The 57,671-nt window shown below is 40.3% G+C and carries 50 protein-coding genes and 5 tRNA genes (1 of these 55 running past the window's edge); 31 read left to right on the plus strand and 24 right to left on the minus strand.

Annotated features, from left to right (window positions below; all coding sequences use genetic code 11):
• Positions 1–192: 192 nt before the first annotated feature.
• Genes pseC through accB form a run of 4 tightly spaced genes read right to left on the minus strand, consistent with a single transcriptional unit; the run spans position 193 to position 3,685 of the window.
• Entirely contained in the window at positions 193–1,302 is a 1,110-nt protein-coding gene (pseC, locus tag CQA58_RS00005; protein ID WP_115568661.1) for a UDP-4-amino-4,6-dideoxy-N-acetyl-beta-L-altrosamine transaminase, read from the minus strand.
• Positions 1,299–1,877 (minus strand): hypothetical protein, encoded by a 579-nt coding sequence (locus CQA58_RS00010; protein WP_115568662.1) that lies wholly within the window; start codon positions 1,875–1,877, stop codon positions 1,299–1,301. The genes pseC and CQA58_RS00010 overlap by 4 nt, the downstream gene beginning before the upstream one ends.
• Complete coding sequence (locus CQA58_RS00015) at positions 1,878–3,221, minus strand: acetyl-CoA carboxylase biotin carboxylase subunit (RefSeq protein WP_115568663.1); 1,344 nt, start codon at positions 3,219–3,221, stop codon at positions 1,878–1,880.
• A 5-nt stretch (positions 3,222–3,226) separates the two neighbouring features.
• On the minus strand, positions 3,227–3,685 hold the full coding sequence (gene accB / locus CQA58_RS00020) for an acetyl-CoA carboxylase biotin carboxyl carrier protein (RefSeq protein ID WP_115568664.1): 459 nt from the start codon (positions 3,683–3,685) through the stop codon (positions 3,227–3,229).
• Between the two features lie 101 nt (positions 3,686–3,786).
• On the opposite strand from accB, the gene dcd reads away from it, so the two are divergent.
• Entirely contained in the window at positions 3,787–4,347 is a 561-nt protein-coding gene (gene dcd / locus CQA58_RS00025) for a dCTP deaminase (RefSeq protein WP_115568665.1), read from the plus strand.
• A gap of 5 nt (positions 4,348–4,352) precedes the next feature.
• Here the strand turns inward: dcd and CQA58_RS00030 are convergent, their stop codons facing one another.
• Together CQA58_RS00030 and CQA58_RS00035 are read right to left on the minus strand one after the other, a co-directional pair.
• On the minus strand, positions 4,353–4,952 hold the full coding sequence (locus tag CQA58_RS00030) for a phosphatase PAP2 family protein (protein WP_115568666.1): 600 nt from the start codon (positions 4,950–4,952) through the stop codon (positions 4,353–4,355).
• A 1,583-nt stretch (positions 4,953–6,535) separates the two neighbouring features.
• Positions 6,536–6,612, minus strand: a tRNA-Arg gene (locus CQA58_RS00035).
• A 130-nt stretch (positions 6,613–6,742) separates the two neighbouring features.
• On the opposite strand from CQA58_RS00035, the gene rpsU reads away from it, so the two are divergent.
• The 8 genes from rpsU (at position 6,743) to CQA58_RS00075 (ending at position 13,199) form a co-directional block, all read left to right on the plus strand.
• Positions 6,743–6,955 (plus strand): 30S ribosomal protein S21, encoded by a 213-nt coding sequence (gene rpsU / locus CQA58_RS00040; protein ID WP_104725020.1) that lies wholly within the window; start codon positions 6,743–6,745, stop codon positions 6,953–6,955.
• Between the two features lie 130 nt (positions 6,956–7,085).
• Complete coding sequence (gene fabG / locus CQA58_RS00045) at positions 7,086–7,829, plus strand: 3-oxoacyl-ACP reductase FabG (RefSeq protein ID WP_115568667.1); 744 nt, start codon at positions 7,086–7,088, stop codon at positions 7,827–7,829.
• An 80-nt stretch (positions 7,830–7,909) separates the two neighbouring features.
• Positions 7,910–8,140, plus strand: a complete 231-nt coding sequence (gene acpP / locus CQA58_RS00050) for an acyl carrier protein (protein WP_115568668.1) — start codon at positions 7,910–7,912, stop codon at positions 8,138–8,140.
• A gap of 40 nt (positions 8,141–8,180) precedes the next feature.
• On the plus strand, positions 8,181–9,419 hold the full coding sequence (locus CQA58_RS00055; protein ID WP_115568669.1) for a beta-ketoacyl-ACP synthase II: 1,239 nt from the start codon (positions 8,181–8,183) through the stop codon (positions 9,417–9,419).
• A 1-nt stretch (position 9,420) separates the two neighbouring features.
• A complete protein-coding gene (gene accA, locus CQA58_RS00060) occupies positions 9,421–10,350 on the plus strand; it encodes an acetyl-CoA carboxylase carboxyl transferase subunit alpha (RefSeq protein ID WP_115568670.1) in 930 nt (309 codons plus the stop codon).
• A 200-nt stretch (positions 10,351–10,550) separates the two neighbouring features.
• Positions 10,551–12,083, plus strand: a complete 1,533-nt coding sequence (locus CQA58_RS00065; RefSeq protein WP_115568671.1) for a flagellin A — start codon at positions 10,551–10,553, stop codon at positions 12,081–12,083.
• A 62-nt stretch (positions 12,084–12,145) separates the two neighbouring features.
• Positions 12,146–12,796, plus strand: coding sequence for a 3-methyladenine DNA glycosylase (locus tag CQA58_RS00070; protein WP_115568672.1), 651 nt, complete (start codon positions 12,146–12,148; stop codon positions 12,794–12,796).
• A gap of 37 nt (positions 12,797–12,833) precedes the next feature.
• Positions 12,834–13,199 (plus strand): hypothetical protein, encoded by a 366-nt coding sequence (locus tag CQA58_RS00075; RefSeq protein WP_147288581.1) that lies wholly within the window; start codon positions 12,834–12,836, stop codon positions 13,197–13,199.
• On the opposite strand, the gene CQA58_RS00080 is transcribed toward CQA58_RS00075, so the two are convergent.
• The 3 genes from CQA58_RS00080 to CQA58_RS00090 all read right to left on the minus strand — a co-directional run bounded on the left by CQA58_RS00080 (position 13,190) and on the right by CQA58_RS00090 (position 23,520).
• Positions 13,190–14,197 (minus strand): glycosyltransferase family 4 protein, encoded by a 1,008-nt coding sequence (locus tag CQA58_RS00080; protein WP_245942712.1) that lies wholly within the window; start codon positions 14,195–14,197, stop codon positions 13,190–13,192. The two genes, CQA58_RS00075 and CQA58_RS00080, sit on opposite strands and share 10 nt — an antisense overlap.
• A 1-nt stretch (position 14,198) precedes the next feature.
• Positions 14,199–15,227 (minus strand): UDP-glucose 4-epimerase GalE, encoded by a 1,029-nt coding sequence (gene galE / locus CQA58_RS00085; protein ID WP_115568674.1) that lies wholly within the window; start codon positions 15,225–15,227, stop codon positions 14,199–14,201.
• Between the two features lie 94 nt (positions 15,228–15,321).
• Positions 15,322–23,520 (minus strand): hypothetical protein, encoded by an 8,199-nt coding sequence (locus tag CQA58_RS00090; RefSeq protein ID WP_115568675.1) that lies wholly within the window; start codon positions 23,518–23,520, stop codon positions 15,322–15,324.
• 256 nt (positions 23,521–23,776) lie between these two features.
• On the opposite strand from CQA58_RS00090, the gene CQA58_RS00095 reads away from it, so the two are divergent.
• From CQA58_RS00095 to CQA58_RS00105, 3 genes are read left to right on the plus strand one after another with little or no spacing between them, the layout of a single operon-like run.
• A complete protein-coding gene (locus tag CQA58_RS00095) occupies positions 23,777–24,229 on the plus strand; it encodes an acyl-CoA thioesterase (protein WP_245942713.1) in 453 nt (150 codons plus the stop codon).
• Positions 24,226–25,527 (plus strand): 3-deoxy-7-phosphoheptulonate synthase class II, encoded by a 1,302-nt coding sequence (locus tag CQA58_RS00100; protein ID WP_115568677.1) that lies wholly within the window; start codon positions 24,226–24,228, stop codon positions 25,525–25,527. Before CQA58_RS00095 ends, CQA58_RS00100 begins: the two co-directional genes overlap by 4 nt.
• Entirely contained in the window at positions 25,528–26,076 is a 549-nt protein-coding gene (locus tag CQA58_RS00105) for an anthranilate synthase component II (RefSeq protein ID WP_115568678.1), read from the plus strand. It abuts the gene before it with no gap.
• Between the two features lie 73 nt (positions 26,077–26,149).
• Here the strand turns inward: CQA58_RS00105 and CQA58_RS00110 are convergent, their stop codons facing one another.
• Entirely contained in the window at positions 26,150–26,845 is a 696-nt protein-coding gene (locus CQA58_RS00110; protein ID WP_115568679.1) for a CAAX protease, read from the minus strand.
• Between the two features lie 254 nt (positions 26,846–27,099).
• On the opposite strand from CQA58_RS00110, the gene modA reads away from it, so the two are divergent.
• Genes modA through CQA58_RS00130 form a run of 4 tightly spaced genes read left to right on the plus strand, consistent with a single transcriptional unit; the run spans position 27,100 to position 29,726 of the window.
• A complete protein-coding gene (gene modA, locus CQA58_RS00115; protein WP_115568680.1) occupies positions 27,100–27,831 on the plus strand; it encodes a molybdate ABC transporter substrate-binding protein in 732 nt (243 codons plus the stop codon).
• The gene (locus CQA58_RS00120) at positions 27,828–28,217 is read left to right on the plus strand and encodes a TOBE domain-containing protein (protein ID WP_115568681.1); all 390 of its coding nucleotides are present in this window, start codon (positions 27,828–27,830) and stop codon (positions 28,215–28,217) included. Before modA ends, CQA58_RS00120 begins: the two co-directional genes overlap by 4 nt.
• Positions 28,217–28,885 carry a molybdate ABC transporter permease subunit gene (gene modB, locus CQA58_RS00125; protein ID WP_115568682.1) on the plus strand — a complete coding sequence of 223 codons (669 nt, stop codon included), beginning with the start codon at positions 28,217–28,219 and terminating at the stop codon, positions 28,883–28,885. Before CQA58_RS00120 ends, modB begins: the two co-directional genes overlap by 1 nt.
• The gene (locus tag CQA58_RS00130; RefSeq protein WP_115568683.1) at positions 28,872–29,726 is read left to right on the plus strand and encodes an ATP-binding cassette domain-containing protein; all 855 of its coding nucleotides are present in this window, start codon (positions 28,872–28,874) and stop codon (positions 29,724–29,726) included. Before modB ends, CQA58_RS00130 begins: the two co-directional genes overlap by 14 nt.
• 154 nt (positions 29,727–29,880) lie before the next feature.
• On the opposite strand, the gene CQA58_RS00135 is transcribed toward CQA58_RS00130, so the two are convergent.
• Both CQA58_RS00135 and CQA58_RS00140 read right to left on the minus strand, forming a co-directional pair.
• Positions 29,881–30,573 carry a hypothetical protein gene (locus tag CQA58_RS00135; protein WP_147288582.1) on the minus strand — a complete coding sequence of 231 codons (693 nt, stop codon included), beginning with the start codon at positions 30,571–30,573 and terminating at the stop codon, positions 29,881–29,883.
• Positions 30,574–30,640: 67 nt separating this feature from the next.
• Positions 30,641–31,840: an NAD(P)/FAD-dependent oxidoreductase gene (locus CQA58_RS00140; protein WP_425454668.1), complete on the minus strand. Its 1,200-nt coding sequence runs from the start codon at positions 31,838–31,840 to the stop codon at positions 30,641–30,643.
• A 255-nt stretch (positions 31,841–32,095) separates the two neighbouring features.
• Between CQA58_RS00140 and rpsB the strand changes: the two genes are divergently transcribed.
• Genes rpsB through CQA58_RS00170 form a run of 6 tightly spaced genes read left to right on the plus strand, consistent with a single transcriptional unit; the run spans position 32,096 to position 36,576 of the window.
• Positions 32,096–32,890: a 30S ribosomal protein S2 gene (rpsB, locus tag CQA58_RS00145; protein ID WP_115568685.1), complete on the plus strand. Its 795-nt coding sequence runs from the start codon at positions 32,096–32,098 to the stop codon at positions 32,888–32,890.
• Positions 32,890–33,951, plus strand: coding sequence for a translation elongation factor Ts (gene tsf, locus CQA58_RS00150; protein ID WP_115568686.1), 1,062 nt, complete (start codon positions 32,890–32,892; stop codon positions 33,949–33,951). Before rpsB ends, tsf begins: the two co-directional genes overlap by 1 nt.
• Before the next feature lie 4 nt (positions 33,952–33,955).
• Positions 33,956–34,603: an ABC transporter ATP-binding protein gene (locus tag CQA58_RS00155; RefSeq protein ID WP_115568687.1), complete on the plus strand. Its 648-nt coding sequence runs from the start codon at positions 33,956–33,958 to the stop codon at positions 34,601–34,603.
• 9 nt (positions 34,604–34,612) lie between these two features.
• On the plus strand, positions 34,613–35,905 hold the full coding sequence (gene hemL / locus CQA58_RS00160) for a glutamate-1-semialdehyde 2,1-aminomutase (RefSeq protein WP_115568688.1): 1,293 nt from the start codon (positions 34,613–34,615) through the stop codon (positions 35,903–35,905).
• Positions 35,895–36,212, plus strand: coding sequence for an AtpZ/AtpI family protein (locus CQA58_RS00165; RefSeq protein WP_115568689.1), 318 nt, complete (start codon positions 35,895–35,897; stop codon positions 36,210–36,212). The genes hemL and CQA58_RS00165 overlap by 11 nt, the downstream gene beginning before the upstream one ends.
• Positions 36,193–36,576: a hypothetical protein gene (locus CQA58_RS00170; RefSeq protein ID WP_115568690.1), complete on the plus strand. Its 384-nt coding sequence runs from the start codon at positions 36,193–36,195 to the stop codon at positions 36,574–36,576. The genes CQA58_RS00165 and CQA58_RS00170 overlap by 20 nt, the downstream gene beginning before the upstream one ends.
• Positions 36,577–36,593: 17 nt before the next feature.
• On the opposite strand, the gene CQA58_RS00175 is transcribed toward CQA58_RS00170, so the two are convergent.
• The 4 genes from CQA58_RS00175 to CQA58_RS00190 all read right to left on the minus strand — a co-directional run bounded on the left by CQA58_RS00175 (position 36,594) and on the right by CQA58_RS00190 (position 44,934).
• Positions 36,594–40,202, minus strand: a complete 3,609-nt coding sequence (locus CQA58_RS00175) for an autotransporter outer membrane beta-barrel domain-containing protein (RefSeq protein WP_115568691.1) — start codon at positions 40,200–40,202, stop codon at positions 36,594–36,596.
• An 81-nt stretch (positions 40,203–40,283) separates the two neighbouring features.
• Positions 40,284–42,503 carry an endonuclease MutS2 gene (locus CQA58_RS00180; RefSeq protein WP_115568692.1) on the minus strand — a complete coding sequence of 740 codons (2,220 nt, stop codon included), beginning with the start codon at positions 42,501–42,503 and terminating at the stop codon, positions 40,284–40,286.
• The gene (gene murC / locus CQA58_RS00185) at positions 42,496–43,803 is read right to left on the minus strand and encodes a UDP-N-acetylmuramate--L-alanine ligase (protein ID WP_115568693.1); all 1,308 of its coding nucleotides are present in this window, start codon (positions 43,801–43,803) and stop codon (positions 42,496–42,498) included. Before murC ends, CQA58_RS00180 begins: the two co-directional genes overlap by 8 nt.
• Before the next feature lie 9 nt (positions 43,804–43,812).
• The gene (locus CQA58_RS00190) at positions 43,813–44,934 is read right to left on the minus strand and encodes a succinyldiaminopimelate transaminase (protein ID WP_115568884.1); all 1,122 of its coding nucleotides are present in this window, start codon (positions 44,932–44,934) and stop codon (positions 43,813–43,815) included.
• 292 nt (positions 44,935–45,226) lie between these two features.
• Between CQA58_RS00190 and CQA58_RS00195 the strand changes: the two genes are divergently transcribed.
• From CQA58_RS00195 to CQA58_RS00210, 4 genes are all read left to right on the plus strand, one after another.
• A tRNA-Gly gene (locus CQA58_RS00195) sits at positions 45,227–45,301 on the plus strand.
• Between the two features lie 40 nt (positions 45,302–45,341).
• Positions 45,342–45,428, plus strand: a tRNA-Leu gene (locus CQA58_RS00200).
• A 10-nt stretch (positions 45,429–45,438) separates the two neighbouring features.
• A tRNA-Cys gene (locus CQA58_RS00205) sits at positions 45,439–45,513 on the plus strand.
• Between the two features lie 9 nt (positions 45,514–45,522).
• Positions 45,523–45,610 (plus strand) — tRNA-Ser (locus CQA58_RS00210).
• Positions 45,611–45,625: 15 nt separating this feature from the next.
• On the opposite strand, the gene CQA58_RS00215 is transcribed toward CQA58_RS00210, so the two are convergent.
• From CQA58_RS00215 to CQA58_RS00245, 7 genes are read right to left on the minus strand one after another with little or no spacing between them, the layout of a single operon-like run.
• Positions 45,626–46,489: an energy transducer TonB gene (locus CQA58_RS00215; RefSeq protein ID WP_245942714.1), complete on the minus strand. Its 864-nt coding sequence runs from the start codon at positions 46,487–46,489 to the stop codon at positions 45,626–45,628.
• Positions 46,490–47,098: a hypothetical protein gene (locus tag CQA58_RS00220; RefSeq protein WP_115568694.1), complete on the minus strand. Its 609-nt coding sequence runs from the start codon at positions 47,096–47,098 to the stop codon at positions 46,490–46,492.
• The gene (fliN, locus tag CQA58_RS00225) at positions 47,098–47,448 is read right to left on the minus strand and encodes a flagellar motor switch protein FliN (RefSeq protein WP_115568695.1); all 351 of its coding nucleotides are present in this window, start codon (positions 47,446–47,448) and stop codon (positions 47,098–47,100) included. The genes CQA58_RS00220 and fliN overlap by 1 nt, the downstream gene beginning before the upstream one ends.
• The gene (locus CQA58_RS00230) at positions 47,445–47,843 is read right to left on the minus strand and encodes a hypothetical protein (protein WP_115568696.1); all 399 of its coding nucleotides are present in this window, start codon (positions 47,841–47,843) and stop codon (positions 47,445–47,447) included. The genes fliN and CQA58_RS00230 overlap by 4 nt, the downstream gene beginning before the upstream one ends.
• 10 nt (positions 47,844–47,853) lie before the next feature.
• Entirely contained in the window at positions 47,854–48,492 is a 639-nt protein-coding gene (gene nth / locus CQA58_RS00235) for an endonuclease III (RefSeq protein ID WP_115568697.1), read from the minus strand.
• Positions 48,489–48,716, minus strand: coding sequence for a FeoA family protein (locus CQA58_RS00240; RefSeq protein WP_115568698.1), 228 nt, complete (start codon positions 48,714–48,716; stop codon positions 48,489–48,491). Before CQA58_RS00240 ends, nth begins: the two co-directional genes overlap by 4 nt.
• Before the next feature lies 1 nt (position 48,717).
• A complete protein-coding gene (locus CQA58_RS00245) occupies positions 48,718–51,390 on the minus strand; it encodes a YhdP family protein (RefSeq protein WP_115568699.1) in 2,673 nt (890 codons plus the stop codon).
• Between CQA58_RS00245 and mltG the strand changes: the two genes are divergently transcribed.
• From mltG to CQA58_RS00270, 5 genes are read left to right on the plus strand one after another with little or no spacing between them, the layout of a single operon-like run.
• Positions 51,344–52,258 (plus strand): endolytic transglycosylase MltG, encoded by a 915-nt coding sequence (gene mltG / locus CQA58_RS00250; RefSeq protein ID WP_115568700.1) that lies wholly within the window; start codon positions 51,344–51,346, stop codon positions 52,256–52,258. The genes CQA58_RS00245 and mltG overlap by 47 nt on opposite strands.
• A gap of 45 nt (positions 52,259–52,303) precedes the next feature.
• Positions 52,304–52,612, plus strand: a complete 309-nt coding sequence (locus CQA58_RS00255; protein WP_115568701.1) for a 4Fe-4S dicluster domain-containing protein — start codon at positions 52,304–52,306, stop codon at positions 52,610–52,612.
• Positions 52,609–53,736, plus strand: a complete 1,128-nt coding sequence (locus CQA58_RS00260; protein ID WP_115568702.1) for a 2-oxoglutarate synthase subunit alpha — start codon at positions 52,609–52,611, stop codon at positions 53,734–53,736. Before CQA58_RS00255 ends, CQA58_RS00260 begins: the two co-directional genes overlap by 4 nt.
• Positions 53,736–54,557, plus strand: coding sequence for a 2-oxoglutarate ferredoxin oxidoreductase subunit beta (locus CQA58_RS00265; protein WP_115568703.1), 822 nt, complete (start codon positions 53,736–53,738; stop codon positions 54,555–54,557). The genes CQA58_RS00260 and CQA58_RS00265 overlap by 1 nt, the downstream gene beginning before the upstream one ends.
• Entirely contained in the window at positions 54,554–55,105 is a 552-nt protein-coding gene (locus CQA58_RS00270; protein ID WP_115568704.1) for a 2-oxoacid:acceptor oxidoreductase family protein, read from the plus strand. Before CQA58_RS00265 ends, CQA58_RS00270 begins: the two co-directional genes overlap by 4 nt.
• A 56-nt stretch (positions 55,106–55,161) precedes the next feature.
• Here CQA58_RS00270 and CQA58_RS00275 read toward each other — a convergent pair whose 3' ends face one another.
• Positions 55,162–57,671 carry the final stretch of a hypothetical protein gene (locus CQA58_RS00275; protein WP_115568705.1) on the minus strand. Its footprint extends 3,187 nt past the window's final position, so the window shows 2,510 of its 5,697 coding nt (coding positions 3,188–5,697); its start codon lies off the right edge, out of view; it ends in the stop codon at positions 55,162–55,164.

Raw genomic sequence — 57,671 nt, forward strand, 5'->3', positions numbered from 1 at the left:
CCCCCCCCCCATTTTTGTATTTTTCTTGGTATTTTTTTTTATTATAAACTCCTTTGTAAAAAACCTAAAATTTAAATTCTTGAAATTTAGAAAAATTAAATCAATGACAAACACAAAAAGTGGGTAAATAAAAGGTTATTTTTTGTGGGGGGGGGGGGGGCATATATCGGTATCTAGGGAGTTTGAGGGATTTTATCTCTTGCAACCTTTGTATTTGGAGAGAATGTCTAAAATGATTTGTGAAGTATTTTTGGCATCTTCTAAGCTCATCTTTTGATGACAAGGGATAGAAAGCTCTGCTTTGTAGAAATTTTCGGCATTGTAGAGTGGAGTATGGGGAGAGTAGAGAGAGTAGAGGTGGATAGGTTTGTAATGCACTTGCACTCCAAGCCCTGCGTTTTGTAGCTCTGTGAATATGTCTTCTTTGGAGCACCACAGACTTTGAGAGAGGAGGATTGGGTAGAGGTGGCGAGTGCTTTTGATATAAGAGGGGATAGAGAGGGTATCAAAGTAGGGGTTACCCTCAAAAACTTCATTATAAAATTGTGCGATTTTCTCCCTTTGGGCGATGAAAGTATCAATCTTTTTGAGCTGTGAGCGTCCAAGTGCTGAGGCAATATCGCTTAGTCTGAAGTTGAATCCACTGCTTTGCACTTCAGTATTCCAAAGTGTTTTTTTCACTACTCCATGAGAGCGTATGAGCTTGGCTTGATTGTAAATCTCCTCATCATTTGTTGCCAATGCCCCACCTTCGGCTGTGGTGATGGGCTTGAGTGCGTGGAAGCTAAAAATCGTGCTATCTGCCAAAGTGCCGATTTTCTCTCCTTTGTATTCTCCCCCAAAACTATGAGAGCTATCAGAGATAAAAGCAAGGTTGTGTTTGTGGGCGATTTGTCTGAGAGTATCTACCTCTACACTCTTTCCTGCATAATCTACACTTACAATCGCTCTAGTGCGTGGGGTGATGAGGGAGCTTATTTTGTCTTCATTGATATTGCCATCGCTCTTGATATCGCAAAATATGGGTTTTGCTCCATTTTCTAAGAGCATATTGCAAGTGGCTACAAAGCTTATAGGAGTGGTAATGACTTCGCTATCTTTGAGAGCGTGAGCTTTATAAGAGCAATATAGGGCTGAAGTGGCAGAGTTGAAAACTAGCACATACTTTACTCCCAAATACTCTGCTAACTCTCTTTCAAAAAGCTCTGTTTGCTCTCCTTGAGTGAGGGTGGGGGATTGCAGGGCATTGATGACAGAGGCGATGTCATCATCTTGGATAAATTGTGTGCTGTAAGGATTCATAGGAGTTGAGAGAGATTGGGTGTGAGAGTGGCGAGATTGTGAGCGTTTTTGAAAAGTGGGTTTTTAAGCATTGTTTCATCAAACTCTACACTTTGCTCAAACATTCCATCTATCTCTTCCTCAAAACCTTTGAGAAGAGTTTGAGCTTTTTCTTGATTTTTGGAGAGAAGCTCTTGATATTTTTGTGGATTTTTTAGCACCTGTTCGATTGAGGGGGTGGGGTTTGAGCCTAGAAGTGGGTTGTTGATTTTCTCTAGCATTGGTTTTAGTCGTGTTTTGAGAGAATCAAGGCGATGATGAAGATTGGTGGCATTGGTGTTGTTTGCCATTTGGGATTTGATAGATTCAATCTCGCCGATTTCTTCTTGGATAAGAGAGAGGGTTTTTTCATAGCTTTGCAAAGAAGAGATTTTGTGGTTTAGCTCTTTGATTTTTGTCATTAGAGCATTTTGAAACTTGACTTCTTCTTGGAATTTTTTCTTCTCCTCTTGGGGGATAGAGGAGGAAGAAGTGGGTTGCATCGCTACCTTGAGGGTTTGAGCGTTGCTAGGTTGGGAATGAGTTTGTATCTTCATCTAAAGGATATGCTCTTCAAGATATTTGGTGTAAATCTTTGATTGTTTGAAATCTTGATTTTCCATCATCTCGATATGGAAGGGGATTGTAGTTTTGATCCCCTCGACTTTAAACTCTCTCAAAGCTCTATGCATTCTTTTGATTGCCTTTTCTCTATCTTCAGCCCAAACGATGAGTTTGCCTATCATAGAGTCATAAAACATCGGCACGACATAGTTGCAATATGCTTGGCTATCAAGTCTGACATTAGCCCCACCCGGTGCAATCCAAGTGGTGATTTTGCCAGGACAGGGGAAGAACTTTTTAGGATCTTCGGCTGTGATTCTGCACTCGATAGAATGCCCTTTGAATGTGATTTTCTCTTGGCTTGGGAGCTTCTCTCCCTCTGCGATTTTTATCATCCACTCCACTAAGTCAAGCCCACTCACCATTTCACTCACGGTATGCTCGACTTGAAGTCGTGTATTCATCTCCATAAAATAAAAATCTTTGTTGTTGGCATCTAGCAAAAACTCAAATGTCCCTGCTCCCACATAGCCGATATGTTTCCCTGCTTTGACTGCTGTTTGAAGCAATCTTTCTCTCACTTCAGGACTTAGCACCACAGCAGGAGACTCCTCAATGAGCTTTTGCTGTCGTCTTTGGGCTGAACAATCTCTTTCTCCGATGTGGATTACATTGCCGTGTTTGTCAGCCAAAATCTGCACTTCAATATGTTTGGGGTTTTTGATGAACTTTTCCATATAAATCGTGCCATCACCAAACGCTGAAAGTGCCTCACTCTCGGCAGCTAGATAGGAGTTGGCTAAGTTTTCTTCACTCTCTACCACTCTCATTCCTCTTCCTCCACCTCCTGCGGCGGCTTTGATGATGACAGGATAGCCAATCTCTCTAGCAACTTCTTTGGCTTCTTCTAAGTCTTTGAGTGCTCCATTGCTTCCCATAATCACAGGTACTCCTGCCTCTCTCATCACATCTTTGGCTTTGGATTTATCACTCATAAGATTCATCACTTCAGAACTAGGTCCGATAAACTCGATATTGTGATGTTTGCAAATCTCGACAAATTGCTGATTTTCACTCAAAAACCCATATCCTGGGAAAATCGCATCAGCCTCAAAAAGCTCGGCAGCACTGATGATGGCAGGGATATTGAGATAGCTCTCACTTGATTTCTCAGCCCCTATGCAAACTTTGGCATCTGCTACATCTAAATAATGTGCGTCTTTGTCAGCAGTAGAATACACTGCGATTGCCTCTTTCCCCATTTCTTGAATCGTGCGAATCGCACGCAAAACGATTTCGCCTCTATTGGCGATTAGGATTCTTTTTAGTTTTTTCATTGCTATTAGATCTTTTCTACTTTGATAAGATTTGAGCCAAACTCCACAGGTTGAGCGTCATTTGCGACGATTTCAACAACTTTGCAATCAAATTCAGCTTCAATTTCATTCATAATCTTCATCGCCTCAACAATACCGATGATTTGTCCTTTTTTGATTTTGTCCCCTACATTGACATAAGGAGAGGCATTGGGAGAAGGACAGCGATAAAAAGTCCCTACCATTGGGGATTTGATAAACTCACCCTCTTGTGTGCTTAGGGCAGGGGTTGTGCTTGGAGCTTCAGCCACTACTGAAACACTAGGCATAGCAGGGGCTACATTTTGCACTTGGGGGATTTGCACTTGGGAAGCAGGAGCATTTTTTTCTAGGTGGATTTCAAAATCTCCTTCTTTGAGAAAAATGCTAGAGATAGAGTTTTTGGAAAAAATGTCAATGAGTTTTTCGACTTCTTTAAAATTCATAAATCAACCTTTCATTATAAAGATTTGCCCTCTTTGAGAGGCTATAAGTTTGCTATCATAACATATTTAAAAACACAAACACCATAAAGTAAGGAAAATCAATGGGACTAAAGTCAGATTTTTGGATTAGAGAGATGAGTGTGAAGCACAAAATGATTGAGCCATTTTGTGAGAAGCAGGTAGGGAGTGGGGTAGTGAGCTATGGACTAAGTAGCTATGGATATGATATTAGAGTGAGTGATGAGTTTAAGATTTTTACCAATATCAACTCCACCGTGGTTGATCCTAAAAACTTTGATTTTAATAATGTAATAGATTTTACAGGAGATGTATGTATCGTGCCACCGAATTCTTTTGCACTGGCTAGGACGATTGAGTATTTTAGGATTCCAAGAGATGTTTTGGCTATCTGTCTAGGGAAAAGCACTTATGCACGCTGTGGGATTATCGTCAATGTTACGCCTTTTGAGCCTGAGTTTGAGGGGCATATCACGATTGAGATTTCAAACACAACTCCACTTCCTGCAAAGATTTATGCCAATGAGGGGATTGCTCAAGTATTGTTCTTGCAAGGCGATGAGGCGTGTGAAACAAGCTATAAAGATAAGGCAGGGAAATATCAAGGGCAGAGAGGAATTACTCTACCTAGAATATTGAAGTAATTTTCTTAAAAAGAGCGAGTATAAGAGATACTATATACACTGCGATCGCGAATGTCATTGGTGCGATTGAGTGCGATTCGCTCTTTGCTTGGATCAATGTATTTGGAGCTGACAAGGTAGCTGATACCAAAGCCAATCATTGCTCCTGATACGACTTGAAAGGGGGTATGCTTTTGGGCTACAACCCTAGATACTCCTGTGAGGGTTGCCAAAAGAAAAGTAGGTAATCCCCATTTCCACCCATAACGCTTTTGCATAAAACCTGTGGCAGAAAATGCTGAGGCTGTATGTCCTGATGGGAATCCGTGAAATGCTCCACCATTGGGGCGTTGAGCAAATGCCACTTCTGTGGAGTATTTTTTGCCTAGTGCGTTGAGAGAGAGCTTGAAAGTGTAGGTTACCCCCATTGTCGCTCCAAAACCTATGGCAAGCTCTTTTAGTCCCTCATAGTCTTCTTTTGCTAGAGCATAAGTGGCTGAGAAAGCAGGAAGGAGTTGCAAGACATCACTGAGCTGATCAAAGAGATCTCTGACTTTTTGTGAAGCACAAAGGGGGGATGTGAAAGTGGCACAAGCCAAGAGTAGGCTTAAAAATGGCTTTTTCAATGTTTTTCCTTAAAATGAAGTGATTTATGGAATTTTTACATAAAAAAGGAGCAAAATTGTAAAAGTTGAGGGGAATTATCTTGCTAGGGGTTGAAGCTTTGGCTTTTGGTTTGGATTGTATTTGAGCAAAGATTTAATAAGGAAGTAAGGCATTGGGGGAAATCCCCCACAAACCAGCTTCCTTTTTAGGATACTTCCTTATTATTTGAAAAAGTGCAAAAAGCTAACAAAAAATCGGCTGGTTTGTAATATAATGCCTTTTGGTTTTTGTTAGAGTTACTTATTAGAGCAACTCAAGAATAAGTTTTACTAGCTCTAAAAAAGCTAGTAAGAACTTGGCAATTTGGATTATTAGATTCATTTTGCCAACCCTCCTTATTCCTAAGGAAAGTATCCCTGCTTTATGCACAATTTAATTCTACCATAGTCAATGATAAATTTCCCTTGAAAATCAAAAATGTAAAAACACAATAAAAATAGTTTTTAGAGATTATTTGGAGAGCAAATAAACGCAGTAAATTCTAGGTTTATATGCTTTTGTGGGCAGGACTATTTGTAAATTGAGAATTTGAAAAGACATTTTTTGAAGAAGGCAAAGGTTTTGTAGTTTTGGTTGAAGTGGAGTGAGGAGGGGTAAGCCTTTTTCTTTGGGGATTAAAAAGAGGATAAAAACAAAAACAACAAAAAAGCTAAAAATACCCTATCAAACCACAATCTCCTTCAAATCTTATCCACCCATTCTCTCACCTTGAGCGTTGATGAAATTTTGGAGAAAAAACAAGGCAGAAGTGCCTTGTTCTCCAAAATGAATAGCTCAAGATTTAGCGAGGCTTTCCTCTATTGGCAAAAAGAAAGGGGGCAATCACTTTCTTTTAGGGGGAGTGAGGAGGGGTAAGCCTTTTTCTTTGGGAGTAAAACCTGATATTCTAAAATCTAATAATAAAGAGGTGAAAGTGATAAAAGGACACAGGGGTGGTAGTCCCCTGTGTTGAACTCGGTATGGCAGTCATCTCTTATTTCTTGAGAAAATTCCTTATTTCCTCTCGAAAGAGGGTAACAAGGATAGAAATAACCGCGATGAAAATCATCAAGAAATCCATCTTGGACTCCTAATAAACAAGAATCCACCCACACACCCAACTCAATGTCCAAAAAAAAAGCCCAAACCCCAAAGGAGCTTGAGCTTACTTGTTTATTAGGACCAAGTTCAAATAACCACCTACCAAATGGTTGAGAATATTCTAACTCAAAAATAGACAATCGTTAAACAAAATCTCAATCAAGATTGCAAATCCTCTCAAATCTTATCCATTCACCCTCTTGTCTTGAGCGTGGTAGGGGTTTTGAGGAGCAAAATAAAAAAACTCAAGAGCAAGATTTAGCGAGGCTCTCCCCCATTGGCAAAAAGAAAGAGCAATCACTTTCTTTTAGGGGGAATGAGGAGGGATAAGCTTTTTTCTTTGGGAGTAAAACTTGATATTTTAAAATCTAATAATGAAGTAAAAAACTACAATGAAAATCATCAAGAAGCACACAAAATATAAAAAAGTATAAATAGGGATAAGTATTTGTAGATGAGTAAATGGTATGCCCAGAGGGATTCAAACCCCCGACCTACAGGACCGCAACCTGTTGCTCTATTCAGCTGAGCTATGGACACATATTCTAAGCAAAAGCGTAATTATAAATGAAGTTTTGCAAAATTGAGGGAGAAAAATGATTTTTTTGATTAAAATTGCATTCTCTCTATTGTATAGAGAGTAAATTTATCAAAGATTGGTGGTGATTTTATGCCAGGCATTAAAATGCGTGAGAACGAGTCTTTTGATGAGGGTTACAGAAAATTCAAAAAGCAAACTGATCGAAACTTGGTGGTAACTGAGTGCAGAGCTAGAAGATTTTTTGAATCTAACACTGAAAAACGCAAAAAGCAAAAGATTAACGCGAAGAAAAAAATGCTTAAGCGTCTTTATATGTTGCGACGCTATGAGTCAAGACTCTAAGATGCTTTTCTCCTCCCTTTTGGGAGAGAGTTTCCCCTTTTAATCAATCAATTTCTTAGATTATCCCATAAAGATTATTTCCAAACTAAGATACACTTTGCTTTTGAAAAAGTTTTGATAAGGAGTGCAGATGCATTTTAGTGGAAAGAATGTTTTGATTACAGGTGCAAGTAAAAGCATTGGTGCAGATATTGCAAGAGTATTGGCAGGTTATGGGCTTAAAGTATGGATCAACTATCGCTCTAAGCCTGAATTGGCTGATGCATTGCAAAAAGAAATCACTGATAATGGTGGGGTAGCAGCGACAATTTGCTTTGATGCTACTGATGAGGAGGCGTTTATCCAAGCTATCAATACGATTGTGGAGTGTGATGGAGAGTTGAGTTATTTAGTCAATAATGCAGGAATCACAAACGATAAACTAGCTCTAAGAATGAAAACTGATGAGTTTATGGGCGTGATTGATGCAAATCTCAAGTCTTGCTTCATTGGTTGTCGTGAGGCACTCAAGGTAATGAGTAAGCAAAGGAAGGGGAGTGTAGTCAATATCGCTTCAATCATCGGAGAGAGAGGGAATGCAGGACAGACAAACTATGCAGCAAGTAAGGGGGGAATGATTGCGATGAGTAAGTCATTTGCTTATGAGGGAGCAAGTAGAAATGTTCGATTTAATTGCATTACTCCAGGATTTATTCGCACAGATATGACAGCAGAACTCAAAGAAGAGATTAAAGATTACTATATCAAAAACATTCCTCTAGCACGATTTGGAGAGGGCAAAGAAATCGCTGAGAGCGTGGCATTTTTGCTCTCTGATAGCTCCTCTTATATTACAGGTGAAGTGCTAAAAGTGAATGGTGGATTGTATATGTAATGCAAAAAGTGGTAAGTTTGCTAGAATTTTTAGCTAAAATTCACCGCTTAATCCAAAATACAAAAATGTAAGGAGAAAAAATGGCTACATTTGATGATGTAAAAGCGATTGTTGTTGAGCAACTTGGTGTAAGTGCTGATGAGGTAAAGATGGAGTCAAAGTTTGTTGATGATCTCAATGCTGACTCTCTTGATGTTGTTGAGTTGATTATGGCTCTTGAAGAGAAACTTGGGGTAGAAATCCCTGATGAAGATGCTGAAAAGATGACATCAGTTGGTGATGTTGTAGCTTATATCGATAGCAAGAAGTAAAATACTCCCCCTACAAGGGGGGAAACTAAGGAGAAAATATATGCGTCGCGTTGTTGTAACAGGTCTTGGAATGATCAATTCATTGGGTCTTACTAGAGAAAGTTCTTTTAAATCCATTGTTGAGGGAAATTGTGGGATTAAAAGAATTTCGTGTTTTGATGCAAGTGATTTCCCTGTGCAGATTGCAGGAGAGATTACAGATTTCAATCCTGAAGAAGTGCTTGATGCAAAAGAGATAAAAAAAGCCGATCGCTTTATTCAAATTGCACTCAAAGCTTCAAAAGAAGCGATGCTAGATAGTGGACTATTAGGAAGTGATGGCAAGTGTGATGAGAGTTTATCAAATCGATTTGGTGTAAGCTCAGGAGCAGGGATTGGAGGACTAGGCAATATTGAGAAAAATTCAATTGTATGTGAGCAAAAAGGTCCAAGAAGAATCACTCCATTTTTTATCCCCTCAGCACTTGTGAATATGCTAGGAGGATTTACTTCTATTGAGTTTGGACTAAAGGGGCCAAATCTAGCAAGTGTTACAGCTTGTGCGGCAGGGACTCACGCAATCTCTGAAGCGACAAAAACTATTATGCTAGGTGGAGCTGATAAAATGCTAGTGATTGGTGCAGAATCCTCTATCTGTCCAGTAGGGATTGGTGGATTTGCAGCGATGAAAGCACTTTGTGATCGCAATGATGAGCCACAAAAGGCTTCACGCCCATTTGATAAAGAAAGAAGTGGATTTGTAATGGGTGAGGGTGCAGGAGCATTGGTGCTTGAAGAATACGAGAGTGCCAAAGCTAGAGGAGCTAAAATCTATGCTGAAGTTGTAGGATTTGGAGAGAGTGGAGATGCAAACCACATCACAACTCCTGCTCCTCAAGGCGAGGGAGCTTATCGAGCGATGAAGGCTGCACTTGAGATGGCAAAGATTAAACCTGATTATATCAACGCTCATGGAACAAGCACATATTACAATGATTTGTATGAGACTTTGGCTCTCAAATCTCTCTTTGGTGGCAAAGAAAATGTTCCACCTGTAAGCTCTACAAAAGGACAAATCGGACATTGTCTAGGAGCAGCAGGAGCGTTGGAGGCAGTTATCTCAATTACTGCAATGGAAAAAGGCATACTCCCTCCTACAATCAATCAAGAAAATCCTGATCCTGAGTGTGATTTGGATTATATCCCTAATGTGGCAAGAGAGGCTAAGATTGAGTCTGTGATGAGTAACTCTTTTGGCTTTGGTGGGACAAATGGGGTTGTAGTTTTCAAGAAAGTATAAAATGGCAGTTTATTTAGATTTCGAGCAAAAACTCAAAAGCATTCAAGATGAGATAGATTCTGCAAAGCTCAAAGGCGATTTTCACGCCCAAGAAATTTTGGAAAAAAATCTTGAGAAAGAGACTCAAAAACTCTACTCTAGTATGAGTGATTATCAAAAAATGCAAATTGCACGACACCCCGATCGTCCTTATGCAATGGACTATATCGATATGATTATGGATGAGAAGTGCGAGATTAGTGGAGATAGACACTACAAAGATGATAAAGCTATTGTTTGCTTCTTAGGGTATATTGGGGGGCAAAAGGTTATGGTCATAGGGGAAGAGAAAGGAAGAGGGACGAAAAATAAGCTAGAGAGAAATTTTGGTATGCCAAACCCTGAGGGATATCGCAAAGCCCTTAAGGCTGCAAAATTGGCAGAGAAGTTTGAGATCCCAATTTTAATGCTTGTAGATACCGCAGGAGCATATCCAGGAATTGGAGCAGAGGAAAGGGGACAGAGTGAGGCGATTGCTAAGAATTTGCAAGAATTTGCAGATTTGAAAGTGCCTACAATTTCTATCATCATTGGAGAGGGTGGAAGTGGAGGAGCTTTGGCTATCGCTGTGGCTGATAGACTTGCAATGATGAGCTATTCAGTCTTTAGTGTCATCTCTCCTGAGGGTTGTGCAGCAATTTTGTGGAATGATCCTAGCAAGATTGAATCAGCAATGAAAGCAATGAAAATCACAGCAAAAGATCTCAAAGAGTGCAAACTCATTGATGATATTGTAGAAGAGCCATTTTGTGGAGCACATCGCAATAAAGAAGAGGCAGGAAAAGCAATCAAAGACTACTTCCTTAAAGCTCTCAAAGAAATCAAGTCAAACAAAGACTTCCTCTCTAAGCGATATGAAAAATTGATGAATTATGGGGTTTTCAAAGAATGATCCCTCAAAAAGGGGTGGGTTTCTTCTAAGATTTTAGTTTCCATTTATCTTTCAAAAATTCACTAAGCTTAAGCTTTCAAGAAAGATTTGATAAGAAAAATCAAAAAAACACAAAAAAATCATTTAAATTTTTTGAGAGCTTCCGATATTGTCTTCACTAAACAGGGAAGTTTAGGTTAAAAAACAAAAAGGAGTTTATTATGGCTTTTCAAGTCAATACAAACATTAGTGCATTGAATGCACACGCCCAATCAACCTTTACACAAAGCAAGTTGAAAGGTTCATTGGAGAAACTAAGCTCAGGTTTGAGAATCAACAAAGCAGCAGATGATGCTTCAGGTATGGTTATCGCTGATTCTTTGAGATCTCAAGCAATGAGTTTGGGTCAAGCAATCCGAAATGCAAATGACGGAATTGGAATGATCCAAATTGCTGATAAGGCAATGGATGAGCAAGTAAAAATTTTGGAAACTATCAAAGTAAAAGCTGCACAAGCTGCACAAGATGGTCAATCAGCTCAATCAAGAAGAGCGATCCAAAATGACATTACTCGTCTTATCCAAGGGCTTGACAATATCGGTAACACAACAAGTTACAATGGTATTTCTTTGCTCACAGGTTCTTTTACAAACAAAGAGTTCCAAATTGGTGCATATTCAAACCAAACAATTCACGCCACTATTGGTGCAACAACTTCTGATAAAATCGGACAAGTTAGAATTGAAACAGGTTCAAATGTATCTGCTGCTGGTGAGGTGTCTTTGACATTTAGACAAGCAGATGGTGCTAATGATGTAACTTTGGAGAGTGTTGTTATTTCTCACTCAGCTGGAACTGGACTTGGTGCTTTGGCTGAAGTAATCAACAAAAACTCTGATAGAACAGGAATTAGAGCTCAAGCTAATGTCCAATCTACTTCTGATGGTGCAATCAAAGCAGGAGATATCAAAGGATTGACAATCAATGGTGTAAGCTTTGGTGATATTATTGGAGTAAAAGAGAACGATGCTGATGGTCGTTTGGTTGCTGCAATCAATGCTGCGACATCTGATACAGGAGTTGAGGCTTTCACAGATAATCTTGGAAGACTTAACCTTAGAAGTATGGATGGAAGAGGTATCTATCTTAAGGCTCAAGATGCTGGAGAGAATGCAGCAATCACTTCTCTTAATGGAGGACAAAGACTTGCTGAGGGTTCTAGCAACTATGGAAGACTTTCTCTTACTCGTCTTGATGCAAGAGATATCCAAGTAGTTTCAGCCCCTGGTTTCTCTGGAGCTTCAGATTTCAAAGCTATTGGTTTTGGAATGGGTATGGCTGCTGAGACAACAGTAAATCTAAGAAGTGTTCTTGGAGAGTTCAATGCTTCAGTTAAATCTGCTGCTGGTGGAAACTACAATGCCGTAATTGCAAGTGGTGCTAGTTCTCTTGGTGCGGGTGTAACAAGCTTGGTAGGTGCAATGGTTGTAATGAATATTGCTGAATCAGCACAAAAAACACTTGATAAGATTAGAGCGGATATGGGTTCTGTGCAAAATCAAATGACAAGCACAATGGACAATATCACAATCACTCAAGTGAATGTCAAAGCTGCTGAATCCAATATCAGAGATGTTGATTTTGCTGCTGAGTCTTCAGACTTCAGTAAATACAGCATTCTTGCTCAATCTGGTAGCTATGCACTATCACAAGCAAATGCAATGCAACAAAACATTCTAAGACTTCTTAGCTAAGTTTTTTAATGTGATCTTCCCTAAACCCCTTATCAAAGGGGTGGGGGGATAAAGTTGCAAAAATGAAATATCAAAATTCTTTTGAACTCCTCTCTTATCTTAAAAGCTTAGATTTATTAGAGCAATCTCCATCGTGGTGGTGGCCAAATTATGGAAGTTTTGAAGTGGTTGTTGGCTCAATCCTTACCCAAAATACACGCTGGGAAAATGTAGAAAAATCTCTTCAAAAACTCCATAGCATAGGAGTATTGAGTGGTGAGAGTGAGAGGGATTTGCTCTCCTTTGCTCAATGCGATTCGCTTCTTTTGGGCTCATTGATTGCTCCAAGTGGATTTGCCAATCAGAAAGCCACTCGATTAATCCTTCTTGCCAAAAATATTCTTCAAGAATTTGGGAGCTTTGAGGTGTTTGCTCAAGAGGTGAGCGGTGAGTGGTTGCTTTCTCAAAAAGGCATAGGGCAAGAGAGTAGGGATTGTATCCTCAATTATGCGTGTTTGAGGGAGGTTATGGTGGTGGATCGCTACACTCAAAGACTGCTCTCACAGATTGGCTATGAGATTTTTGATTATCAAGAGTTGCAAGAGTGGTTTATGAGTGGGCTAGAGTGGGGAGATGTTTATAGCTTGTATGAGGAAGATGTATCTTTGGCACAAATTTATGCAAGGTATCATGGAAAAATCGTTGAGTTTAGCAAAAGGGGTTTGCGTATTTAGTGGGTTTTGTTATAAAGATAAAAACAAAAGGGAGAGAATGAGAGTCGTAGTTTTTTTGAGTTTTTTTATTTCTTTGATTTTGGCTTGTAGTGGGGATTGTGCAAGTTGTCATTTTAAGCTTGATTACAAGAGCGATGAAAGACATAAAAGTATGCTTGAGTGCAAAAGTTGCCATACAGAAGAGAAAATGAATGCCATTGAGATGGGGGGGTGTGGGCAAGATTGCTTTGCTTGTCATTCTCCTCAAAAGCTCCAAAACCCCTCTCTAAGCAAAGAGCATGGAATGATCCCACAATGCATTGAATGCCACAAAGGACTCCAAAAACAACTCTTTAATCCTCAAAATCTTTTCAAAGGAGGGAGTGTCTTTGAGCAAATGCCAAACCTCTTCCCTCAAAAATGATTTTTGAATTTCACCAATCTTTGATAGATGAGTAGATAAAGAATGATAAAAATCCCACTTCCAAGCAAAAGAGCTTTTTCATCATTGCAGAAATAGAGTGCATAGAGCATAAAGGGGGCAATAAAGGCAAGGATAATAAGTGTGGTTTTGGGGTTGCTTTGAGTTTTGTGAAAAATGAGTTGGTGGAGATGATTGCTATCAGGAAGCATTGCAGGAATTTTGTGTCTTTTTCTGCGATAGATTGAAAAAATCACTTCCCAAAATGGATAGATTAGCAATGCGATCCCAAACCAAGGACTAATGTGAGAGCTTGGGGCTTGGGTGAGATTGATAAGAGAAATGGAGAGAATGAAGCCCAAAAAATACGCCCCACCATCTCCTAAAAATATCTTTCCCTTAGGGAAGTTAAGAGCCAAAAATCCCAATACTCCACCTAGCAAAGCAAGAAACACAATACTCTCAACCCCTCCCTCACTTAGATAAGTTAGCACTCCAAGAGCAATGAGTGCCACTCCACCTGCTAGTCCATTGAATCCATCAATGATATTGATTGCATTGATAATCCCTACAATTGCAAAGAGTGTGAAAGGGATAGCGATATAAGAGGGCAGAGTAATCCCAAAGCCAAGATTTTGGAGATATAAATCTGAGAGATAGATAAAAGCCCCACCCCCTAAGCATTGCAAAACCAAACGCACTTTTGGAGAAAGAGAGGCGTTGAAATCTTCTACTAATCCACTTAAAAACACCAAGCTCCCCCCCACCAAAGCCCCATAGATAAAGTTTGATTGAGTGTGAAGCAAAGAGAGGGAAGTGAAGAGAAAGGGTGCAAAGATTCCTATCCCGCCCGCTCTTGGAGTGGGGAGAGTGTGGAATCTTTGGGGTTTATCACTCGTGGCAGTATCGATAAATAGTCCAAATTTTTTGGATAAAACAATGATAGAGAGATTGAGTAAAAGAGAGCAGAAAAACCCTCCAAAGAGTAGATATGCACTCAAATTATTTCCTCAAACACTTTTCCCACTCATACGCACTTTTGCAAATCAGCTCTAAGTCATTGTAGAGAGGTTTCCAAGAAGTGAGAGTGAGGAGTTTTTGGTTTGAGGCAATAAGCATTGCAGGATCTCCCTCTCGGCGTGGAGAGATTTTGGCTTCAAAGTCAATGCCTGTAACCCTCTTCATCGTTTCCACAACCTCTTTGACGCTATATCCTCTATTGTAACCCACATTGAAAATATCAGATTTTTGGTTTTGCATCAAATACTCATACGCACTCAAATGAGCCCTTGCCAAGTCATTGATATGCAAATAATCTCTAATGCAAGTGCCATCAGGAGTAGGGTAATCATCACCATAGATTCCCATACTCGCTCTTTTGCCAATCGCACACTCGCTTGCCACTTTGATGAGGTGAGTTGCCTCTAGGCTTCTCTGCCCCAATCCCTCAGCCTTTGCCATCTCTTCAGGTGTGTTATCTACATTTGCCCCTGCGACATTGAAATATCTCAAAGCAATGTAGTTGAAATCGTGAGCCAAAGCCGTATCTCTCAATACCCATTCACTCATCAATTTTGAGCTTCCATAGGGGTTGATAGGGGAGAGTGGGGTGGCTTCACTCACAGGATTGATTTTGGGCTCTCCATAGACTGCTGCTGTGGAGCTGAAGATAAAGTTTTTGATATGGTTTTTGACACAAAGATTGATAAGATTTGTGGTATTTACAGCATTATTGAGATAATACTTCAGGGGATTTGCCACCGATTCGCTTACAATGATTGAGGCTGCAAAATGCACTACGCAATCAAATTGATTTTTTCTCAAAAATTCATCAATCTTCTCCACTTCTTCCAAAGACGCTTCAAAAAAACTCACACGATTGGGGAAGTGCTTAATCAAATAATCATAAGTTTCTCTAAACCCTGTGCTGAGATTGTCAAGCAAAGTGATATGGGCTTGAGTGTTTTTCAAAAATTCATAGGCAGTATGTGAGCCGATATATCCACACCCACCGCTTAAAAGAAGTTTCATTTTTGCTCCTTTTTATAGAGATAATTTGAGATTATACATTAAAGAGTTTTGTTTGGAGATGACAAAAGGGGTTGCACTAGGCAAAGCCTAGCGATTATTTAGAAGATTTTTCTTTGGGTTGTGATTTGGCTGGAGCTTTTGTGTCTTTGGTGGTTTTGCTCTCTTCTGCTTTATCACTCTTGGCTTCCCCCTCACCCTCTTTGCCCTCTATCTTCTCTCCACTCTCTTCTCCCTCTTTCTCTTCCCCTTCAATCTTGAGTGGTGCTTTGTAATCAGCTTTTTCAAGGATTGGGCTATATCCATCACTCTCTCCAAAGCTATATCTCACTCCAAAATTCACTTGATAATCAGTGTTGATTTTCCCCATAAAGCTTTTTTCAAAGTCAAAGTATAGTCTTGTGTTATCTTGGATAGTCATATTTGTCCCTACATTGACTACCACCCTGCCATCAGTTCCAATATCGCTCTTTTGAGTCTCTGTCGTTCCATCACTGACAACCATAGAGATATCTCCACCCATAACATAATCATACTCATAGAATGCTCCTACATAAAGTGAGGCATTGAAAGTATCTTTTTGAGTGAAAGCTCTAAAGTCATAAGTCAATGCACTTCCTGCTCTAGCCCTTAGGGTTAGCACACTTTCAGCTTTAGAATCTAGATATTGACTGCTATCAGAGAGAGTTTGTTTGAAATCACTTTGGCTAAAGTATCCAAATGTTGCTTCTACTTGAGGAGTAAGACTCCACTCACTCATCTCTCCCATTCTAATAGCATATCCCACTTCATCACTAAGGGTTAGGGCATAGTTATTTGTTTCACTTGCTCTGCTTTCAGCTGAAACTCCACTTGCTTGGATATCAAAACTACTCATAATGTAGCTAAATTTAGCAATAGTGTCATTATACCAACCGCTATCAGCTACATAGGAGTTGTAAAGTGCCACTTCTACTGCATTACTATAAATGTTGTCAAGCCCTCTAACCTCTCCCATAGAATAATCTGTGGCTTTGGAGTTTGAGGTTGCAAAAGAGAGTGCATAAGAGAGAGCCACTCCTAGATAGTTATTTGCTCCCTCAAACCCAAAGGCATAGTCATATCCTGCTTGAATAGTAGTGTAATTACTCTTGCTTCCTAGTCCAAAGTCATTACTTAAAGCCCCATTAAATACTCTAGCCCATACTCCTTGGCTATGAGCATTCTCACGCAATTCTCCCATTCTTCTATTGAGTGAATTGAGATTTGCCATATAGAGGTTATAGTCAAGCATAAAGGCTGAAGCAATGGCTTGTTGCTCTGAGGTTGTTATGCCTTGAGTTCTAACAGAGCTGAGGAGATATTTTTGGTAATTCCCATCATCAGCAATAGTAAAATCTGCTTCTTTGATAAGGAAGCCATCAATGAGTTTAGAAGTTTTTTCAAATTCAATTCCTGAATCATTCTTTACACTTGCTACAAGGATGGGAGACTCTTTGCCAACTTGATTAGTATCCACTCCATCACTGAGGATTAGGCTGATATGTCCTGTGAGCTTTGGTGTGTTTGCTTGTGTGTCATCTTGATTGCCTTCTACTTCTTTGCTTGTAGAGAAAGTTGCACTATTGATAGTGAAGGTATTGGCTTCATTTGTGGAGATTTGAGAGATGAGCTTAAGCGTTCCATTGGCCATATTATTTACATTCTCAATCACTGCATCTCTGCTAGTGTATTTTTGTTTTTTTCCTTTTTCTCCATTTTGCATCAAAGCAAGGATATTTTCTCCTGCTCCCATTGTGAGAGTGGTGATTTGATTAGTTGAGCCTTGAAGGATAAGGGTGCTTGTCTTACCTTCAGTAGATTTGAAAGTTACATTTGTCGCTGGTGTTGCTCCTCTTACACTAAATCCATCACGAGAAGGGGTAGGAGTAGTGATATTGCCATTGATTGTGGCTATCGCCTCATCGGCAATGTTGATATTTGTAGTTCCTGAATCTGTAGTGTTTACTCCTCCTGCAATGCTTCCACTATGATTGAAGTTGATATTTGTGCTTCCTCCACTTGTAGTGATAGCTTGAGAATCTCCATCGCTATTTTGCCAAGAGAGTGTCGCACCATTTTCAGAAGTGTTTGCAAAGTTGATTTCATTTGTCCCACTAGAGAAGCTCAATCCACTAGCTCCATATTGAAGAGTGGTTGTGGCTGAATTGACATTGAAAGTGTTTGTTCCATTGTTTGAGAGAGTTCCATTGATTGTGGCTGTAACACTGCTTGAAGCTTCACTTATACTTGCACTAGAGCCAAGATTGAAGATTGTAGTTGCACCTGCACTTGTAGTGATGGTGTTTCCTGTTAATGTTCCATTTTCTCCATTAAAGTTGAAAGTGGTATTTCTACTATTGCTAAGTCCAGCTGTTAGAGTGAGAGTTGCATTATTACCAATATCTGCTGTGGTGGTGGCTGAGTTTGTTATAGATCCTGTGATTGTCCCACTCTTGCCCTCTGCAATCTTGATAGTGGTTGTTCCATTGTTGGAAGTGTCAAGTGTCCCTGTGAGAATTCCATTTGTGCCATTGAATTCAAGATTTGCACTTCCACCTGTGTTTGATATGGCATTTGTGAGATTGACATCGCTTCCATCTGCCAAAACAAATGTTAGAGCTTGGCTTGTAGTAATAGTTGTGCCTGTTTCAATGCTAGTGCTTCCTGTGGAGAGAATGAGCTTGTTATTTGTGGCACTATCTCCCAAAGTAATTGCCTTGAGGGCATTTCCACTAGCACTTAGAGTCATCTCTGCTTTTTTGCCACTTGCACCATTGAAGTTGAGAGTAGTGGTTTTGTTTCCGCTTTCATCTGCTGTAATCGCACTTGAAACACTAGCAGTAACCCCTACACTACTTGAAGCTCCATCAAGCTTGAGTGTTCCACTCGTGGTGGAGCTTACACTTGTGAGTTGATTGTCTGCACCTTGCAGGGTGAGAGTTCCATTTTCTCCAATAGCTACATTTGTGGTATTGCTATTGGTTGTATAGATGTTTCCTATAATAACCCCTGTTGAAGCATTTGTCACATTGAGAGTTGTGATTACATCACTACTTAAACTATCTCCTGTTGTGATATCTCCTGATATGGCATTTATCTTGGTGCTACCTCCTTGGAAATTAAAAGCTAGACTTTTTAGTGAGCCAGTATTGGTAATATTGTTAGCAAAAGCAAGACTTGAATTGTCCTCAAGATTAAAAATCATAACTTGTCCACTTGTTATACTCACATTTTCATCAATACTTGTATTTCCTTGAGAGAGAATGAGAGTATTGTTTGTAGCACCACTTCCCAAAGTGATTGCTTTGAGTGCATTGCCACCATCACTTAGAGTCATCTCTGCTTTTTTATCTGTTCTTCCATTGAAGTTTAGAGTAGTGCTATTGCCCACAATCGCACTTAAAACACTAGCACTAACCCCATTTTCATTTGAAGCTCCATCAAGACTTAGTGTTCCACTCGTAGTAGAGCTTACACTTGTGAGCTGATTGTTTTCACCTTGCAAAGCAAGAGTTCCACCATTGCCAATAGTTACATTATTTGCTCCATCATTGCTCAAAGTGATATTTCCATTGATTATCGAAGAGGCACTATCTTTGACATTGAAAAGTGAAGTTCCACCATTGCTCAAAAGCCCATTGGTAAATGCAAGTGTCGTGCCATTTGCCAAATCAAATGTAAGGGCTTGATTTGCCCCTACATTTACACCACTTGTTCCATTGAATGTTGTGCTTCCTTGAGAGAGGAAGAGAGTGTTTGCTGTTGAATCGCTTCCTAGAACAATTCCTGTAAGCGTATTGCCCCCTGCACCTAGAGTGAGGGATTTTGCACCACTACCATCTGCAAAATCAATGTTTGTAGCTCCACTCTCTGCTGTGGTTACAGCTCCACTAATTGTCCCACTCTTGCCCTCTGCAATCTTGATGGTTGTAGTCCCTGCTGTGGTGCTGATTGTCCCTGTGAGGAGTCCAGCACTTCCATTGAAGGCAAGGTTTGTAGTCCCTTGATTTGTAATCCCACTAGCTAATTCTGTATTATCAGATAGATTGATAGTCATTCCTTGATTTGAAGCGATAGAGAGATTATCGGTGATTGTGGTTTTTCTAGCACCAAGATTTAGCACATTTTCTTCCACTGCTGAAGCATTTGCCAATGTGAGGGCTTTGAGTGTGCTATCTCCATTTGTGTTATTGAGTGTTAGCTCTGCATTTTTGCTTGTTGTCCCACCCATAGAGATAGTGAGGCTATCTCCTACAATGGCATTGGTTACTCCCACACTCACACCATTTCTAGTCGTATCAAGGTTAAGGGTGTTGTTGCTTCCATTTGAAGTGATAGTGGTGATTGCATTATTTGCACCTTGAAGATTCAAAGACTTAGCATTACTTCCATCTGCAAAATCAATATTTGTAGTTCCACTTGTTGTGGCTATCGCTCCTGTGATTGTCCCACTCTTGCTATCTGCAATCTTGATAGCTGTAGTCCCTCCACTTGTGCTAAGTGTCCCTGTGAGAGTTCCATTTGTGCCATTGAATTCAAGTTTTGCACTCCCACCTGTGTTTTCAAGATTATTTGTAAGATTGACATTGTTTCCATCAGCAAAATCAAATGTTAGAGCTTGATTCTCTGCAATGGTTGTGGTATCGGTGATTCCTGTGCTTCCTTGAGAGAGAGTAAGGGTGTTTGCTGTCGAATTACTTCCTAGAGTGATTCTTGATAGCGTATTATCTCCTGCACTTAGAGTAAGGGATTTTGCATTGCTACCACTAGCAAAGTCAATATTTGTAGTTCCACTTCCTGTGGTGGTGGTTACAGCTCCACTGATTGATCCACTTTTGCCATTTGCGATAGAGATTGTTGTAATCCCTGCTGTGGTGCTGATTGTCCCTGTGAGGAGTCCATTGCTTCCATTAAACTCAAGATTTGTAGTTCCTGCATTGGAGATATTGTTTGTAAGATTGACACTATCTTTCAAATCAAATGTTAGAGCTTGATTGTTTGCAATATTTGTGGCTGTGTTGATAGTAGTTGTCCCTGTGGAGAGAGTAAGGGTGTTTGCTGTCGAATTGTTTCCTAGAGTGATTCCTGTAAGCGTATTATCTCCTGCACTTAGAGTAAGGGATTTTGCACCACTACCATTTGCAAAGCTAATGTTTGTGGTTGAATTACTAGCACCTGTGCTTACAGCTCCATTGATTGTTCCACTTTTGCCATCTGCGATTGTGATTGTGGTGGTTGTGGCAGTAGTTCCATTTGTGCTAACCCCACCACTGATTACACCATCATTATCAAAGTTGATATTTGTAGTTCCCCCTGTGGTGCTGATGTTTTGAGTTTCTCCATTGCTATCTTGCCAAGTGAGAGTAGAGCCATTAGTGTTGGCAAAGTTGATTGTATTTGTCCCACCTGAGAAGACTAAGCCATTATCATTTTTGAGAGTTGTTGTGGTTGCATTGACATTGAAGATATTTGTCGCTGAGTTTGTGATAGTCCCTGAGATTGTAGCTGTGGCAGTAGAGGAGTTGCTAGAGCCGAGATTGAAAGTCGTCGTCCCTCCTGTGGTGCTGGCAGCTCCTGCTAAGGTGCTTTCTCCGATGAAATCAATTTGAGTGCTTCCACTATCGCTTGTCGTTACCCCACTTGTGATAGTCGCTGTTTTGGCACTACCGATTGAGATGATTGTAGTTCCACCACTTGTGCTAACCCCTTGTGTGATACTTCCACTTTGTATGAAGTTTAGTGCAGTTGTCCCACCTGAAGTAGAGACATTACCTGTAAGTGTGCCATTATCTTCACCAAACCTAACATTTGCTTCTCCACCTGTGTTTGAAATATTGTTTGTCAGTTCGACATTCTTTCCTTCATAATTAAAAGTCAATCCCTGATTTGCACTGATAGTTGTGGTGTCTTTGATTGTGGTGCTTCCATTGAGATCAAGAGTGTTGTGAGTCGAAGAAGAAGAGCCATTGCCAAAAGTAATGTTTGTAAGTGTATTTGTGTCTTGTCCTAGTTGCAAGGTTTTATCCCCATCTCCCTCTGCAAAGTTGATCGTCGTTGTAGCTCCACTCTCTGCTGTGGTTACAGCTCCACTGATTGATCCACTCTTGCCATTTGCAATCTTGATAGTTGTAGTCCCTGCTGTGGTGTCAAGTGTCCCTGTGAGAGTTCCATTTGTGCCATTGAATTCAAGATTTGTAGTCCCTGCATTGGAGATATTGTTTGTAAGATTGACATTGCTTCCATTGGCAAAATCAAATGTCAGAGCCTGTCCTGTGGTGATGGCTGTATTTGTTTCAACGCTAGTGCTTCCTGCAGAGAGGATAAGTTTATTGTTTGTAGCACTAGCTTCCAATGTGATTGCTTTGAGTTCATTACCACTAGCACTTAGAGTCATCTCTGCTTTTTTGTCTGTCGTTCCATTGAAGTTTAGGGTAGTGGTATTGCCTGTAATCGCATTTGAAACACTAGCACTAACTCCTGCACTATTTGAAGCACCATCAAGGCTTAGGATTCCACTTGTGGTGGAGCTTACACTTGTGAGCTGATTGTCTGCACCTTGGAGAATGAGAGTCCCTGTCCCTGCAAAATTTACATTATTTTCTCCATTATCACTCAAAGTGATATTTCCATTGATTGTCGAAGAGGCACTATCTTTGACATTGAAAAGTGAAGTTCCACCATTGCTCAAAAGCCCATTGGTAAATGTAAGTGTCGTGCCACCTGTCAAATCAAATGTAAGGGCTTGATTTTCTCCTACACTTACGCCACTTGCTCCATTGAATATTGTGCTTCCTGTGGAGAGGGCAAGAGTGTTTGCTGTTGAATTGCTTCCTAGAGTGATTCCTGATAGTGTATTACCCCCTGCACTTAGAGTGAGGGATTTTGCATTGCTACCACTAGCAAAATCAATGTTTGTAGCTCCACTATTTGCTGTGGTTACGGCTTCATCAATAGTTCCGCTATTGCCATCAGAGATATTGATAGTCGTAACTGCACCACTTCCAGTGGTTGCGATATTTCCACTAAAGTGTCCATTACTTCCATTGAAGTTGATATTTGCAGTTCCTGAGTTTGCAATGTTGTTTCTAAGCATAGTATTTGCATTCTCAAAAACAATATTTAAGCCATTGCCACTAGCAATCGTTGTAGGAGTGGTTGAAACGCCAATCACTGTCGTTCCACCAGAGAGACTAAGAGTGTTGTTGGTAGAAGCATTTCCATTCCCTAGGGTAATGCCTGCAAGAGTGTTACTGCTTCCACCCAATCTTAGAGATTTGTTCCCATTTCCACTAGCGAAAACGATTGTCGCAAGAGTGGTGCTTGGACTTGGTGTCGATATATTTCCATTGATTGTCCCACTTGAAGAATCTGCGATATTTATCGTGGTGCTTCCTCCACTTGTCTCTACTCCTCCTGCAAGGATTCCATTTTCTCCCTTGAAGTTGATAGAGGTTGTTCCTGCTGTGGTGGAAATATTTCCATTACCATTATTGAGTGTGAGCGTGGTGTTAGCATTGAGGTTGATAGTATTTATCCCCCCATTGGCAGTTAGTCCATTGCTGATAGTTGCACCTACTCCATTAAAAGTCAAGGTGTTTGTTCCTTGACTAATCGTAACGCTCCCCTCAATCCCTGCATTATTTCCGAAAATAAGGTCGGCATTTCCAAGAGAGTTAAAAGTTAGACTTCCTTTAATCCCTTTTCCACCAAATTTTCCAGTCAATGTTTTGTTTGAGTAGTTTTGTTGACTTCCATTAGTAGAACCAGCAATTGTTATGTTTCCATAGAAAGCATAAGAATTGCTGTCAGTTATAGTGGATAAATCCATAATGAAAGAGCTGGGTGTATTATCGCCTGTATTTGTCCACATATCCCAAGTCAATGTTCCTGTCCCACTATCCCCCATAGCCAATCCTGTATTTGAGACAAGCATAGCATTGCTTTGAATATCAAGCTGAGAACCAGAGCTGTTCCAAGTATTTTGATTTGATTTGACATAAAGTTTAAAGGTGTCTTTTAGAGTTGAATTGTACAAAAAGGTTGAGTATTGAATCTCTCCGATAGTTGTTGTTCCCCAAGTTAGATTCGTTGGACTTATCGCAGTCCCTTGCCCTCCATTAGAATCTTGCTGATAAAACGAGGTTGTCGCATTTCCCACACTCACCCCTAGAGCTAAAGCAAGTGAGCTAGAGATAAGGGGTTTGAAGATTGAGCGTTGATTTTTTACTCTACCCCCCCCCCCATTGTAGTTATTTTCAGACTTTATTTTTCTCATAAGAATACTCTCCTAAATATAGTTATGGATTTGGATATAGCAATATCGGAATATTAGCAAAAATCATTAAGATAAGTCAAGAGATTATCCTATCTTTTTCAGTGGGGGGGGGGGGTGCAATATCGGTATTTAGGGGATTTGGGAGAGATTTTTGGACTAGATAGTGAGAGGGAGTTTCGCCAAAAAAGGGTAGAGAAGTAGAGGATAGGTTTTGGGGATATGTTAGAATTACAAAAAACAATATATGGATAAGGGTATGAAACAGCAAGATATCAAAACTTTGAGAATGTCGATTTTGGCTTCACCCTCACTTGCCAATTTTAGTGGAGTGGTGCATGGAGGAGAGTTGCTAAAGCTCCTAGATCAAGTGGCTTATGCGTGTGCGACACGATATTGTGGGTGTGGGGTGGTTACTTTGAGTGTGGATCAAGTGCTTTTCAAACAGCCCATACCGATTGGCTCATTGATGAATTTCTATGCAAGTGTGAATTATGTAGGCAAGACAAGTTGTGAGGTGGGAATCCGAGTGGAGTTTGAAAATATCAAGACACACGAGGTGTTTCATTGCAATAGCTCTTATTTCACAATGGTTGCACTTGATGAGAAGGGTAACAAAGTGGCTATCCCTCCTCTCACACCCCATACTCCTGAAGAAGTGCGACGCTATGAAGAGGCACAAAAGAGGCGAGAGAAAAGGAAAGTGAAGTGAGCTGGACTCCAAGCACTTGGAGAAGTTTGCCTATCAAACAATCCCCCAATTACGCTGATAGAGAGCGACTTGTAGAGGTGGAGAGGGAGCTTAGGGGGTATCCTCCTTTGATTTTTGCCAAAGAAGTGGAGCTTCTCAAAAGCAAAATCGCCAAAGTGCAAGAGGGTAGGGCTTTTATCTTGCAAGGAGGGGATTGTGCTGAGAGCTTTGATCGATTGAGTGGGGCAGGGATTAGGGACTTTTATAAGCTTTTTTTGCAAATGAGTGTCATTGTGGGCTATGCAAGAGGTATGGAAATCCTCAAAATCGGCAGGATTGCAGGGCAGTTTGCCAAGCCAAGAAGCGAGGAGTTTGAAGAGGTTGGGGGTGTGAGGATTCCTAGCTTTAGGGGAGATATGATTAATGGCATTGCTTTAGATGAGAGGGAGCATAACCCTGAGCGAATGCTAAAGGCTTATCATCAATCAAGTAGCACACTCAATCTCTTAAGAGCCTTTAGCAAGGGGGGAATGGCAGACTTGCACCTTATTTCACGCTATAACCTTGATTTTGTAACGCATAATCCTTTGGGGCAGAAATACCAAGCTTTGGCAAAAGATATTTCTCAAGCTTTGGCATTTGTGGAGAGCTGTGGGGTGGATATTGACAAAAGAAATGAGTTTGGAGAGTTTTTTGTCAGCCACGAGGCGTTGGTGCTAAACTATGAGGAAGCAATGTGTCGTGAGGATAGTTTGGGGGGTGGGATATATGATTGCTCTTCTCATTTTCTTTGGATTGGGGAGAGGACGATTGATAGCCCTGCTCATATTGAGTTTATGCGTGGGATAAAAAACCCCAAAGGGATTAAAGTCAGCCCTAGAATGAGTGCAGAGAGATTGCTTGGGTTGCTTGATACTCTCAATCCTAGTAATCAAAAGGGAGAAATTGTGCTGATTGCTAGAATGGGAGAGGAGTATATCGCCTCATCTCTCCCTCCACTCCTTAGAGCGACAAAAGAAAGAAATGTCGTGTGGGTCAATGATCCAATGCATGGCAACACAATCAAAAGCAATGGGGTAAAAACACGATATTTTGAGAGTATTTTGAGTGAGATTAGGCAGTTTTTTGCACTTTGTGAGGAGTGTGGAGTGTATGCAGGGGGATTGCACCTTGAGATGACACAAGAAGATGTAAGTGAGTGTATCGGAGGGAGTGTAACCATAGAGGGGCTAGGGAAAAACTATGCAACACAATGCGATCCAAGACTGAATGCTACTCAGTCTTTGGAACTTGCCTTTTTGGTGGGTGAGGGGCTATAAGTGGTTGCACTTATAGATAACTATGATTCTTTTACTTACAATATTGTGCATTTTTTAGAAGAGCTTAGTTGTGAGGTGAGAGTCTATGAGGCTAGGGAGATAGGGGATTTATCAAATGCTTCTCATATCATCATCTCCCCAGGTGCAGGGAGTCCGAGTGAGGCGGTGGAGAGCTTGGGGGTGATAGAGAAGTATAAGGGGGTTAAGCCAATTTTAGGAATCTGTCTAGGACATCAGTGTATCGCTTATGCTTTTGGGGGGAGAGTGGGGAGAGGGAGTGAGCCAATTCAAGGCAAAACCTCAAAAGTGGATTTTGTAGAAAATGAGCTTTTTGTGGGGTGTAAGAGTGGGTTTGAGGTGATGAGGTATCACTCTTTGGTGGTGGAGAGTTTGGGGGAAGAGCTAGAGGGGATTGCTTGGAGTAGGGAAGATAGTGTCATTATGGCACTCAGACACAAAACACTCCCAATCTATGGAGTGCAATTCCACCCAGAATCTATCCTCTCACAAAATGGACATTTACTGCTTGAGAATTTTTTGAGAATGTGATGGAAAAAAGTTGTTTTGTTGTAAAAATCTAGTATAATCTCATTCACTTTCGAGGGCGGACTGACGCCCACCTTTAAAATCCTTCTATTTTTATATCACGATACCTTTTCATCACTTTGTTGTTGATATTGTCAATCAAATCATCTAAAAAAGTCAAAATCATCTCAGGCATTATTCCTATGCTAGAACCATTTTCTTTGTGGGTAATGCGAGGATAGGGGATATTGTCAATCTCTCTAGTTTTGAGTAAATTTTCCCAATGAAAAGCACGATTACGGATATTGCGTAAAAGGTTGAGGGCGATATTTACTTTGGCAACATTAGAGAGGTGGTGCTTTTTGCCATTGATATAGCAAAAATTGCGATTTCTCCAATGGTATTTTCTAAAATCCATTTTTTGCAAATCAAACATATAATGTCTTATCTCATATTCTCCAATCAACCCCACAATTTCTCCAAGCATAAGAGAAGAGAGGATTTGATGAGGGGATAGGTCAAGGAGAGGGGCGTGAGTTTTGGGTTTGATAAGTGCTAGACTTCTCTCGCTCTTTATCCATTGTTCCCCTATAAGTTTGCTAAGGCAGAAATCAAGCATATTTCTTAGATAGATTTCAATTTCTGCAACCTTGTGTCCTGCTCTAAAGGCTAAAATGCGATTTTTGTAATAGCACTCTATATCATCTTGATAGCTTTGCAATCGTCTATGTGAGAGGATTGAGGCAATATCTAATCTAAATGAAGCAAGAGTATCTTTGGAAAGTTTTTGCATTTTTGCTCCTTTGGAGGGTTTGCTAGATTGTAGCATATCGTAAAGAGAGGAGATGAATTGACAACTATAAAAATATTGTTTTGTTGTAAAAATCTAGTATAATCTCATTCACTTTCAAGGGCGGACTGACGCCCATTTCTCTTGCTTTCATCTCATCTTAAATCACTGAAATCAAAGCTCTTAGGTAGAATTAAACACATAAAATTATGTTAAACTTCGTTATATTTATAAATATATAACGACAAGGAGTGGAAATGAGGGCTTTTGTGTGTAGTGCTCTTTTGGTTTTGGGACTTTGGGGAGGGGAGCTAAGAATCCTTGCAGCCGCCAATCTCAAAAATGTATTGGAAGAAATCAAACAAGAGTTTTTAAAGAGCTATCCTGATGAGAATATCATCATCACTTATCTTTCTTCAGGCAAGGCTTACGCTCAAATCAAAAATGGCTTTGAGGCAGATTTGTTTTTCTCAGCTGATAGCAAAAAACCTCAAATGCTCTTTGATGAGGGAATGGCACTCCTAGAGCCTAGAGTGTATGCACTAGGCAAACTTGTATTGTGTGCTATGGGAAATGTCAATATCTCAACCCCTTATGTGCTAAAAAGTAGTGAAAAAATCAAGCATATTGCCATAGCCAACCCCAAACTTGCCCCCTATGGAGAAGCAGGGGTAGAGTATCTTAAAAGAGCCAAGCTTTATGAGAGTGTGCAAGATAAATTAGTCTATGGAGATTCTATTGGTCAGGCTCTAAACTTTGTCAGAAGTGGAAATGCTGAAGTGGGGCTAAATGCCCTCTCTTTGGTTATCAATGATTCAAAAATGAGCTATCTTATCTTAGATCCTGCCCTCTACTCTCCTATCAAGCAGTCTTTCATCATTCTCAAAAAGAGCAAAAACCAAGCTCTATCAAGGGCGTTTTCAAGATTTGTTTTGAGTAATGATGGGCAGGGGATTTTCCTCAAATATGGATATGAGAGAGGACAATGAATCAACTCATCGGAGAGATTGTCGCTATCAAAGAGGCTGAGGGGATTGCATTTATCAAAGTGCAAGGAGAGGGGTTTGTCTTGGGAGTGATGACTTTGAGGGGTGGATTAGGAGTGGGGGAGAGAGTGAGGGCAAGTTTCAAAGAAAGTGATGTGATGGTGGCTCATAAACAAAGTGAGAAAATCAGTGCAAGAAATAAATTCCTCTCTCCTATTTTCTCAATTACGCATAATGAAGTCCTAGCAAGAGTGAAGTTTGAGTTTTGTGGAGGGGAGATTAGCTCTCTTATCTCTTATGAGGCGTGCAAAGAGCTAGGGATAGAGGTGGGGGAGGAGTTTTTTTGGTTTGTCAAATCCAATGAGATTATCCTTGAGAGGCTTGGTTAATGTTTGTTGAGACGATGACGCTTACTTTTGCTCTAGCATTTTTGACGATGATTATCTTGCTTCCTATTGGGATTTTGGCAGGGTATTATTTTTATTATTCCAAAGGGTGGCTTAAACTTGTTTTTGAGGTTTTGGTGTGGCTTCCTTTGGTTTTGCCTCCCACGGTGCTAGGATTCTATCTCCTCCTTGCCCTCTCTCCCCAAAGCCCTTTGGGAGCTTTTTTGCTTGAGCATTTTAATGTGAAGCTTGTATTTAGCTTTGGAGGGATTTTGCTAGGAAGCGTGATTTTTGGGCTTCCTTTTATGATACAGCCTATCAAAAGTGGCTTATTTGCTTTGAGTGATAATCTTCAGAGAGCGAGTTTTACACTTGGCAGAGGCAAACTCTACACGCTTTTTAAAGTCTTGCTTCCCAATATCAAGCCCTCTATTTTGATTGCGTGTGTGGGGACTTTTATTCACGCTGTGGGGGAGTTTGGGGTGGTGATGATGATAGGGGGGAATATTGAGGGCAAAACAAAAGTGGCAAGTATTGCTATTGTTGATGAGGTGGAGATGATTAACTACTCTTTGGCTCATCAATACGCCCTAACCCTCTTTCTCACTAGCTTTATTTTGCTTTTTGTAATGCTCTATATTAATAAAAGGTTTTTGAATGATAGAGCTTGACTTTTGCAAATCCCTCAATGGGGCAAATGGGGAGTTTGTGCTAGAGGTGAGAGAGAATATCGCTCTTGGCTCAAGAGTGGCGTTTTTTGGCAAAAGTGGAGTAGGCAAAAGCACGATATTAAAAGTCTTGGCAGGATTAGAAGAGATAGAGAGTGGGAGAGTTGTTGTGGGGGGAGAGGTGTGGAGTGAGAGGGGATTTAGTTTGCCACCACAGAGGAGAGGGGTGGGCTTTGTGTTTCAAGACTATTCCCTCTTCCCCAATCTCTCTGTATTTGAAAATATCGCTTATGGCAAGGGAGCAAGTAAGGAGAGGGTGGAGAGACTTATAGAGATAATGGAGCTAGGGGCATTGTGTGAGTTTAAGCCTAGCAAACTCTCAGGGGGGCAATCTCAAAGAGTGGCTATCGCTAGGGCTTTGGCAAGTAGTCCAAAGATTTTGCTTCTTGATGAGCCATTTTCAGCCCTTGATAGTGGGATAAAAAACAAGCTTTTAAATGAAGTGTTGGGATTGCAAAAGGAGTTGGGATTTACTCTCATTTTGGTAAGCCACGATATTGGGGAGGTGTATCGCTTGAGTGAGGAGGTTTTGCTTATGAATGAGGGCAAAGTCATCTCTCGCTCCTCTCCCAAAGGAGCTTTTGGCAAGAACAATATCCAGCTTATCGCCCAAGTGCTAGAGATTAAGAAAAATGATTTGGTGTGTGAGGTGTGTGTGCTAGTGGGGGGAGAGGTATTGAGCTTTGTAGCTCATAGTGATGAGCTAGAGGGGATAGAGGTGGGAGAGAGTGTGGAAGTGGTGCTAAAGTCCTTTTCTCCGATGATTAGAAAAATTTTTGAGTAAAAGTATAAAAAAATGTGGTAGAATTTCGTATTTTCAAGGGCGAACTAGCGCCCACCCTTTCTGAAAATCTCTTATCTTTAATTAGCACAATCTATCAACAACTCCAAAAAAGTTTTTTGATTTTATAGTAAAATTCTATATTTTCGAGGGTGAACTAGCACCCACCTTTTCTAATACATTCTTTTATCACTTCATTTCCGATACAATCTATCAAATCATCTAAAAACTCTAAAATCATTTCAGGCATTACCCCTATTGTTGAATTGTTTTCTTTATGAGTAAGGCGAGGAAATATATCCCCATTATCTTTTTTTGTAACCTTGAATAGATTTTCCCAATGAAATGCACGATTGCGAATGTTGCGAATCAGATTGAGAACAATTGCGTTTTTATCAATATTGGAAAATGCCACCTTTTTTCCATTGATATACCCATAGTTGCGATTGCTCCAATGATATTTTCTAAAATCAAAATCTCTCAAATCAAACATATAGTGCTTGATTCCATAGGCATTGATAAGTCCGATAAGTTCTCCAAACATAAGACTTGAGAGGATTTGATGAGGATAGAGGGCTGGGAGTGGAATATGTGTTTTTTGCTTGATAAGACATAAACTCTTTTCACTCTTTATCCAATCCTCCCCCTCAATTTCTCTAAGACAAAAATCAAGCTTATTGCGTAAGTAGATTTCAAGCGTGGCGATTCTTTTCCCTGATTGAAAAGCTAAAAAGAGATTTTCATAGTGCCTCTCTATGCTTCCCTCATAGCCCTCTAGCCTTTTTGGTGAGAGGATAGAGATAGCGTCTTTGTCAAATGTCCTTAGAGTGTCAAGTGGGATTTTTCTCATCAAAACTCCTTTGCTTGAGCTTTGTGGATTGTAGCATATCTTAGAGAGTGGGAGAGGATAGAGGAGGTTAATCACTGCTCCTATACCTAAATTGCCCTTTTTTTAGCACCATTTTTAGCCCACCGATTCCAAAAAGCCACCGATTTTCAATGCTATTTTTCACAAATGCACTTAGCTCTCCGCTAATCTTTTTGCCAAAGACGACTCCCACGCCATCAAGGTGTCCGATAGAGCAAACTGAACCTCGATTGATAAACTTAAAATCTTCAAAGTGGGTTTTGCCCCCTAGCTTGTCAGCCAAAAGATTTCCCACATACTCTCCCATTTGTGTGGCAAGTTGAGCTGTGGGGACATAGATGACATCTTTTTGGGCATAAATCGCACAATCCCCCACTACATAGATATTCTCATAATCTATGCTTTTGAGTTTGCTATCGACTTTGAGCCTTCCTTTTTGATTTTCTATCTTTGAGTAATGCTCGATACTATCATTTCCCTTTACTCCTGCACTCCAAAGGATTGTATTCCCATAGATTTTGCTCTCCACTCCATCACAAGAGATAAGCACCCCATCACTATGGCACTCTAGCACACTTGTTTGATTGTGGAGTGTTACCCCTAGAGCAGTGAGTTTGCTCTCGGTTTTGTCTTTGAGGCTTTGAGGGAAGACAGGCAAGACATTGCTAGAGCGTCCAATACAAGAGATTTGCACATCTTTGGGATTGATTCCATAGATTTTACAAAGTCTTGGCACATCACTTGCAAGCTCAGCACTAAACTCAATGCCTGTAAGCCCACTTCCACAAATGATGAAAGAGAGATCGTTTTTATCTTGGGTGATATGATAATCTTTGAACTTTCTTTCAATATGTTTGCATAGTCTTAGAGAAGCATTGAGTGAGGAGAGTTTGAAAGCGTGTTCTTTCACTCCCTTGATCCCAAAATCATCAGGTTTGAACCCTAGAGCAATGACTAAAATATCATAAGGATACTCTCCAAGTTTGCCGATGAGCTTGTTATCTTGGGGGCAGATCTCCATCACTTTGTCTTTGATGAAAGAGACTTTTTTGAGAAGAGGGCGATAGTAGATTTTGGCTTTTCTCTCTCCTAGTGTGCCTACGGCGATTTTGTGCAAAAGCGTGGTTTGATAGTGGTAATCGTGTTTTGAGATAAGAGTGATTTCTGCATTTGGATTGCGTTTTTGGAGTGTGAGGGCGGTTTTCAGCCCACCATATCCTCCACCTGCGATTAAGATTTTCATTATCATTTCCTTTTGGGGCAAAATAAAAGGGTGGAACTCTAAAATTTTTGAGTGAATAAAAAAACAACTTTGTATAAGTTTTTGAGAAAAATTATACTTTTGGGGATAAAAAGAAAAATTCAAAGGCAAATTTACGCTAAAATCTTGGCTTCCTTTTTGGCTTTGCCAAAGCAATACGCACACGCTAATTCTTCAAGAGTTGCCCTGAAGGGCTAAGGAGCGTGGAGGAACAAACTCAAAACATTACTAAGGAGAAGCCCTATGGTTACAATGAAAGACCTACTAGAGTGTGGTGTTCATTTCGGACATCAGACAAGAAGATGGAATCCAAAGATGAAAAGATTTATCTTTGGTGTGAGAAAAAATATCCACATTATCGATTTGCAAAAGACAATTCGATACTTCAGATATACATACAATATCGTTCGTGATGCAGCGGCTGAGGGAAAAACGATTATGTTTGTAGGGACAAAAAAACAAGCAAGTGAGACACTTAAGCAATACGCTGAGAGTGTGAATGTGCCTTATGTCAATTACCGATGGCTTGGTGGAATGCTTACAAACTTCAGCACAATTAAGCGATCTGTAAGAAAGCTAGAAGTGATTGAAGAGATGGAAGCAAGCGGACAAATTGATTTGCTTACTAAGAAAGAAAAGCTAATGCTTATGAGAAAAAAAGAAAAGCTCAACAAATATCTTGGTGGTGTTCGCCATATGAAAAAAGCTCCTGATATGATTTTTGTCATTGATGCAGCAAAAGAGAAAATCGCAGTGGCAGAGGCTAGAAGACTTGGAATCCCTGTGGTTGCACCTATTGATACAAACTGCGATCCTGATATGATTGATTATCCAATCCCAGGAAATGATGATGCGATTCGCTCAATTCAACTTTTCTGCAAAGAAATGGCTGAAGCGATTACTGAAGGTCGTGCGATGGCAGGTGGAGAGGGAGAACAAGCTCCAATCGAAACTGCTCCTGCAAGTGAGGAAGAGAAGCAAGAAGTGCTTGATGAAGTAACAGCTGAGATTGAGAAAGAAATGAAGGGAGATGCGTAATGGAAATTAACGCACAACTTGTAAAAAAACTTCGTGAGATGACTGATGCAGGAATGATGGACTGCAAAAAAGCTCTTGTAGAAGTGGCAGGGGACATTGAAAAAGCAGTAGAGTATTTGAGAGAAAAAGGACTTAGCAAAGCAGCCAAAAAAGCCGATCGCGTTGCTGCTGAGGGTGTGATTTCTGTAAAAGTCGCACCTGATTTCAAAAATGCTGTAATGCTTGAAATCAATAGTGAAACTGACTTTGTGGCAAAAAATGAGGGATTTATCGCTTTGGTTGAGAAATCTACAAATCTTGTAGAGCAAAACAAAATTTCAAACGCTGAAGATTTAGTCAAGGTTAGTGTCGATGGCTCTAGCTTTGATGATTATCTCAAAGGACAAATCGCAAAGATTGGTGAAAACATTGTCGTAAGACGCATCGCAAATGTCAGTGCTGACTCTCAAAGCGTTGTTAATGGTTATGTGCATTCCAATGGGCGTGTAGGGGTAATCATCAAGATTGCTTACAAAGATGCCAAAAATGCTCCTGCACTAGCTGAGTTTGCAAGAAACCTTTGTATGCACGCAGCAGCGATGAAACCTCAATATCTAAGCTATAAGCAAATTGATAGCGAGTTTATCGCCAAAGAAAAAATCGCTTTGATTGCTGAGCTTGAGAAAGAAAACGAGGAGCTAAAGCGACTTGGAAAGCCATTGCACAAAATCCCTAGCTATGTTTCACAAATCGAGCTTACAGAAGCAGTATTGAAAAAAGCTGAAGAGGATTTGAGAGCAGAGCTAAAAGCTCAAGGCAAACCTGAGGCAATTTGGGACAAAATCCTCCCAGGTCAAATGGAGCGATTTATCGCAGATAACACACTAATTGATCAAAGAATGACGCTTCTTGGACAATTTTATGTAATGGACGATAAGAAAACTATCGCTCAAGTGCTAGAAGCAAAAAGCAAAGAACTCAATGATAGCATTGAGATTACTGAGTATGTGAGATTTGAGCTTGGTGAGGGGATTGAAAAAGAAGTTGTAGATTTTGCAGCAGAAGTTAAGGCTCAACTCTAAAATAATGCAACTCCTCAAAGCTACGGATTTATCACATAGCTTTGAAACTTTACTTTATGAGGGGGTAAATCTAGATTGCAATGAGGGGGAATCTATTGCAATCTTAGGTGTGAGTGGGAGTGGGAAATCCACGATCCTCAACCACCTCTCAACCCTTCTTCCTCCCAAAAGTGGGAGCATTGATTTACTCAATCAAAAAAATATCTACTCTCTTAGCATTGATGAGCTTTTGGCTTTGCGTCGCTATGGTGTGGGAATCATCTTCCAAGCTCATTATCTTTTTCGTGGATTTAGCACACAAGAAAATCTAGCTATCGCTTCATTTTTGGCTCATCAAGAAGTAGATATGAAACTTTTAGAGAGAATGGGAATCTCCCACACTCTTTCTCAACAAGTTGGAGAGCTAAGTGGAGGGCAACAGCAAAGAGTGTCAATCGCTAGGATTTTATGCAAGAAGCCCAAAATGATTTTTGCTGATGAGCCAACAGGCAATCTAGATAAGCAAACAGCATTGAGCGTGATGAAAATCATTTTGGAGTTTTTGCAAGAGAGAGGGGCAGGAATGGTTTTGGCAACGCACGATGAGGAGATTGCCAAAAATTGCACTAAAATATTTCTTTTGGAAAACAAAGTCTTTAGACAAATCAAGTAAGGAGTGAATATGGAAATTTTGCATAGTGTCAATGATTTTAATGAAGCCAAACAAGTGATAGTAGGAGGGGTGAATTCTCCTGTGAGGGCATTTGGAAGCGTGGGAGGGACTCCACGATTCATCGCAAAAGGGGAGGGGAGCTATCTTTATGATGTTGATGGCAACAAATACCTAGATTTTGTGCAAAGTTGGGGACCATTGATTTGGGGGCATTGTGATAGCAGTATCTTAGAGGCTGTGATTGAGAGTGCCAAGAGGGGAATGAGCTTTGGAGCACCCACAGAGCTTGAAACGACTTTGGCTAAAGAAATCATCTCTATTTATGAGGGGGTAGAGAAAGTGAGAATGGTGAGCAGTGGGACAGAGGCGACAATGAGTGCAATCCGCCTTGCTAGAGCATATAGTGGCAAAGATAATATTCTCAAATTTGATGGGTGCTATCACGGACATAGCGATAGTTTGCTTGTGAGTGCAGGGAGTGGGTGTGCGACTTTTGGAGCTCCAAGCTCCCCTGGTGTGCCTGAGGACTTTAGCAAACATACTTTAGTGGCAAAATACAATGACACTCAATCTCTAAGAGAGTTTTTTGAGAAGGGAAATATCGGCTGTGTGATTATTGAGCCAATAGCAGGGAATATGGGGTTAGTGCCTGCAAGCAAAGAATTTATCTCCACTTTGAGGGCTTTGTGTGATGAGTTTGGAGCGGTGCTAATCTTTGATGAAGTGATGAGTGGCTTTAGGGCTTCACTCAAAGGGGCTCAAAGCTATTATGATGTGATTCCTGATATGGTAACTTTTGGGAAAGTCATCGGTGGAGGAATGCCTTTGGCGTGTTTTGGAGGGAGAGATGAGATAATGAAACTTCTCTCTCCTGTGGGTAAAGTGTATCAAGCAGGGACTTTGAGTGGCAATCCTGTGGCTGTGAGTGCAGGGCTTATGTCAGTTTGCAAAATCAAGGCTGAGCCAAAACTATATGAGAGATTGCAATCTTTGGCAGAGCGTTTGATGAATGGATTCAAACTTGAAGCTTCTAAGCGTAATATCCCTATTCAAGTGGTGGTGCGTGGCAGTATGTTTGGATACTTTTTCAATCAAAATGAGGTTAAAAACTTTGATGATGCCAAGAAAAGCGATACAGAGCTTTTCTCAAAATTTCACGCCAAAATGTTAGAGAAGGGTATCTATCTTGCTCCTTCAGCCTATGAGGCAGGGTTTATCTGCTCTACGATGAATGAAGAGCAGATTGATAGTGCGATTAGAGCTTGTGGAGAGGCACTAGAGGAGATTTGCAATGGAATCTAAGCAAACTCAAAAAGATTTAAACTCCGTTACAAAAGAGCCAAAGTATGGCAGAGTCGTGAGTGCTGTGAGTGGGCTGTCTTTGGGGATTTCTATGGTGGTGGCAGTTTTGCTAGGAGTGGGGATAGGAATGTGGCTCAAAAGCCTTACAGGGCAAACTTGGACTTTGTGGCTAGGGGTGTTTTGGGGAGTGGGTGGAGCGATTTATAATCTCTATCTAGCCTATAAAAGACAGCAAAAAGAGATGAATGAACTCCAAAATGATCCCAAATATAGGGAGTATCAAGATATTGAAAAGACTCTCTCCTAAGATTTTTTTCACATTTTTGGCTATCTTTTTTGGAGGGATAATCCATTTTATCCTTTGGGGGGTGAGTGGGGTGGTGAGCTTTGAAGTAGGGTTTGTATGCTTTATGCTTGTTTTCCTCTCACTTTTTCTCTCGATGAATTCAAGACTGAAAAATACTCAAGAGGAATTTAATTTCTCTCAAAAACTTACATTGGGCTTGGGGGTGAGTTTTTCGCTCTTTAGAATCCTCTCCTATATTGTTCTAATAGTGGCAATCATTGCTTTGATTGAGTTTTCTCTTTTCAATCTTTACGCGTATATGATTGGAGTTTTTATCTCGCTTTTGAATTCTTTGATTTCATTGTCGGTGAGTATGACAAGGTAAAACCTTGTCATACAAGATTATTTCTCTATTTCCTCACTCTCTTCTTGAGATTTGATTTTTAGGGGTGCTTGATTCTCTTCTTGGGATATTTCTTGATTGACAATAGGGGTATGGAGCTTTTCTCCAAAGCTATATCTCACTCCAAAATTTACTTGGTAATCAGTTTGGATTTGTTTCCCAAAGAAACTTTTTTCAAAATCAAAATACAAACTTGTTTGCTCATAAATCTTTATATCTGTTCCCACATTTAAAACCATTCTACCCTCAGATTTTAGGACTTTATGGGTTTGGAAGTCATTGAGAGTTTTTAGAGAAATCTCCCCTCCACTAAGAAAATCATACATATAATAAGTGCCAATATATGCACTTGCTTTCACGCTTTCAGAGAGATAAGAGAAATCATATCTCCAATCCAATCCCACACGATTTCTAAGCAAAGAGATTGCGTTTTGATGCACTTGCATTGTGTGGTTTGTAGGAAGAGTTTGGGTGAAATCGGTGCTATTGAGATAAGAGTAGGCTACTTCAAGCTCTGGGGTGATGATCCACTCATTTGAGCTACCAAAAGCAAAGCGATAGCCCAACTCTTGAGAGAGTGTGAGGGCATAGTTGCTGACATCATAGCGATTGCTTTGATTGAAAAAATCTAGCTGACTATTGAGATAACTAGCCTTGAGAATAGAATCTGAGTAAAAGCCATTTTCTGCGATATAAGCATTATAGATTGCAAACTCCACCCCATTGGTAGAAACATAGTTGCTGACATCTTGGGCATATTGAAGAGAGTAGAGGTTTTGAGTAGTGTTGGAGTTGGTATAAGAGAGGGCAAATCCTAGATAGTTTGTGCTACCTTCAAGAGAAAAACCATAGTCATATCCTGCTTGAAGTGTCCAATACTCATTTTTATCTTGTGTGCCTATATCAAAATCAAGGCTAAGAGATCCTACAAATGCTCTAGCCCATACTCCATGCTCTCTCCCATCAGCTCTCAAATCCCCCATACGCTTATTGAGTGAGTTGAGATTGGCACTGAGGAGGGAGAAGTTAGAGTGCAAAGAATAGAGTGTAGAATTTGAAAAGTCCGAATTTATAGCAATCTTGTTGGGGGTTGTGGGATTTCCTTCAGTTGTGCTATCCCCCTGACTTCCTCCACCACTAGAGTCCGAGTTTCCTTCATTTGAGCTACCCCCTTGCTCCCCACCTGTTCCTCCAGTGTTTCCACTTTCACTACCATTGCCCGAACTTCCTGAGCCACCTCCTGCTCCTCCAGTGCCTCCACTGCCACCACTTGAGCCTCCTCCTTGACTTCCACCACTCCCACTTCCACTGCCTGAACCACTGCCCCCTGAACCCAAATCTCCCCCACCACTACTTCCGCTATCACTAGAGTTGCTAGGTGTGGATAGATGAGAGAAATAATAAGTTTTATCAGTATCATCATATCTTTCAATCTCTAAAGTTTGAGTTTCAAATCCTGCATAGCTAGTGATTTTGGCTCTATCTCCACTTTGAGTTAGTCCATTGAAGATTACAGTGTCTTTGGCACTTTTATCTACTTCTGCCAATACTACATAGGTTTTGGTTTCATTGAAGTTTGTAAGTGTGATTTGGAGTGTGTTGTAGATTGGGGTGTAAAGGGTGCTTCCATTGATGATGATTCTATCACTCCCTCCTTGAGATAGGTGAGCCTTGTCATCGCCATAAGCTCGTCCATCAAAGCCATTGGTTGTATCGATTGTGGCTGTTTTATCTGCATAGAGGACTATGGAAGAGTTGTTGAGGTTGAATTTATCCACTTCCAAGCTTCTAAGCAAGAGTGATGAGCCTTGTTTCATTCGATTGTCTTTTGAAGTGCCACTAAGCAAGAGTTTGCCATCATTTCCTGAGACAGAAGCGAGTTTTCCTCCATTGGAGTTGAAAATCACTTGAGATTGAGAAGAGAGAATGAGATTACCACCATTGAATGCTGTCCCTTCTTTTGTCGTGCTTTTTAAGTCGAAGTTGAGTGTTTTGTTGGCTTGGAGGAGCATTGTGGTGGAATCTTGGGCGATAATCCCTGTGGTGGTGTCTTTGCTAGAGCTAAGCACCATATTTCCAAGCTCAAGTGTGCTACCTAATCCCTCATAGATTTTATAATCTGTTGATTCTCCGACTTTAGGTGTGCCAAAAGTGATAGATGAGCCATCAGAGAGGATCATATCCCCATTGTTTTGAATCCCATAAACCCCTCCAAAAGAGTTGCTAATAGAAGTGAAAGTCAAAGAGCCTGAAATCTCCATTAAGCCTTGATGATTGTAAATCCCTGTGGCTCTAAGCTTCCCACCGATGATAGAATCAAAGCTTATACCACCACTGCCAAAGTTATAAATAGCATTGCCATTGTTATAGATTCCATAAGAGGCGATTGAGCCTGTAATCTTTGTAAAAGTCATTTTGGCTTTGTCATCGAAAGTGTAGAAGTTGATCTTATTTGTTGATTCTGAGTGAAGTCCATAGGCGATTTTACTTCCCTCAATGCTTGTAAAGAGGATTTCTCCATTGCCACTAAATCCAATAGAGCTTCCACCTCCGATATACATCCCCTCAGCCAATCCTCCTGAGATTTTTGTAAAGACAAGACTTGATTTTGTGCTATCGGCATCAAATGTGAAATTAGTATTTTGATAACCTGTGAGATAAATCCCTGAAGCTGTGAGAGGAGAAGTGATATTAGAGAAGGTAATATTCCCTCCACCTGTGAGGTTGAAGACTCCTTCATAGGCTGAAATGCCAATCGCATCTTGTTTTGTGGCTTCAATATTGCTAAATTCAATACTTGAGGTTTTATCAATAGAGTATATCATCCCAAGCTCACTATAAGTAATTCCTCTAATTTTATTTCCCTTGATTTCAGAGAAAACAATGTGAGAATCCTGATTGAGTTCTATGTTTGCTATATCATATGAGGACATTCCTATGATTTCCAAATCTCCCTTTAGACTATCAAAAGTGATTGTTGATCCGTTTGAAAGAGAATAATTTTTGATGAAAGAGATACCCACTGTTCTTTGAATAGAAGTGATGTTTTGAAATGTTATTGTTGAAGAATTTAAAGAGAGATTTCGCATTTCTAATCCAAAACTTTCATTTCCATTGAGAGATTTAAAATCAAAATTAACATTGTTGATTTGCAAAGCATTGTTGTTATAGTTTAAAAAACCATATACATTTTGAGTTGTGGACATGGTATCAAAGAAAAAGGTTGATTGTTGTTGGCTTGTAATTGTAGTGGTGAAGGGATTTCTCACATAACCTTCAGAAGAAACTCCTGCCATCCGTTCAGATGTATCGGTTGGTGTAATCGTAATAGGAGCAAAATAATAATCTCCATTTAGGGCAAGCGTAGTGTTGGAAGATGCTGAACTATTATTGTAGCTATAATAGATTCCTAAATAACAACCACTAGAATTTTCATAAAAATTAGCAGGACTATCACTACTATTTCCACTAAGACTTGGGGTTGTAGAAATATCAACCCCATTTTGCCCCATAGCAACGCTAGAGAGGAATGAGGCTAGAGAGATAGAGATGAGGGCTGAGGATTTTAGCTTACCCCCCCCCCCCTTAAGAGTTTTTGAATTTTTCATATTTAATCCTTTGAGATGAGATAAAGTAAATGGAAATTATAAGACAAATCAAAAGTAAATGCAAGGGTTTATGTCAATTTTCTAAAGCTTCACAACCTTAGCCCCAAACCCTCCCATTTGGGGTGGAGCATCAGAGAAGCTTATGACTTTGGGGTGGGTGGAGAGGAAGTCTTTGATGACTTTAGAGAGGATTCCACCTCCAATCCCATGATAAATCAGCACTTCATCATATCCTGCAAGTAAGCAATCAGAGATAAATTTATCTGCCCTCTCCAATGCCTCTTCAGCCCTTAGTCCGTGCAAATCTAGACTTACTCCTACCGAGTTTTTGGGAGCTATGACTTTGTTTTTTGGACTTAGAGTTGGGGGTGGTGTGCCACAGGGTTTTAGAGAGTTGGCTTCGACTTTGAGCTTAAACCCATCATCACATTCTATGAGATAGAGTGAGCCACTTTTTCCTTTGATTACCCCTCTATTTTTGCCATATTTAATCCTCTCTCCTATCTTATACTCTCTAGGGCTTTGGGGGAGTGCAGGGGAGGGGGTTTGGGCATTTTTAAGAATCTGGCTAGATTTATTCATATTTTGATGAATCTCCCCTAGAGTCTTTGCCTCTTTTTTGAGTTCAGAGAGGGCTTCTTGATAGATTTGCTCTAAGCGATTTTTCTCTTTTTGCAAAGCCTTAGTATTGGCTTCTATCTGCTCTTCTAGCTCTTGGCGTTTTTTATAAAGTTTGTCATTTTGCTCTTGGAGTTTGAGCTTTTCCTCATATAGCTCTAGCTCTAGGAGTGTGGATTTTTCTATGAGGGCGTTAAGCTTTTCTTTGTCCTCTCCATAATGCTCTCTTGCCCTTTGTATGAGAGAGTGGGGGATATGATAACGCAATGCTGTTTCAAACGCATAGCTCTTGCCTATACTGCCCTTGAGGAAAGAAAATGTGGGAATCTGATTTTTCTCATCAAAGAGAGCAGCGTATAGCTCGACTTGTGGGTTTGTCGCCATAAGGGAAGCTAGGCGTTTGTGATGGGTGGTGATGATGATTTTTGCCCCCTTGCTTAATAAATGCTCCAAAATCTCTTTATACAAGCTTGAAGCCTCATCTGCATCAGTCCCTAGCTCTATCTCATCGATTGCTAGGAGGAGGGAGGGAGTGTTGAGAATATGAGAGATTTCAAGCATTCTTCCTGCAAAGGTGGAGATATCATCTTTGCTATTTTGTGGATCAGAGATGATAGCTTCAATATGTTTAAAGCTCCCGATCCTTGAGTGCGTGGCATTGATTTTTTGAGGGAGGAGGAGAGAGGAGAGAAACACGCTTGAGAGAATGGACTTTAAAAGCATTGTTTTTCCCCCTGCATTCACTCCTGTAATCATCAAAAGATTCTTTTTGAATTCAAGATTGAGGAGTTTGGGGTTTTTGAGATTGGGGTGAGCGTAGTCTTTGAGAATGATTTCGCTCCCATTATGCTTATAGGCAAATTCTAGGTTTTTATCCCTTGCAAAAAGTATCCTTGAGTAGAGATGATCGAGTTTGTCAAAAGCTTTGTTGATGAATTTCAAAAAGAGCAAACTTTTTGAAAACTCTTTGCTAAGCTCTTTGCAAATGCTATAAATTTGGGTTTGGTATAAGTCTTTGAGATTGCTTTCTTTTTCTTTGAGTTTGAGGATACTTTCAGGGCAGAGGTAGAAAAACCCACCTGAAGAGCGTGAGAGTATCATTCCTTTGATAAAGTGATTGAATCCTGATTTGAGAAGGAGGCATTCGCTATTGTTGATGAAATGCACTTGTTTATCCACAAGATAGGGGGCAAGTGAGGTTTGAGAGAGGGTGGAGCTAAGGGCTGATTTGATTTGGGACTGGATAGAGCTAAGGTTGTAGCGGATTTGATCAAGTTCAGGGTAGATTCCCTCTTTGATCTCTCCATCTTCTTCAAAAAATCGTGCAATTTTTAGAAGATGGCTTGGAAGCTCAATTTTATCTACCCAATCTCTAAAAACCCCCATTTTTGGCAATGAGCTTAGGGTTTTGAGAGCGTGGAAGAAAAGCAAGATTTTGCTAAACTCAAAGATTTCTTCTAAGTGCAATACCCCACTTTTTTGCAAATGTACTAGCTGAGTATCAAGGTTTTTGACTTTGGGGAGAGTGGGAAGCGTGAGGGGTTCTAAGTCTTTGAGGAGAGCTGAGAAAACAGCATAATCCCCCTCAAAGGCGATTTCTTTCTCTCTTGCAAAATAGCTAGAAAAGGAGTTTAGAAACTCACACAAATCAAGTTTTTGGGCAAGGGAGAGGAGCTTAGACATTTTTCTCTCTAAGCTGATAGGTGATATCCCCTGCACCAAAACCGATGATTAGCCCCTCACTTAGCACTTCAAGTAAGCATTCATTCTCATACACATAGATTTTCCCTCCCTCTTGGCTGATATGAGTGGCAAAGGTGGGGGAGTATGAAGAAAATAGGGTGGGGAAATCAATTTGGATATGATTCTCTCCTGCTCTCCATACAGGCAAGATGATGAGGCGATCACAGCCTTTGAAACACTCAATAAATGCCTTTTGATTATCCAAAAATCTTGAGTATTTGTGAGGTTGCCAAATGCAAGTGATAGGAAGATTGGCTTTGTTTTGAGTGTAGATTTTGACTGCTTGAAGCGTAGCTTTGATCTCTGTGGGGTGGTGGGCGTAATCATCGATGATGATACAAGGAGATTTGCTCACAATATCAAAGCGTTTTTTGATTCCTTTGAAGTTTTTGAGATTTGCTCTAATGCTTTCAAGTGGGAGTTCATCAAGTGAGGCAAGGATAGCAAGTGAGGCATTGAGTGCTGTATGCTCTCCAAACCCCCACACCTCGAACTCTCCCAAGTCTTTGAGGGCAAAGCGAGTATGAGGCTCATCGTCTTTGAGAAAATAGGTGATATTGCTAATATCTTTTTGGGGATAGAGCCTTGTAGCTTCTATATCAAGGGTGGAGAGGAAAGGATCGTCCATATTGATAACCCTCTTTTGGGCTTTTAAAAGAAAGGATTTGTAGCATTCATAAAACTCATCAAGGTTATGGTTGTAGCTCTCCATATGCTCTGGCTCTGTATTTGTAACAATCGCACAATAAGGGTTTGAGTTCAAAAAACTCTTATCGCTCTCATCAGCCTCAAACACAATGCTCTCACTCTCTACTTCTCTCACATTGCAATCAAACTCTTTACTCTCTGCCCCAATGATTGCCCCAAAGTGAGGCAAAATGCTACTTAAAATCGCTGTGGTTGTGCTTTTGCCGTGAGCCCCACATACGCTAAACACTCTTTTGTCTTGCAAAATTTTCTCTAATGCGTCTTTTCTTGAAAGGATTGGGATATTTTGATTTTTTGCCTCTATGATTTCGATATTTTCAGGTTTGATGATTGCTGAGTGAATGACTAAATCCTGCCCTTCTATGGCATCTTTGCAGTGGGGGATTGTGATTTTTGCTCCATCTTTTTGGAGCTTTTTTACACTTTTGTTTGAAGCAATATCAGAGCCACTGATTTGCACCCCTTGAGATTTGAGATAGCGAGCAAGCCCTGAGATTCCAATCCCACCAATACCGATAAAATGCACTTTCATTTCTAACCTTTATAAATATTTCTTAATTGTTGTTAATGCTTCTTGAATGACTTGCTCCTCATACACTAGAGCAATTCTCACAAAGCCCTCTCCTTCTCCCTCACGCCCTAGAAAGCTTCCTGCCAAAAGCATAATCCCCTCTTTTTCATAAAGAGTTTTGCAAAACTCTAGTTCATCACCCACTTTTAGCCAAACATAGAAACTATAAGGAGAGATAGGAGTATTTGAGAAAATCTCTCTAGCGATTTTGAGGTTTTTTGCATAGATTTTTCTTGTATCCTCACTGCTTAGTTCCCACGCCACTTTTGAGGCCTCTTGCAAGGGGAGGGGAATCGCACACCCACAATAAGTGCGATAAAGCCCATAAGCTCTAAGAATCTCCTCATCTCCTGCAATAAACCCACTTCTAAGACCGGGGGCTGAGGAGCGTTTGGAGATAGAGTTGAGGGCTAGAATGTTTTTAAAGCTTGTGTTTTCCTCTAAAATTGAGGCTTCTAAAATGCTATGAGGGGGCTTGTCTTCATAAATCTCACTATAACACTCATCGCTTAAAATCACAAAATTGTATTTGAGTGCATTTCTTACCCACTCTCTTAACTCCTCTATCTCTAGCACTGCTCCTGTGGGGTTGTTGGGGGAGTTGAGGATTACAAGATTGACTTGCTCTAGCTCTTGCTCTGTGAGTGAGGGCTTGAAATGATTGTCCTCATTTAGGGGCATTAAAAATACTTTTGCCCTACAAGCAAGAGAAGCACCCTCATAGATTTGATAAAAGGGGTTAGGATAAGCCATAGTGGGGTTTGTCAATCCATAAAGAAAGAATTGAGGGAAGTTAAATAGCACCTCTCTTGTCCCAAAAGTGGGAATGATTTGAGTGGGAGAGAGAGTGAGGGAGAAGCGATTTTTAAGGAAGTGAAGTTGGGCTTCTTTGAGATAATCTTCTCCTTTGCTTTTGGGATATTTTTGGAGAAGAGAGGTGTGAGATTTGAGTGCTTCTTGGATAGGGAGAGGGGTTTGAAATCGTGGCTCTCCAATTGTGAGATCAATAAGGGGTTTGTCCTTGGGAGGAGTAATCCCTTTTAGGAGAGAAGAGAGTTTTTCAAATGGATAGGTTTGAAATTGAGTTAGCACTTTTTCCTCATTTGCCAAAAATTTAAAGAGTGTATTCTATCAAAACCTAAGCATACTTTGAGGGCATTATCTAAAATGCTTAAAAAGTGTGATTTACCTTGTGGGGGTATAATTATCCTGAAATCCTTTTTCGCAAAGAAATTGGAAGTAGGCTTATGCTTTTGGCATAGGTTACCTCGTCTTAGAGCGGGGGTATTTTGGTTTTTCTTTGGGGCTTTTCTCAATATTTTTATATTTTTCTCATTCTATCTTGATTTTTTATAAAAACCCTGCTAAAATCTCGGTTTTGATTGCGGGAATAGCTCAGTGGTAGAGCACAACCTTGCCAAGGTTGGGGCCGCGAGTTCGATCCTCGTTTCCCGCTCCAAATGAAAATTTAGTTCTTTTTGATAACACGATGCTTAGAAGCCCGGGTGGTGGAATGGTAGACACAAGGGACTTAAAATCCCTCGAACATTGCGTTCGTGCCGGTTCAAGTCCGGCTTCGGGCACCAACTTTTATGTGGCGACATAGCCAAGTGGTAAGGCATGGGCCTGCAAAGCCTTGATTCCTCGGTTCGAATCCGAGTGTCGCCTCCACATTTTTATCGGGAGATGGCTGAGTGGTCGAAAGCGGCGGTCTTGAAAACCGTTGAGGGTCACACCTCCGGGGGTTCGAATCCCTCTCTCCCGGCCATAACTTCTTTTATCTTCAATAAGGCTTCATAATATAACTGATATAAAAGCGTATCAAAGTCTTGACTTTGGGATGTGGATAATCTTTATAAGCAATCTCTATGGTTTTGGTGCTGTTGCGATCTAGCAGGATAAACCCACTAGGCTTGATGATTTTAAGATCACTGATATCACCATTGGGGTGGAGGTAAAACTCTACGACATTCATTCCTGACTGCTTGAGCATTCCTGCGTTTGCTGGATATCTAAGATAGCTTTGAGTGATGCGTCCGATATAGGAGAGATTGTTGATGATAAACTCCTGCTCTTCTTTGCCTAACTCTCCAAACTCTGCTCCATAGATTTCAGAAATATTTTTCTTGGTGTAAGTATCTGCAAATTGATAGGCAAGGGTTTGCTTATAGGGAAGGGGAGGAGTTTGCTCTTGAGCGTTTTCTTGTGAGGGTGGCTCTTGAGATAAATCTAGGTTTTGCAAAGATTGCTCTAGGGTTTGTGCTTCTTGGAGTTCTTGAGGGGTTTCTTGGGGTGTTGCCTGAGAGATTTCTCTAGGAGACTCTCTAGGAGTTTCTTGCTCTTTGTTTATTTTTTCTTCTTTGATTATCTCTTTGCTTGTTTGTTGTTTTTCAATCTTTTTGGGTTTTTGAGTAGGGGGAGTGGGAGGGGGTGTGGCTTTGGATTTTAGCAGAGGTTGGGGCTTGGTGAGAGAGCTAAGAGATTCTTGAGGAATTTCTGAGAGGGTTTTGAATGAGGCTTTAATCCTATGCTCTCCCACACCTTTTTTGAATCCTAGATTTTTTTGATGAATGATAAAGTAGGCGACAAGGAGAGCGTGGAGAGAAAAAGAGAGAAAAAGTGTGATAATAAGGCGATATTTTCGCAATTACTCTTCCTTGATTAAATCTGTGAATTCCTTATTATCTTTTGTTTTTGGATAATGATTGAGAAGCGTGCAACCTTTTTGATTGGAAAAAATAAGATATTTCTCTCCCTCATACTCCAAAGCGATGAGTTTTGCTCTAGCTTTGAGGTGGATTTCTGAGTAGTGGATTTTTTGAGTGGGGAGTTTGAGTTTTTTTCTTACAAAATATAAGACAATAATCATAGCTCCCAAAAATCCAATGACTGAAAAATATGATCCCCAAGAGACTTGAAGAATCTCAGAGCTAAAACTCAAAACGCTCTCTTCTTGACCTTTTTGGATAGAAAGCTCAAGATTTTTACCACAAAGAGTGATTTGGGCTTTGTTTTGAGAATTGTTTGAGATAGTAATTTGCTCAAATGGAGATTGGAGTTTTTGAGTGAGTGATTCCCCAATGAGAGGGGAGGAGAAAGTGAGAAGAAGGCAGTGTTCTTGATTAGAGGTTTGAAATCTCTCTTTGGAAGGGAGGGAGATTTCTATTTTTTTGAGTGAGGGAGTGATTTTGATTTGTGAGATTTCAAGAGCTTGAGAGAAGCAAAAAAATAGAAGCAAAAAGGATAAAAAACGCACTAAATTCTCTCACGAGTGATATAGTAAATAATCGCATCAGAATCAAGTATTTCATTGATACGAATAGCTAGATTTTTCTCATAAACCATTACCTCTCCTTTGCCAATCACTCTTCCATTGACAAAAGCTTCAATACTCTCTCCTGCGGGTTTTTGCAAATCAATAATTGAGCCTTTTTCAAGCTTGATAATATCCCTTAGGCTTAAGCGAGTGGCAGCAAGTTGGGCATCAAAGACAACTTCCATATCCAAAAGCCCTGCATAATTCTCCATCATTCTCTCAAAATTGCGTGCAAGTTCGACTTCTTTTTCGGTGTGTTCATAATCCTGATTGAGGATTGCTGAGCTCATAATTTCTCCTTGTAGATACTACATTTTCCTTTCTCTATTGCAAAATGTATTCCCTCTAGGTGGCTTGGAGCATTGCTAGTTTCTCCTAAAAAACTTGGAGTGCTAAGAGTGGTTTGAATATTTTGTTGAGAATACAAAACTTTGGCTTTCCCAATCACAAGATTGGCCAATTCATTGCACAAATCATAAAGATCTTCTTTTTGGGGATTGCTCTCAAAAAGAATGGCGTGTGAGAGAAAATGCAAAAACTCAATATCACTATAGAAATAAAAATTTGCCTCACTTGTAGAGATTTTGGAGCAATAGCCGTGCGTGATTCCTTGAGGGATTTGCTCTGGGGTTACTCCTGTGGTGGTTTGAATTGTTTGTATAAAACTTTCGATAATCACTTCCATTTTTCCATCCTTATTGGGGTTTAAAGATTTTTGTGCTTACACAAAACTCTCGCACAAAGCAATCTTGGCACTCTGGTTTGAGGGCTTTGCAAACATAGCGTCCAAAAAGGACAAAAGCTTGATGCAATGCACTTAAATCATTTTGGAATAATTTTACTAATTCTTGCTCTGTTTTGAGTGCTGTTTTTGCACAACTTAATCCAAGTCTGTGTGAAACCCTGAAAACATGGGTATCCACAGCCATAAAATTTTTTTCAAAATACTCTATCAAAACGACATTGGCTGTCTTTTGTCCTACCCCTGAGAGGGTTTTTAGCTCCTCTTGAGTGTGAGGAATCTCTCCATTGAAATTTTCTAATACTTGGTTTGCCATTTTGATGAGGTTGGTGGCCTTGTTGTTGAAAAATGAGCAAGTTTGGATCAACGCCTTTAGCTCATCAAGATTGGCATTGGCTAAGTGTTTGGGGGTAGGATAAGAGGCAAAGAGAGAGGGGGTAATGAGATTGACCCTCCTATCTGTGCATTGGGCTGAGAGCATAACGCTGACTAAAAGCTCATAGAGATTTTGATAGCGTAACTCTGTTTTGGGGTTGGGATAGGCAAGAAGAAAAAGCCTTTTGAGCTTTTGAGCTTTTTGCTTTTTTGTCATAGAGGCTCAACGATGATGATTTGAGCTTCACTATCTCTTAGGGCAAGTTTGCTATGGTTGATTTGGATAGCCAAAGTGGCTTTGTTGGAAGAAAACCGCTCCAAAAAGATTTGGGAATCTTTAGTCAATCCCAAAGAAAGCAAACGATGAGCAAGTGTCTCATCGGGAGTTTTGATTTGAATGATTTTATAGGTTTGTCCCTCAATTCCTTCATAAAGTGTCATTTTATTCTCCTGTAAAAATTCTCTGAATGATTTTAAAAGGTGCACTGATTAAATCTTCAGCAATCGTTACCTCTGATTTTGGATCATCAAGTGTTCCTTTGATTACCACACCTGTGGATATTTTACCTTCTTTACCCAACAAAAGATAACCAACGATAGGAATTTTACTCAAAACTTCTGAAAGTCCTTTAATTGTCGAGATATTTAGAGCAATATCAATGCTTTTATCCTCTAGTTTGACAACCCCACTGCCAAGCACATCAATAGAGCTTCCAATCAAATCAATCTTTTTCAGTCCCAAATACTCATTATTGACATCAAAAGTAATTCTGCCTTGAGTTACCTCATAGCCATCAGCTCCAAGTCCAGGTTTTTTGAAAACTATAAGTGAGGGGATTGTATCAATGAGTGCAACGACATTTTGCAAGGTGGCAAAGTTCTTGAAAATCGTATTTTGGATCTCAATCTCCCCTCTTAAGACTTTGTTTTTGTAAATCCCCTTACCACTAAAAAGCCCACCCTCTACAATCGTTTTATCTGCAATAAGGTTGATGAAATTGCCACTAAAGTTATTGGCTTGAAACTTGATAATATCATCATAGAAATCAAGATTGGCTACTCCATTTTTATGCGTAAGATCGGCTTTGATTTTACCATCAATGAGATTGACAATGATTTCATCTGTTGGCACAATCCAATTTTTGTATCGCACCCCTGAATCTTTGGCTTCTAAATAGAGTTGAAAATTGCTTGGGGATTCTTGGGATTGAGTTTGTTGAGTTTGTTGAGTTTTGGGCGTGTTGAAAGAGAGGAAGGGAATCTTGTTTTGCTCTAGTGCGTCTAAATCAAAGTTTTTGCTCACAAAATTGGCTTTGAGAAAATGATCTTGATAATCTAGGATAATGCTCTCATCTAAAGAACTTGCATAAATCCTTTTTGGAGTGATTTTGATTGTAGAGTGAAGCTCTTTGATTGGATTCCATTTTTTATCAAAGAGAGGGTAGGCTAGGTCTGAGATTTGAGTTTGGATATAAATGGTTTTGAAATCTTGTGTTTGGATTGCGATTTCGCCTTTGTGGATTGCAAGATATTGCAGTAGGGGAGAGTAGGGATAGAGTTTGCTAATATCGCTGAGGATAATGTTTTTGGTAGGAGAGAGGGAGATTTGGGCTTTGAAATCCTCTAGCGTGATAAGAGGAGTATCGGCAAAATCCACACCAAAACGCATTTGTTGAACCTCTTGCCCTGAAAATTCAAGGATTTCATCAAGTTGTGATTGAGGGTTGTCATTGGCATTGATGATGAGATAATCAGGATTGATTTTTCCTTGAGCTTTTTTGTCTTTGAGATTAATATCACAATTCACTAATCCCAAAAATTCAGGATTTTCAAATGAAAGCTTAGAATCATTGAGGAAGATGTGTTTTTCTTGTGGGGTAATGTCTAAAACCACATTGAGGTTTTGGGCAAAGATTGGGAAACCAAAAAAATCAAAATCAGCATCTTGGGATTTTAAAATCCCTTTTGCCTCCACTTCTACTCCCTCTTCTTGTGCCTCAAAAGTGAGCTTTAAATCCACATTGATATTTGAGTTTTTTTGATGAATATCAAAATCAATATCATAAGTTTGCAAGAGATGATGAAGCCTTTGATCCAAAATCGCCTCTTGGGATTTGATAGAAACTATGGTTTGTAAATTCCCTCCAAAATTTGTAAGCTCTACTTTGCTTCCATCAAGTTTGAGATCTTCGTATCTAGGAGAGTCTAGCAAGAAGCTTAGAGTGTCGTTTTTGTATTTTACGCTTAGGTGTGGGGTGGTGATAGGAGGGAGATTTTCTTCTAATCGGAGTGCAACATTCTCAAGCGTGATTTCTGCATAAAGGCTTTTTAAAAGCTTTTGTGCAAAATTTTCATTAAAAGGAGCAGAGAAGAAAAGATTTGTGATTCTCACATTGTTGAATTGAGATTTTTGAAATAGCCACTTATAGAGCGTGAAGTTTAGTTCTTTGATTTGCTCTTTGAAGGGATCAAGAGATTTGAGTGTGGTGCTAAAAGCACTTAGATTGAGGGTTTGAAGATCGGAATTTCCTTTGATGACAAGCTTTTCTTCTGCATTCATTCCCTCCTCAAAAGAGTTTGCCACGACATTAAAGGCAAGTTTGTTTTTGGTGGTTGAGAAGATGAATTTTCCTATGGTGTTGATTTTGTATTTTTCAAAGACAAGTTTTTGGATATTGAGGTGAATATTGCTTTGATCTTGAGTAAGCTCAAATCGAGCAATCACAGAGGGAAAAAGCAATTCATAGCGTTTGCCATCATAAAAGATTGAGGCGTGTTGTGAATCAGGCAAGATAATATCTCTTACTTCCACTTCCTTAAAATAAGACATTGCTACAAGACTGCGTTGAAACCAACGCAAGGTTTTTTGGATATTGAAGCTTGATTGGGTGTTTGAGGGGGAGATTTGGAGTTTGTCAAGGGTAAAAATAAACTTATTGTCAAGTTTTAGATACAATCCTTGTAATTTGATATTTGAAAAGCTCAAGTTTTGGATATGTATCCCACGATAGAGCGTAAAAAACAAACCAAGGATTAAAAGGGCAAGCGTGAGAAATAGTGTAGTGAGAATGATTGATTTCTTTTTGGGTTTTGTCTTTTTTGTCTGTGTTTGCATTCTGTTCTATCTCAATCTTAGGGTTTTTACTTCAGAGGTTATTCAACTTCCAAGGGGTTCAATTAAAACTATTGTAGCACATTTACACTCTCAAAAGGTAGATGTCAATGCTTTAGATTCTCTTATTTTGCGATTTTTTGGAAAACCTCAGAGTGGGTGGATTGATTTGGGCAAAAGTGAGATGAGTAAAGCTGATTTGCTCTATAAACTCACTAAAGCCAAGCCCCCACTTAAAGAGATTACACTCATACCAGGGGAGAGTGCCGTGTTTTTTATAGAGCAAATCTCTCAAACACTCCAAATCCCCAAAGAAGAGCTATGGAGGGCATATAGAGAGAGAGTGGAGTGTGAAGATGGCAATATAGTCCCTCAAACCTATAAAGTCCCTTATGGAATCAATGCAAATGAGCTTTTTGCCTATTTGCTTAACTACTCTCAAAAAGAGTATGAAAAAATTGCCAAGCAATATGGCTATCAAACCAACTCAAAAGAGTGGAAGCAAATCCTCTCAATTGCTTCAATTATCCAAAAAGAGGCTGCCAATGCCAAAGAAATGCCCCTAGTTTCTGCTGTGGTGTATAACAGACTAAAGAGAGGAATGCCCTTGCAAATGGATGGCTCACTCAATTATGGGAAATACTCTCATCAAAAAATCACCCCTCAACGCATAAGAGAAGATGACACACCTTTTAATACCTATCGTTACAAAGGAGTCCCTCCCTGCCCTTGTGGAAGTATCTCAAAGTCTGCACTTCTCTCTTCTCTCTCTCCTGCTGATGTGCCTTATTTATACTTTGTGCGTAACCAAAACGGAGTGCATAGCTTCTCAACAAACTACAAAGAACATCAAGAGAATTTCAAAAGATAATTTTTTGATATATAATCCCCTAAAAGCAAAATCTAAGGAGGCTTGATGGAAAAAGTTCCTGTATGGGTAGATGAGGAGAGATGCAAGGGGTGCGATATTTGCGTGTCTTTGTGTCCTGCTGGAGTATTGTCAATGAGGCTAGATTCTCACAAAGTGCTAGGCAAGGTGATTGAAGTGAGTTTTCCTCAGAGCTGTATTGGGTGCAAGGAATGTGAGTTGCATTGCCCTGACTTTGCGATTTTTGTAGCAGAGAAGGGAGATTATAGTTTTGCAAAAATTAGCTTTGAGGCTCAAGAGAGAGGCAAAAGGATCAAAGAAAATGGCTTTATATTGCCTCAAGGAGAGAGAGTATGAGAGAGTTAGTCATCAATGGTAATGAGCTTGTCGCTTTGGCAGCGATTGAGGCAGGGTGCAAGTTTTTTGGAGGGTATCCTATCACTCCCTCAAGTGAGATTGCTCATCAAATGAGTATTTTGCTTCCCAAAAATGAGGGGACTTTTATTCAAATGGAAGATGAGATTAGTGGAATTTGTGTAGCTCTTGGAGCTTCAATGAGTGGGTGTAAGGCAATGACAGCAAGTTCAGGGCCGGGGATTTCGCTCAAAAGTGAGCAAATTGGCTATGGCTTTATGGCTGAGATTCCACTAGTGATTGTTGATGTGATGCGTGGAGGACCTTCCACTGGACTTCCCACTCGTGTATCTCAAGGCGATATAGAGTTTCTCAAGCACCCCACACACGGAGATTTTCAAGCTGTGCTGATTGCTCCCTCAACCCTAGAGGAGATTTATTTTAAAACCATTGAGGCTTTTAACTTGGCTGAAGAGTTGATGACGCCTGTATTTTTGGTGCTTGATGAAACCATAGGACATATGTATGGAAAAGTGCTCTTGCCTGAAGTAAGTGAGATAAAAATCTCTTCACGCAAGAGGTTTAGTGGAGAGAGCAAGGATTATTTCCCCTATGGTGTGGGAGAGAATACTCCTGCTGTGCTAAATCCATTTTTCCAAGGCTATCCCTATCATATCACAGGGCTTCATCACGGCAAGGGAGGATTCCCCACTGAAGATAAAGCTCTCTCTCAAGCCCTCATCGATCGCCTAGTGGGAAAAATCCAAAGCAGAGCCAATGAGCTTTTTACTTACTCAAGCAGTGAGCTAGAAGATGCAGAGGTGGTTATTGTGGCGTATGGCTCTGTGTATCTTTCAGCAATGGAGGCACTAAAGGCTTTAAGAAGTGAGGGGGTAAAGGTGGGAATCTTCTCTCCTAAACTCCTCTATCCTGTGGCAGAAGAGAGAATCAAAGAGCTACTTAAAGATAGAGAAGTGATTGTAGTAGAGCTTAATAAAGGGCAATATCTCCAAGAGATTGAGAGGGTGTTGGGAAGAGAAGTGAAATTTATCGGACAATCTGATGGCAGATCAATTGATCCCTTGGTGATGAAAGAGATGATTTTGCAAAGTATGGGAGGCAAGTAATGGCGTTTGATTATAGTGCGTATTTACGCAATGATAAATTACCTACACTTTGGTGTTGGGGGTGTGGAGATGGCGTGATTCTCAAAGCAATTATCCGAGCCATTGTAGAGAATGGTTGGGATATGAAAGATGTGTGTGTGGTGAGTGGAATAGGGTGTAGTGGAAGAATGAGCTCTTATATCAATTGCAATAGCGTGCATACCACACACGGCAGAGCTTTGGCTTATGCCACAGGGATAAAACTTGCCAATCCTAGCAAAAAGGTGATTGTAGTCTGTGGAGATGGCGATGCTTTGGCAATCGGAGGAAATCACACTATCCATGCTTGTAGAAGAAATATTGATCTAAATTTGGTGCTTATCAACAACTTCATCTATGGCTTGACAAACTCCCAAACCTCCCCCACCACTCCTCAAGGCTTTTGGACTGCCACAGCACAATATGGCAATATTGATCCCAATTTCAATGCCTGTGATTTGGCTATGAGTGCAGGAGCTTCTTTTGTGGCTAGAGAGAGTGTGCTAAACCCCAAAAGGATTGAGAAAATCCTAAGTGAGGGGTTTGCTCATGAGGGCTTTAGCTTTATGGAGATTTTCAGTAATTGTCATATCAATCTTGGAAGAAAAAATAAAATGGGAGAGGCAGTGGAGTGTTTAAGGTGGATTGATAGCCTCACACTCTCCAAAGCCAAATATGAATCACTCCCCATAGAAGAGAGAGCAGGGAAATTCCCTGTGGGAGTTTTGCACCAAGAAGCAAGGGTGGAATACACCAAAGCTTATGAGGAAGTGAGAAAGAAAGCAAGAGGAGAGGGCAAGTGAGAAAGGCATTGAGATTTAGTGGAGTAGGGGGACAAGGTGTGCTTTTGGCAGGAGAGATTTTGGCAGAGGCAAAGATAGAGAGTGGAGGCTATGGAATCAAGGCTGCAAGTTATACAAGCCAAGTGCGAGGGGGGCCAACAAAAGTAGATATTTTGCTAGATGAAGAGGAGATACTTTATCCTTATGCTACTGAGGGGAAGATTGATTTTATGCTCTCAACTGCTCAAGTGGGGTTTGATTCTTTTAAGAGCGGGATAAAAGAGGGAGGGATTATTGTCATTGATAGCAATCTTGTGAGGGCAAGTGAGGAGGATAGGGCAAGATATGAGATTGTAGAAATCCCTCTTATCTCTATTGCCAAAAACGAGATAGGCAATGTGGTGACTCAATCAGTCGTGGCTTTGGGGGTGAGCGTGGAGCTTTCAGGTTGTATGGATAGAGAGCTTGTATTTGCTGTAATGCAAAAAAAAGTGCCAAGCAAAGTGCTAGAGCTCAATAAAAGGGCATTTGAAGTGGGTGAGGAGTATGCCAAAAGGGCTAGGGGGTAAGACTTTCTTTGCTCTAAAGAGTAAAAATAGGGGGAGGATTAAAAGCTAAGTGATTTTTAGTATTTGGGTTTGGGGTTGTTGGTTACGCTTGTTCTATCACGATAGAATTTTCGAGTGTTGATGAAGTAATCACTATCATAGCCTTGTGGAGTTTTGGGCGTTGCAGAGTTGTTGTTTCTGATATCTTCTGTGGTGTAGTCAGTAATCACAGGAATATTTCTAGGATCGTATTCAGGTTTTTTAGGCTCTTGTGTGGTGAGTGGTGGGGCTTTGAGTTTGCGAGTATTTTTGTATCCGAAAGAAAATCTAGCTCCTGCATTGATTGAATAATTTGTCTTAGTTTTACTCAAAAAGCTTGTCCCTGCCTCAAAATACACCCTTGCATTATCGGTAAATAAAATATCAAATCCCCCTTGAAGTGTGAGTTTGAATCCTCCTTTATGACTATAACTCACATCATTATATGAATCGCTCAAATCTACATTTCCTCCCCCTGTGGTTTCATAGAAAAATGAAGTCCCTACATAAAAATCTGATTTGAGCCAAGTATTTAGGCTATATCCTGCATTTAGCCCAGTTCTAAGGATAAGTGGGATTGAGCCTCCGATATTAGAATCAATTGTGGTTTGAGAGAGATCAACAAAAGAGAGTTCATTACCAAAGATATATCCCACAGAGATTTGAAAATCAGGTTGGAGGAAGAAATGGTTTTTGCTCTCTGTGAGCTTAAACTTTTTCCCAATCTCTGCACTTAGCATTACTTTGTGATTGAAGTAGCTTGGAGTGTTTTTGGCAAGGTTATAGTAAGAGATTTCATAATCTGAGTATGTAAGAATGTATTTGAAGACAAAGTCCATATAAAAATCATTTCTTGCCACAAAAGTATCATAGAAGTTAAATCCAATATTGTGGATATTTCCTACATAGTCTTTGCCTTCAGGATTGACATAGCTATAACTAAGTGCAAAACCATAGAAATTTTGCCCTTTAAGATCTAGCACATTTTGATCATATCCTACCCAAGCAGTATAGTAGTTGTCAGTGATTTCAACCCCATTTTCATCTTCAGGAGTATAGGTTGTCCCCATAGCATAACGCCCCCAAAGTCCATGCACTCGGTTAATATCTCGCAACTCTCCCATTCTCTGACGCAAACTCTCAGTTTGCAACACATAGCTTCGATATTGGCTTTGCATAATTGAAGAGATGACTTTTGTCCCATAGTTTGCCCCACCACTTTGGGTTTTCCCCAAAATCCAGTCAAATCCTCCATTTTCAGAAACTACTTTTCTCAAATCTGTTTTATAGCTTTGAGTTCCCACTTGGGTTGTCCCACCCTCAAAGTTTGCTGTGGTTTGCTCATCATCGACATGGGCTACGACAATATAGCGATCGCCTATCTCTGTGGTAAATGTGGCAGGGTTGTAATACACCTGCATAATATGATTTCCACTAGCATTAACTGCTGAAATCTTATCACTTGCCTCAGCTCCAATATCTGTATAGACTCTAAATACACCATTTAATCCACTTAGATTTCCCACTCTGATAGTTCTCTCTGCAGTTTGTCCTGCTGTGGGTGCAACTCCAGCTTTCACCATATCAAGACCAATCCTTGAAGCCCCTCCTACATCTCTTGTGGTATCTGCTAGGCTTATGGTGGTGTTATAGGTATCTTGTTGCATTAGAGCTTCATTGGCGACATTTCCTGAAGAGTTTGTGATATTGAGAGTTGCGATGTTAGAATCCCCTGTGGCAATCCATCTCCCTCCAAAAGCCCCTGCTGTCCCTAGTGTCATTGTCCCCACTTGGGGTTGAGCTTGATTGATTGTCCCCTCTAGGATACCACCATTGAGAGTGATAGTGGCTGTTGTTCCTGTCGCAGGAGTTAGATTGACTTTGAGGTTGGCATTGCTTAGAGAGGTGATAATGGCATTGGCAGTCCCTTCAAGCTTGATATCTCCATTGAGAATCGCTCCATTTTGCCCTGTGAGAGTGAGGGTGGAACTATCACTCATTTTGAGGGAATTGATTGTGGAGTTTGAGTTGTTTTGTGTGAGGATAGTGATGGTGTTAGATCCTGCTGTGGTTATGCTCTCAATCGTCCCTGTGGAGTTAGTGAGAGTGAGCTTGAGAGTCCCAAGCATTAGATTGATCCCCCCTGTGGAGTTAATCTGTGAGTTTGTGGAATCAATAGCCATATTTCCTGTGAAGTTGATTGTGCCATTGTTGAGGGTGGAGTTGTTAGTGAAATTGAGAGTAATCTCATCCCCATTTCCTATCTCTCCTGTGTGAGTAATATTTCCTTGCATAGTTGAGCCAGAGGAGGTAAGTGTAAAACTAGGATTGTTTGTCAAGACAAAATCTCCATTGATTGAAGAGCCATTGTTCATAGTGATTGTATTTTGACTATCACCTATTGTGAAATTTCCTGTAATGCTTGAGCGATCTAGTGTGGCTAGAAATTCCAATCCTGAAAGGGTGATATCGCCTGTCATTGCCGAGCCATTGGTGTAATTAAGATCGATTTCTCCATTGGTTTGATTGATATTGCCTATGAAAGTAG

Origin of the sequence: Helicobacter brantae (assembly GCF_003364205.1) — a bacterium.
Lineage (GTDB): Bacteria > Campylobacterota > Campylobacteria > Campylobacterales > Helicobacteraceae > Helicobacter_G > Helicobacter_G brantae.

Excerpts from the sequence above, each read along its gene's own strand:
- pseC (WP_115568661.1), bottom strand. The coding sequence starts at position 1,302 with ATGAATCCTTACAGCACACAATTTATCCAAGATGATGACATCGCCTCT.
- CQA58_RS00010 (WP_115568662.1), bottom strand. The coding sequence starts at position 1,877 with ATGAAGATACAAACTCATTCCCAACCTAGCAACGCTCAAACCCTCAAG.
- CQA58_RS00015 (WP_115568663.1), bottom strand. The coding sequence starts at position 3,221 with ATGAAAAAACTAAAAAGAATCCTAATCGCCAATAGAGGCGAAATCGTT.
- accB (WP_115568664.1), bottom strand. The coding sequence starts at position 3,685 with ATGAATTTTAAAGAAGTCGAAAAACTCATTGACATTTTTTCCAAAAAC.
- dcd (WP_115568665.1), top strand. The coding sequence starts at position 3,787 with ATGGGACTAAAGTCAGATTTTTGGATTAGAGAGATGAGTGTGAAGCAC.
- rpsU (WP_104725020.1), top strand. The coding sequence starts at position 6,743 with ATGCCAGGCATTAAAATGCGTGAGAACGAGTCTTTTGATGAGGGTTAC.
- fabG (WP_115568667.1), top strand. The coding sequence starts at position 7,086 with ATGCATTTTAGTGGAAAGAATGTTTTGATTACAGGTGCAAGTAAAAGC.
- acpP (WP_115568668.1), top strand. The coding sequence starts at position 7,910 with ATGGCTACATTTGATGATGTAAAAGCGATTGTTGTTGAGCAACTTGGT.
- CQA58_RS00055 (WP_115568669.1), top strand. The coding sequence starts at position 8,181 with ATGCGTCGCGTTGTTGTAACAGGTCTTGGAATGATCAATTCATTGGGT.
- accA (WP_115568670.1), top strand. The coding sequence starts at position 9,421 with ATGGCAGTTTATTTAGATTTCGAGCAAAAACTCAAAAGCATTCAAGAT.
- CQA58_RS00065 (WP_115568671.1), top strand. The coding sequence starts at position 10,551 with ATGGCTTTTCAAGTCAATACAAACATTAGTGCATTGAATGCACACGCC.
- CQA58_RS00070 (WP_115568672.1), top strand. The coding sequence starts at position 12,146 with ATGAAATATCAAAATTCTTTTGAACTCCTCTCTTATCTTAAAAGCTTA.
- CQA58_RS00075 (WP_147288581.1), top strand. The coding sequence starts at position 12,834 with ATGAGAGTCGTAGTTTTTTTGAGTTTTTTTATTTCTTTGATTTTGGCT.
- galE (WP_115568674.1), bottom strand. The coding sequence starts at position 15,227 with ATGAAACTTCTTTTAAGCGGTGGGTGTGGATATATCGGCTCACATACT.
- CQA58_RS00090 (WP_115568675.1), bottom strand. The coding sequence starts at position 23,520 with ATGAGAAAAATAAAGTCTGAAAATAACTACAATGGGGGGGGGGGTAGA.
- CQA58_RS00095 (WP_245942713.1), top strand. The coding sequence starts at position 23,777 with ATGAAACAGCAAGATATCAAAACTTTGAGAATGTCGATTTTGGCTTCA.
- CQA58_RS00110 (WP_115568679.1), bottom strand. The coding sequence starts at position 26,845 with ATGCAAAAACTTTCCAAAGATACTCTTGCTTCATTTAGATTAGATATT.
- modA (WP_115568680.1), top strand. The coding sequence starts at position 27,100 with ATGAGGGCTTTTGTGTGTAGTGCTCTTTTGGTTTTGGGACTTTGGGGA.
- CQA58_RS00120 (WP_115568681.1), top strand. The coding sequence starts at position 27,828 with ATGAATCAACTCATCGGAGAGATTGTCGCTATCAAAGAGGCTGAGGGG.
- modB (WP_115568682.1), top strand. The coding sequence starts at position 28,217 with ATGTTTGTTGAGACGATGACGCTTACTTTTGCTCTAGCATTTTTGACG.
- CQA58_RS00130 (WP_115568683.1), top strand. The coding sequence starts at position 28,872 with ATGATAGAGCTTGACTTTTGCAAATCCCTCAATGGGGCAAATGGGGAG.
- CQA58_RS00135 (WP_147288582.1), bottom strand. The coding sequence starts at position 30,573 with ATGAGAAAAATCCCACTTGACACTCTAAGGACATTTGACAAAGACGCT.
- CQA58_RS00140 (WP_425454668.1), bottom strand. The coding sequence starts at position 31,840 with ATGATAATGAAAATCTTAATCGCAGGTGGAGGATATGGTGGGCTGAAA.
- rpsB (WP_115568685.1), top strand. The coding sequence starts at position 32,096 with ATGGTTACAATGAAAGACCTACTAGAGTGTGGTGTTCATTTCGGACAT.
- tsf (WP_115568686.1), top strand. The coding sequence starts at position 32,890 with ATGGAAATTAACGCACAACTTGTAAAAAAACTTCGTGAGATGACTGAT.
- CQA58_RS00155 (WP_115568687.1), top strand. The coding sequence starts at position 33,956 with ATGCAACTCCTCAAAGCTACGGATTTATCACATAGCTTTGAAACTTTA.
- hemL (WP_115568688.1), top strand. The coding sequence starts at position 34,613 with ATGGAAATTTTGCATAGTGTCAATGATTTTAATGAAGCCAAACAAGTG.
- CQA58_RS00165 (WP_115568689.1), top strand. The coding sequence starts at position 35,895 with ATGGAATCTAAGCAAACTCAAAAAGATTTAAACTCCGTTACAAAAGAG.
- CQA58_RS00175 (WP_115568691.1), bottom strand. The coding sequence starts at position 40,202 with ATGAAAAATTCAAAAACTCTTAAGGGGGGGGGGGGTAAGCTAAAATCC.
- CQA58_RS00180 (WP_115568692.1), bottom strand. The coding sequence starts at position 42,503 with ATGTCTAAGCTCCTCTCCCTTGCCCAAAAACTTGATTTGTGTGAGTTT.
- murC (WP_115568693.1), bottom strand. The coding sequence starts at position 43,803 with ATGAAAGTGCATTTTATCGGTATTGGTGGGATTGGAATCTCAGGGCTT.
- fliN (WP_115568695.1), bottom strand. The coding sequence starts at position 47,448 with ATGAGCTCAGCAATCCTCAATCAGGATTATGAACACACCGAAAAAGAA.
- CQA58_RS00230 (WP_115568696.1), bottom strand. The coding sequence starts at position 47,843 with ATGGAAGTGATTATCGAAAGTTTTATACAAACAATTCAAACCACCACA.
- nth (WP_115568697.1), bottom strand. The coding sequence starts at position 48,492 with ATGACAAAAAAGCAAAAAGCTCAAAAGCTCAAAAGGCTTTTTCTTCTT.
- CQA58_RS00240 (WP_115568698.1), bottom strand. The coding sequence starts at position 48,716 with ATGACACTTTATGAAGGAATTGAGGGACAAACCTATAAAATCATTCAA.
- mltG (WP_115568700.1), top strand. The coding sequence starts at position 51,344 with ATGATTGATTTCTTTTTGGGTTTTGTCTTTTTTGTCTGTGTTTGCATT.
- CQA58_RS00245 (WP_115568699.1), bottom strand. The coding sequence starts at position 51,390 with ATGCAAACACAGACAAAAAAGACAAAACCCAAAAAGAAATCAATCATT.
- CQA58_RS00255 (WP_115568701.1), top strand. The coding sequence starts at position 52,304 with ATGGAAAAAGTTCCTGTATGGGTAGATGAGGAGAGATGCAAGGGGTGC.
- CQA58_RS00260 (WP_115568702.1), top strand. The coding sequence starts at position 52,609 with ATGAGAGAGTTAGTCATCAATGGTAATGAGCTTGTCGCTTTGGCAGCG.
- CQA58_RS00265 (WP_115568703.1), top strand. The coding sequence starts at position 53,736 with ATGGCGTTTGATTATAGTGCGTATTTACGCAATGATAAATTACCTACA.